We start from the raw sequence: 56119 nt of genomic DNA on the forward strand, positions 1-56119 counted from the left end.
GTCTCCGACGGCACCTCCCGGGCCCGGTGACACCACCCCCCAGGTCATCCGTTCGACAGGGGGCAACAGTCATGGCGGGCCCGGAGGCCAGCGGTCCCGTTGCGGAACCGCGGAAAACATAACGGGGGCTCCACCTGGACAGAAGCGCTGATGCGGCCAGGGCAACCACCGGGGTCGACGGCGACGATCCAGTGCCCGCTATTGGGGATGGTGACCTAGAGGGGAGAGCGAGAGCGAGTGACGCTGCCACCGAGGGCCCGGTACCTCTTTCCCGACTTGTAACTGCTGTACGCGCTGCGGGTCATCACGTGCACGTTGGCCTTGTTGCGCACGGCGACGATGACCCTGGAGCCCTTCTTGAGGTTGCCGAGTCTTTGTACAGGTGGTCCACGAGCTCTCCTAGGGGACGCGCGGTACAGCACGTACCAGCCTAAGGACGAGCGCTGACAGCCAGGGGTTCGCAGAACCAAGGCCAGCGCCGATTGCTTCACCGCCGTGGCGCTGGCTACCCGCTTGCGGAGACGGCTTCCTCGGTCCACCTCCTCCTGGGAGTCGGATGCCGAGCTTGGGCTCCCAGGATGGCCCCCTGAACCAGCCAGGGGCCCGACCCGCGATGCGGATCAGGCCCCTGACCTGGTACTTCACTGTCGGGGTGGCGGGATTTGAACCCACGACCTCTTCGTCCCGAAGCAACTCCGGTAGGCGTGGTGCCTTGGGAGGGCGTGCCGTTCACCTGTGCTGATGGTCCGCAGACGTCCGCGCTCGTCCGGCGTTGTTCGTCGGCGTTGTTCGTCGGCGTTGTTCGTCGGCGTTGTCACGCAGTTAGACACTCACCGGATGCGCGGATCAGCGCACGTCAGCTCAGTTCTCCGGGTGCAGGCATAACCCATCCAGTGTGGCAGATCAACTCCGGTTGCCCAGGCCAGAGTGGGGTGGGGGTGGTCACCTGCGGGTGCCGACTGTCAGCGTTGGTCGGCCTCGCACGGCCCAGGGACGGCCCAGGGGGCTCCGCGGTCGCATCGCTGCTTTGTAAGCCTGGTGGCGTAAGGCGGAATACGCGGTCCGCCCCTGCGACATCCGGGAGTCACGACTGCGGCTGTCGTCATAGACCGTGGTTGACCGCTCGATGTGGCACGAACGGTGCGACAGCGTACAGGCACTCAGTGTCATTCTTCGCAGACAGACCACAACGTCAGCAAGACGCCGATACGATCTCAGTCCGTTATCGGCGAGGGAGTGTCGCTTGATTCTGCGCGAATTTCTGTACGTAGACACCGATAAGGTCCGGGCCATGCTCGCCCAGCTCGATGGTGGAGTGGCGGAAGAGGAGCGAGAAACAAGCAGTCAGGAAAAGCGGTACACAGTAGGCCCGAGGAGCGTTGCCCAGCACCTGCAAGTCGCTGGAAGTGAGCGCTACACGCAAAAATCTCTCGGCGACGCCATCTTCCCCACACTGGAAGAAGCACTGGAGTCGGAAGGTCTACTCCGAGACATTTCGGAGGAAGCAGCAGACCATTCTCAATGGAATTCCGGCGGCCTGGAGCGAATCGCACCGCCAGGTTCACTCGTGCGTATCACGGCAATGGGGTCACTCTTTGACACTCGATACGCTGCTAGCGTTTTCTCAGCGTATGCTTCAGTAGCCCTCGGGCTGCAGGGAATCGGGGTCGACCTAACAGATGCGCCTAAGAAAACTCCGCCAGGCAAGGGGAAGTCGGGACACCAGGGGCCTCGGCCCAAGCCTGGCCAGGTGCAGCCTGAACGACAGCTAGAAGACGCCATCGTAGACTTCCAAGGCCCTGGCGGTGTAGACGGCAATTCCCTCCGCTCGATTATCCGCATGGCCAGAGGAATCTTTGCGCCTGGACTACATATCAACCTCTCCCCGGTTGATTCGGGAAACGTGTTGATCGGGTCTCGGTTGCAAGAAGGGCGACAGTATCTGGACACCGAGGCAGACATCCTCTTCGCGCGGTACGGAACGGAGCCACAAGAATGGACCCTTGTCGGCAGCGTGGGGAGCTACGGCCCCAAAGATACGACAGTTCCGGATTTCAATTTCTTCAACCCTGACGGGTCCGTAGATAGAGGGAAGTTCGCAAACAGCATCAATGGACTCATGAAGCATTTGGGGGGCATGGGATTTATCGATCTGCCCCAGCATCCCGGATTTTCGCTGATCCCTTTCGCTGCTTACCGTACGATTCCACGCAGTTCCAGCATCGTCGCTCTGCGCGAGTAACAGGTCGGCGGAGCGGCTTTGGGCTGGAGTTTCAATGACCGAGTCAAGCGCCACTACCAGGTCCTGGAGCACCTGTTTGGAAGACCGCGTAACCGGACCTGGGCTGAGCTGGCGAGACGCTGAGCTGGAGGTTCTTGTGCCGCTTGCCGTGGATCCCCGTTGTTCCCCGCTGGCTGCCGCACGGTCGGGCACGCAGGGGGCACGTGTGCCCCTCTGCCGCTCTGCCAGTCGCAGGGTGGCCCAGATCCGGCGCAGGGTCCAGGTGGGCGCTCACGGGAGCAGCGAGCGCCTCGCCTCACGGCCTGTCTGCAACTAGCGGCGGTGGGGATCGCGCACGGTTGGCATGTAGCCGTTCACTGCCCCAGTTCCGTAGGTCACTCGATCGTTCTGTGCCTGTAACCGCCGTGCTTGCTCGATGAGGAGCCCGTCGGCGTTCTCCGTCTTGCTGTTTTGTCGTCGCAGGAGTACGAAGATCAAAGCCAGCGCTGTCACCAGGAACAGGCCGAACAGGATGCCTAGCTCGATCATGAGAGAGAGTCCCCCTATGTGTGCGTTGCCGGTACGGAACCAGTCAGGTTAGTGATCGACCCGATGGCTGTGCAGGTGCATCCTTCCCTCCAGGCTCGGTCATCACGCAACGTGACCTGTTAGCCAGCCACGTGATCGGCGGAGCGACTTTGGCCGGGAGCTGCTTTGGGGCGAGTGATCATGGCCCCGTAAGCTTCCGGCGAGTCGGGCAGTCTGTGGACCTGCCCGTTAAAGCACGACGTTGGGGCCATGATCTTAGAGGCTCGCCCCAAAGTGGCTGGCTAAAGTCGCGGAGTCGATCACCCCAGCCACAGAGGGTTTCTCCCCCCTTCATGCCCGCAGCCGTCGAGCGCGCCGCCGGGCGCGGCCAGCCGGGGCGCAGACAGGAGGCAGGCCGCGCCGCAGAGGCGGCGCGCGCCCGCGCCGTGCGCGGGCACTTGAACCAGTAGAGAAGGTTGTAACTCAGTCGGTCGACTGAGGCTTGAAGGTATGTGCGCACGCTGGAAGTTCAGCGCTCTGCCGGTGTGCAAGCGGCAGGAAGAGCGCTGGCCGGATGGTCCAAGTGATGTGGGTGCCGGCGTGCGTGATGGTCACCGTGCAAGGCTCCGAGCGCAGCAGGGCCCTTCGGGTCTTGGCACGTTCTTCGTGCAGCCATGCCCATGCTTCGTCTGACGCGTCAGTGTCGAGTGCCGGTGAGATGGTGCGGAGAGCGATGGCCACCCATCGATCCGCCTGGGGTGCGGAGTACGCGTCGAACGAGGCCAGGAGCGCCGGCCGTTCGGTAGCGCTGACGTCCTGGGTCCAGCATTCGCACCAGTAGCCGCGGGCGGGCCTGTTCATGAGGTCGCTCCCACCGGGTAGGCCAGCAGCACGTAGCGGGTGCTGTCGTCGTGGAGGGTGAACTGGTAGCCCGTGCCGCTGGTCATGTAGGCGAGGGCTCGTTCGTGCTCGGCCTCGTCTGTCAGCCAGTGCAGGCCCGGTTGTGCGTATGCGGCGTCGAGCTGGTCAGTGATGTGCTGCGTGCGTTCTCGTAACCAGCGCAGGGCGAGACGCGGGCTTGTGGTGTCGTGTGATCCCAAGGCGATGGAACGGGCTTCGTTCACCGGGTAGGCGGCGGCTCGGCACTGGTAGGGGAGAGGTTGGCTCCCCGGCCTCGGCGTCACGGGAGGGGCGGACGTCAGCATGGACGCCCTCCCGCCTGTCCGGCCTCGGTGAACAGCTCCGCGGTGACCGTGTAGCCGCCGCAGCTGTCGTAGACGACGACCCGGTGTGCGATCGCGCTGACCATGTCCAGGCCCCGGCCGTGTTCGGCCTGGGCGTCCTGGTGCTCGACCTTCGGGGCTGTTCCGGTGCCGCCCTCGTCCGTGACCGACAGAGCGACCACCTGCGGGGAAACCGCGAGTGCCAGATGGAAGCTGCCCGACTGAGTGCCGCTGGCGGTGTGGAGGATCGCGTTCGCGCTCAGCTCGCTCACGATCAGCTCGGCGTCATCGGCCAGGGGAGATCCGCGCAGGATGTCCCGCGTCCAGCGGCGGGCCCGGCTGACCTCTTCCGGGAAACCTGGGCAAGACAGTCCCCAGACCCGGGCTGTACTCGTATACTCGTGCATACAAGTTCCTTCGTGCTGGTAGGCCGCCATGTGCAGCGGGTTCGGGCTAGACGAGTTTCACGCCGTCGTGGGCGCGGATGGCCGGCGGGGACGCCGCGTCGAGTGCGTCAAGGATGCGGATCGCGTAGGCCTCGTCGGCGAGTTCGATGACTTCTTCGCGGGTGGCCCAGCGCAGTGCGCGGGTCTCGTCCCCAGTGGTGGGTGTGCCGTCGGCTGCCTGGCAGCGGAAGACCATGGAGACGATCAGGCCCGTCATGTTCTTGTAGACGCCGGTCAGGGTCGCAGGAAGCTCGATCTTGATGCCGGTCTCTTCGAGAACTTCACGCTGGAGGGCCTCAGGGATGGTTTCCTCACGTTCGAGGACGCCGCCCGGGGGCTCCCAGTGACCGTTGTCGCGGCGCTTGATCAGCAGGGCCCGGCCTTGGTCATCGACGATGACCCCGGCGACGCTCACGGAGTGCGGGCGTTCTGTGCTCACGTTCCTCGGCCCTCTCGGCTGACTAGGCTCTCCACCGTAGCAACAACACTCGCCCACTCGTCTAGATACCTAAAGGAGTACGCGTGACGTCTCTACCGAGCATTCTCGGCGGCCTCGACCCGACCAGTGATCGTGCGGTCTTCCGGCAGATCGCCGACCAGCTGCGCGAGGCCATCGACCGTGGGCGATTCAAGGAGGGGGAGAAGCTGCCCTCCGAGGCTGAGCTGGTCGAGCACTACGGCGTTTCCCGGATGACGGTCCGCAACTCCTTCTCAGTCCTCCAGGGCGAGGGCCTGGTGCACGCCGAGCACGGCAAGGGCGTCTTCGTCCGGCCCCGGCCCCCTGTCCGGCGTCTCGCCTCGGACCGGTTCGCTCGACGCCACCGCGAGCAGGGAAAGTCCGCGTTCATCGTGGAGGCCGACGCCGCCGGCAGTCACCCGAAGGTGGACAGTCTGGAGGTCAAGGAGGAGAAGGCCAGTCAGGACATCTCCACTCGCCTCGGCTCCGTGCGGCGCGTGCTCGCCCGGCGTCGCCGGTACCTCCTCGACGGACGGCCGGTCGAGTTCGCCACCTCCTACCTGCCGCTCGACATCGCCCGCGGTACGCAGATCGCCGAGCCGAATCCCGGCCCCGGCGGTATCTACGCCCGACTCGAGGAACTGGGCCACCAGCTCGACCACTTCGAGGAGGAGATCCGGGCCCGGATGCCCTCGCCGTCCGAGGTGAAGACGCTGCAACTGGCTTCCGGCGTGCCGGTGATCCACCTGATCCGCACCGCCTTCGACACGGCTGGGCGGGCTGTGGAGGTCTGCGACACGGTCATGGCTGCGGACGCCTACGTCCTCTCTTACCAGCTCCCGGCGAACTGATCGGCGGTGCGCGAGGCCACCTTCCCGGACTCGTACACCCCGACACGCATACTCGTATAGACGAGTGGGCAAGTGGTGTGGCAGAGTGGTCGACGTTCCCGGCGTCGCCGGGTTCGAAGACTGCATCTTGTCTAGACGAGTAGATAGGAAGAAGCCTTGCGCACCATCCGTGTGGAGACCTCGGCCGCGACGATCCTGCTGACTGAGGCGCCCGAGCCCAAGGTCCGCGACCGGCAGACGGGCGAGATTGCCAAGGACGCCGTCAGTGGTGAGGCACTGATGACGGTCGGCGTCGTCTACATCGAGGAGGGGGAGTCGTCCCTGATCAAGGTGACCGTTCCGGAGAGCGGGGTGTCGGAGGGGCTCGTCCTCGGTGCCCCGGTCTCTCTGCCGGGCCTGGTCGCCCGGCCCTGGGAGAGCGTCTTCAACGGGCAGCAGCGCCACGGCATCGCATTCCGGGCCGCCGCCGTCACTCCGGCCTCCTTCCCGGCCGCTGTGGGAGCCACGGCCTGATGACCGACCTGACGACGCTTCTGGAGGTGGGTGGTCCCGTCGCCGCGCTCGGCGGTGGGGCCGCCTACGCCCGGGCCAAGCACCCTCGGGTCTACTGGTCCACAGTCGGCTTACCGATATCCACGGTCCGGCTGCTCAGCTCCTACGGCTCGGTCATGGAAGCCTGCGGCCTGACCGTGGCGCCCTCCAGGCTGCGGGTCCTGGCGGTCAAGGCCACCACCCGCCGTGAGGTCCGGCCCGTGCCGCCGCGTCGGGGGATCATCCGGCCGACCTCGACCGGGCTGCGGGTCCGCCTGCGGCTTGCCCCGGGCCAGGAGCCCGCCGACGTGGCTGCCTCCGCCGAACGGCTGCGGCACGCCTGGGGAGTCCACGCTGTCTACGTGACCACCGTCAAGCCGGGGGTGGTCGAACTGCGGCTGGTCGGCTTCGACGTACTGCGGAAGGTTCGTATGCCCAGCAAGCTCCACCCGGACCTGCTGCGGGTGCCGGTCGCGCTGCGGGAGGACGCCACTCCGTTCGTACGCGACTACCGCACCGTGCCGCACCAACTCACCCTCGGCGCCACGCTGTCCGGCAAGTCCATGTACCTGCGGCACCTCGTCGCCGGCCTCGCCCGTCAGCCCGTCGCCCTGGTCGGCATCGACTGCAAACGGGGCGTGGAACTGGCGCCCTTCGCTCTGCGCCTGTCGGCGCTCGCCACCGACCCGGAGCAGGCCGCCGAGCTGCTGCCCGTGCTCATCAAGGAAATGGAGGACCGATATGACCTGATCAAGGCCCGGCAGGGCATCGCGTCGAGCACTCCGGACGAGAAGATCACCTCCGACATCTGGGGCCTGCCCGAGCATGAACGCCCGGTGCCTGTCGTGCTGTTCGTCGACGAGGTGGCAGAACTGTTCCTGGTTGCCACGAAGAAGGACGAGGAACGCCGGGACGAGATGGTCACGCAGCTTATCCGCCTCGCCCAGCTCGGCCGGGCCGCCGGCATCTACCTGGAGGTCTGCGGGCAGCGCTTCGGCGCCGAACTCGGCAAGGGCGCGACCATGCTGCGGGCCCAGTTGACCGGCCGCGTCTGCCACCGCGTCAACGACGAAGCCTCCGCGAAGATGGCGCTCGGCGACATCGCCCCCGAGGCGGTCTCCGCCGCCTGCGCCATCGCTCCCGAACGGCCGGGCCTCGCCGTTGCCGGTGACACCTCCGGCGGTTGGTCCCGCATCCGCACGCCGTACCTCTCCCTCGGCGCCACCGCCGACGCCTGCCGTGAGTGGGCCCACCTGGTCCCCGACCTGCCCGCACTCAAGCCCTTCCGGCCCGACGTGCCCGTATCGCCCGCAGAGGCACTGGGCCCGGTCGTGCGGCCCCAACCGGTGACCGACTGACCCGGGCCTGCATTTAGCTCCGGTCGGCGTGACCGTCTCACGCCAAGCCCCTACCCCTCCCATGCCTGAATCCGGAAGGAGCCGCAGCATGCGTGCCCACCTGGCCCGCGTCGACGCGGTGCTCGTCCAAGCGGTCATCGCCGCCGCGCTGTCCTTCGCCCACCTGCACGACGTCGCCTCGGCGGCCGGACAGGACGGGTGGAAGGCGTGGGCCTACCCGATCAGCGTTGACCTGCTGCTCGTCGCTGCCTGGCGCCGACTGCGCTCCGGGGAGGCGAAAGCGGCCGGGTGGTGCTGGTTCCTGATCGCCCTCGCCGCATCCTTGGGCGCGAACGTTGCTACCGCCGGACTGCTCGACCTCGACCACGTACCGGCCTGGCTCCGCATCCTTGTCGCGGGCTGGCCCGCGGTCGCCTTCCTCGGCGGCACTCTCCTCGTCCACTCCCCACCAGCCTCGCACGACGAGACCAGTGACGCCGTGGACGGAGAGACGTTCCAGCACATCGAGGACCAGGAGGACGAGCCCGACCCCGCACCGGAACCCCCGACGCCTCCGGCAGCCGAGCCGGCACCGGCTCAGCCTCCAGCCCCGTCGCCCGTCGCCGTCCCGGCCGCCCTGGTCGAGCACGCCCGGAAAGTCGCCGCCGAGCACCACGCCCGCACCGGAACGGCCATCGACACCCCGACCCTGCGCGCCCGCCTCGGCGTTCCGCCGCCCATGGCCGACGCCATCGCCGCCCAGCTCTGAGAGGAGACCTACGTGAGCACCAACCGCCGTTTCCGCTCCGTCACTCGCATCGGTCCCGTCCAAGTCGGCACGTACTACGACGGTCGCGGCCGGGAGAAGCACACCGCCGCCTGCACGGCTCCGCGCTGCGGTTTCTCCGCCGACTACGACAGCCGCGCCGCCGCAGAGCTGGCCGCCCGTACCCACCGCTGCCCCGTCCGCTGAAAGGACCTGGAAACCGTGACTGTCAGCCTGCCGCTCGTCGTCGTCCTCGGCTTCTTCGCCTGGGGAGCGGTCAAGTTTCTCGGCGTCCGCACGTGGATCATCGTCCTGATCGCCCTCTTCGGCTTCTGGCTCTCGCACACGTTCATGGCCCCGGCCATCGAGTCCGGCACGCGCTCCGGCGTGGACATCGTCAACGGCTCACATGACTAGACGAGTAGGTAAGGAGAGCTTCGCTGTGTTCCTGCCCAAGTACCCCGACAGCCCGACACCGCCGCCCGCGCACCCCCACACCGTGGCCGACCAGACACCCGCCCGGCGTCCCGCCCCTCAGATCTCCGTCAGCACGGGAGCGGTTGCGGCCGTCCTCGTCGGCGGCGTCGTGCTGACCGCGCTCCTGGCCGCCGTCGCCGTCACGGCCATCTCCGTGGCCGTCGCCGCCGTGGTCCTGCGCTCGATGCTCCGCGACCAGCACCGCCACTGACCCACCAGACCCCCGGGGCGGCCTCGATACCGCCAAGCATCCGCCGCCCCGGGGCCCTCTCCCTCCAGCCGAACCAGAAGGAGAAGCCATCATCACCCGCGCCACTCCGCCCCCGCTCCACGAACTCGGCGAACTGGCCGCCCTGGGCACCATGCCCGCACTCCTGCGCCAGCTCGCCGGCCTCGGCGGCTGCACCCACCCGATCCGCCTCGACGGCCACCGCACCGAGTACGACATGAACACCCGCACCGGCGAGATCGGCAACGTCCTCCACCACCTCGACTCCACCAGCCTCCCGGCCGGTCACCTCCTGGTCCGCTGCAACAACCGCCGCACAACCCGCTGCGCGGCCTGCGCCGAGGTCTACCGCCGCGACACCTTCCACCTGATCACCTCCGGACTGCGCGGCGGCAAGGGCGTCCCCGAACACGTCGCCGCCCACCCGCGCGTCTTCGCCACCTTCACCGCACCCAGCTTCGGCCCCGTCCACAACCGCCCCACCGGCCCGGCCCGTTCGGTCCGCCGCTGTCGCTGCGGCACGCTCCACGACCAGGACGACCCCGCACTCGGCACCCCGCTCGACCCGGACACCTACGACTACGAAGCAGCCGTGCTCTGGAACGCCCACGCCGGTCCGCTGTGGCGGCGCTTCTCGACCTACCTGCGCCGAGAGGTCGCCAAGCGCGCCGGACTGACTCAGCGGGCCTTCCGCGAGCACGCCCGGGTGTCCTTCGCCAAGGTCGCCGAGTACCAAAAGCGCGGAGCCGTCCACTTCCACGCCGTCCTCCGCATCGACGGCCCCGAGGGCGGCAACACCCCACCACCTGCCTGGGCCACCGCCGAGCTGCTGACCGACGCCATCCAGGCCGCCACCGCCGCCGCTCGCGTGGACGGCCCGGTCATCGACGGCCGCGCGCATACCTTCACCTTCGGCCGTCAGCTCGACGTGCGCACCATCCGCTCGGTCGACTTCGACGGCGGCCAGGAACTGACCGAACGAGCCGTCGCCGCGTACATCGCGAAGTACGCCACCAAGGGCGCCGAGACCGCCACGGGAGCCCTGGACCGGCCGCTGAAGTTCCTCGCCGAACTCGCCCAGCTCGACATCAGCGACCACGCCCGCCAGCTCATCCGTACCGCCTGGACCCTGGGTGCCCGTAAGGCTCTCGAGCACCTCCGCCTGCGTGCCTGGGCCCACATGCTCGGCTTCCGCGGCCACTTCTCCACCAAGTCCCGCCGCTACTCCACCACCCTCGGCGCCCTCCGCGACGCCCGCGCCGAATGGCGCCGCGCACAAGCCGCCTCAGCCGCCGAGACCGAGCCGGACACGACCCTCGTCCTCGCGCATTGGGTCTACGCCGGAACCGGCCTCACCGACGCCGAAGCCTGGCTCGCCGAAACTCTCGAACCCGCCCCCGGAACGGAAGGAGAACCCACCCGTGCGTGACGACGAACTGCTCACCGTTGCCGAGGTGATGGCCCGTCTCAGGCTCGGCCGGTCCACGGTGTACGACCTGATCCGTACGGGGCAGCTGACCTCGGTCACCATCGGCCGATGCCGGCGCATCCCTGCTATCGCTCTGCGTGACTTCATCGCGGGTCAGATGGAGCGTGCGGCCTGATGACCAAGCGTCGGAGCCGCGGGGATGGTGGCCTGCACTGGGATGAGAAGCGGCAACGCTGGATCGCCACGGCGAACCTCGGCTTCGATCCGAGCGGCAAGCGGATCGTCAAGCGGGGGAGTGGCAAGACCAAGACGGAGGCGAAGAACAAGCTCAAGGAGGTGTTGCGGGACCACGAGGACGGCCTCGCGATCGCGCCCACCAACTACACGGTCAAGGACGCGGTGACGGACTGGCTCACCTACGGCCTGGCCGGTCTCGACCCGCGCACCGTCGAGACCACGACGCTGCTGAGCCAGAAGCACGTCATCCCGTCACTCGGCGCGCGCAAGCTCCGCGACCTCAGCGCGGAGGACGTAGACCGCTGGCTGGCCGCCAAGGCGAGAACGCTCAGCACGCGCACTCTGCAGGCGATCCACTCCTGCCTCAACCGCGCGGTCAAGCGGGCCATGGCCCGGGACAAGGTGAAGCCGAACGTCGTCGAGCTGTGCTCGGTGCCTCAAGGGCAAGCCGGGCGCCCCTCCAAGGCGCTCACCTTCGCTCAGGCCGAGGCCGTCCTCAAGGGTGCCGAGGGGACCTCCATGTACGCGTACATCGTCGTTGCCCTGCTGACGGGTGCCCGTACCGAGGAGCTGCGGGCGCTCACCTGGGACCACGTCTTCCTCAAGGGCAAGCCGGACGCCGACCCGCCGCAGCCTCCGCATATCGCGGTGTGGCGGTCGGTCCGGCGGAGCGGGGACACCAAGACCCGCAAGTCCCGGCGCACGCTCGCCCTGCCGGCGCGCTGCGTCGAAGCCCTCTGGCAGCAATTCGAAGATCAGGGCTGGGATCGGCTCGCCGCCGACGACAAGTGGGAGGAACACGGGCTCGTCTTCTCCTCAGCAGTGGGCAAGCCGCTCGACGCGGCCAATGTTCGCCGCGCCTTCCGCCAGGCGCTCAAGGACGTCGACGGGGTCAACGCCGATGAGTGGACGCCTCGGGAGCTGCGGCACAGCTTCGTATCCCTGCTGTCCGACCGTGGCGTACCGCTGGAAGTGATCTCCCGGCTCGTCGGGCACTCCGGGACGGCCGTGACCGAGGAGGTCTACCGGAAGCAGATCCGGCCTGTCATCCAGACCGGCGCCGTCGTCATGGACGGCATCTTCGGTGCTGGTCCGAAGCAGTAGACACAAAGCGATCAGGGGCCACCCACCGACATCGGTGGGTGGCCCCTGCGCTACATCTCTCATCACGGCACGGTAAGAATCGCGGGATCGGTGCCTGTAACCCGTACACACGACCGAGTGAATTGAGGCTGCGGATCGCTCCGCAAGACCACTCGTAGGACGTCGTTGGAACCGCTAAACGGCCAGCTCAGAGCCTTGTGATCCCTTGTGCGACTCCTCCAAAGAAGCGCTTTTGGAGGCGGTGGCGCCGATGGGCGCACCAGGTCAAGCTCTACGGCAACGCGGCGCCGAAGTAGTGCCGCTTGAACGAAGGGCCGGTTCCCGGTGTCCATCGACATCAGCAGACTCGTTCCCCACGAACGCTCTGAGGTGACGCGTGCAGTTGCGGCGCAAAAGGGGCTTAGCTATGCGGCTCTCTGCGCGCGGCGGGCTCTGGCGCCGAGTCCTGGCGAATGGGGTTTGCTCCACTGCACTGCAGGTCCCGAACGGACGCGCGTGACGTTGGCGACGAGCGACATGAGCTATCACCGTCTCCTTGTGCGTGCTTTCGACGGTCCGCGAGATCCCGCCGATACCTGCCTCCCGTCGACTTGGTCCAGTCGCTATGCCTACGGCAGGTATGGATGGCCGGGCGACTGGGATCCCGACTCGCCTGGTGATCCGATTCCGTGGCTCCCGGTCGGCGTAGGCGACCTGCGGGAAGTGGGACGCGCGCATGGGTTCCTCTTCAGTCACACGGGCCCTCAGGTCATTGAGGTGTCCTTCCAGGCAACCCCTGAAGGGAATCGCTGGTCTCTTCTGGACATGGACAGGTTCTCTCTGCCTGCCGGATACGGCGATTTGTTGGTCATCGACCCCAACCAGACCAGGATCGATTGGATAGCCGCACGCGGCGTGGCTGTCTATCCGGGGTGGCCGACGCGCGAGGTTCCCCAGTTCGTCACCGCCGACGACGTTGGTGACCACGCCTCCCGTCTCTGGCGGGGTGGAGCACAACCATTCCGGTGGTACGGCGCTGCCGAAACTCTGCTCTCCAGTCGGGTCAATCACTCGGATCGAGAGGTGTGACCCCTTGTCGGAGAAGAAGATCAAGACGTTCCGCCTCCCCCGAAAGATCAGGAAGCTGCGTGATGTCTGCACCATAGCGGCGCGCACCATGCAAGCGGTCTACTACGCAGTTCGGCTCTGGGAGTAGGCGTGCGTCCGAGAGGCATGGCCGGCTCCGTGGCTACCTGAGGGTGCCGCAGCGGTGGCGGCATCTCATCGGTTCCTCGCCGTAGTCACGCAGTTAGACACGCAACAACGTCAGAGGGCTCCCACCGACTTGGTGAGAGCCCTCTGACCTGATACTTCACTGTCGGGGTGGCGGGATTTGAACCCACGACCTCTTCGTCCCGAACGAAGCGCGCTGCCAAGCTGCGCTACACCCCGATGTCGCTGCTGTCGCGGCGACGACGTTTACTTTAGCCCACCGGTGGCTAGAGACGAAATCCGGTTTTCCCCCGGTGGCGGATGGGGTTCGGGCGGGCGTGGTCGAGGGCCACGAGGAGCACGGCCAGGGCGTAGAAGGAGAGGCCCAGGAGGAGGGCGTTGCCCAGAACGCGCTTGAAGCCGTCCTGGCCGACGTCCAGGAAGGGGTAGAGGTAGCGGTCGGGCGTGCCCGGGAGGAGCAGCTCGCCTCGGGTGAGGCAGAAGGCCAGGTAGGCCATGGGGTAGAGGAGCCAGGTGCCGGCCTGGCGGAGGCGCAGGCGGCCCGGGGACGTGAGCAGGAGCCAGTCCAGTACCGCCGCGATCGGGGTCACCGTGTGCAGCACCCCGTGGGAGAGGGCCTGCCAGCCCGTCGGCGCGGCGGCCCCGCCCGTGAGGGAGAACGGGCTCGGCTCGTTCGCCAGGAGCAGGTGGTGCACCAGGGCCGCGATGACGACGTAGAGCAGCGTGGCGCCCAGTACGGCACCCGGCAGCGGGCGGCGGGCGGTCCATGCGCGGCGTGCCGAGAGGGCCATGACCAGCGCCAGCAGCACGTTGCTCTGGATCGCGAAGTAGCTCAGGACCCGGGACGGGTCGCCGAGGAGTACCTCCAGCGTCACACCCGCGGCCGCCGCGAGGGCGACCAGCAGGCGGAAGGCCGCGGCCGCGGGGCGGCGGACCGGGGTGACGACGGCCGTGGCGGGCACGGGGGAGGGCTTCAGCGCCGGCGGGGACGGTATCGCTGGGAGGTCCGGGATGTCCCGGGGTATCGGGGCGGTCATGCCCCCACGCTGGCAGAAACGGACATAGGGGGCGATGCGGGCGGGGCTGTGCGGGTTACCTCTCCCGGTCCTCGCGCCCTACCAAGGTCAGCAACGTGGCCTCCGGCGGGCAGGCGAACCGGACCGGTGTGTAGCGGTTCGTGCCGCAGCCCGCCGACACGTGGAGGTACGACGTCCGGCCCTCCGCCCTGTGCGTGGACAGGCCCTTCACCCGGTCCGTGTCCAGGTCGCAGTTGGTGACCAGGGCGCCGTAGAAGGGGATGCACAGCTGGCCGCCGTGGGTGTGGCCGGCCAGGATCAGGGGGTAGGCGTCGGCCGTGAAGGCGTCCAGGGTGCGCAGGTACGGGGCGTGCACGACGCCCATCGAGAAGTCCGCCGCCTCGGACGGACCGCCCGCCACCTGCGCGTAGCGGTCCCGCTTGATGTGCGGGTCGTCCAGGCCCGTGAGCTCCACCGAGCCGCCCTCGAGCTTGAGCTCGCCGCGCGAGTTGGTCAGATTGAGCCAGCCCGCCGCGTCGAAACCGTCCCGCAGGTCCTCCCACGGGTTGTGCACCACGCCCTCGGCCGGCGCGTTGCCGTTGAGCCCGTGGCGGCCCTGGGCCTTCTCGAGCAGGTAGCGGGCGGGATTGCGCAGCTTGGGGCCGTAGTAGTCGTTGGACCCGAAGACGTACGCGCCCGGGAACTCCATCAGGGGGCCGAGCGCGTCGAGGACCTCCGGGACGCCCTCCGGGTCGGAGAGGTTGTCGCCCGTGTTGATCACGAAGTCGGGGCGCAGGCCCGCCAGGGAACGCAGCCAGCGCTGCTTCTTGCGCTGGCCGCCGACCATGTGGATGTCGGAGACCTGGAGGACACGCAGGGGGCGCATTCCCAGGGGCAGGACCGGGACGGTGACCCGGCGGAGGCGGAAGGAGCGGGCCTCGAAGCCCGCCGCGTACAACAGACCGGCGGCACCGGCCGCCGTGATTCCCAGGGGGACTCCGTATCGCGCGCGCATACGGCCATCGTGTCAGACCCCGGCCGTTGCCCGTGTCCGGGCGGTGCCCGAAACCCCCTGACGGCACCGGTCCTTCGGCCATGGCCCCCTAAATCGAGGGCGCCCTTCCCGCCGCACCTGCGACAATCAACCCCATGACCACGCTCAAGTCGAAGCTGCAGGATGACCTCAACGTTGCGATCAAGGAGCGCGACGAGCTGCGCTCCTCGACGCTCCGGCTGACGCTCGCCGCGATCACCAAGGAGGAGGTCGCGGGCAAGGAGAAGCGCGAGCTCTCCGACGACGAGGTGCAGAAGGTGATCACCCGGGAGGCGAAGAAGCGCCGTGAGGCGGCCGACGCCTTCGCGCAGGGTGGTCGTCCCGAGCAGGCCGAGCGGGAGAAGGCGGAGGGCGAGGTCCTCGCCACGTACCTGCCGCAGCAGCTGTCGGACGAGCAGCTCCAGCAGATCGTCGCCCAGGCCGTCGAGGAGGCGAAGGCGGCCGGTGCCGAGGGGCCGCGGGCCATGGGTGCGGTCATGAAGATCGTGAACCCGAAGGTGGCCGGGCAGGCCGAGGGCGGCCGTGTCGCCGCCGCGGTGAAGAAGCTGCTGGCGGGCTGACCCCTTCGTCTCCGGCCGGCTGACCCCTTCGTCTGCCGGCGGGCAGACCGTCACACCTGCCGAAAACGGCGACGGCCCCCTCCTCCCGTAAGGGAAGAGGGGGCCGCCCCCGTCGGGTCACACCGTCTGCTCAGCCGGACCGGCCGCCGTTGCCGTTCCCGCCGTTGCCCTGGCCCCGGAAGAAGCCCTCCGGGATGGAGAAGGAAGGCGTCGGGAAGGGCTCGCCGCCGCCTCCGCCGTTGTTGCCGCCGACCAGGCCGCCGATGAAGCCGTCGTTGTCGCCGTTGCCTCCGTCGTCACGATCGCCGCCGTCCCCGTCCCCGTCCCCGTCCCCGCGGTCCCGGGGCTTGCTGTCGGGGATGTGGACGGTGTTGAAGTCCTCGACGGGCTTGCCCTCCAGCGCGCCGGACATCATGTCGCCCCAGATCGGCCCGGGGACCTCGCCGCCGAACACCTTGTCGTGCGGGACGCCGCCGATGGTGATGCCGACCATCTTCCGCTTGTGCGCGGGGTCGCCGACCCACACGGCACCGGCCAGGTTCGGGGTGTAGCCCACGAACCAGGCCGCGTAGCGCTCGTCCGTCGTACCGGTCTTACCGGCGCTGGGGCGGCTGCCGAGGCCGGCCTTCTTGCCCGTACCGTCCTCGACGACGCCCCGCAGCAGCGTGTTGATGGTGTCGGCGGTCTTCTCCGACATCGCGCGCGAGCACGTCGACTTCGGCACCTCGAGCGACGTGGTCTTGTCACCGACCCGCCGGCTGACCGACTCGATGGCGACCGGCGTGCAGTACATGCCGCGCGAGGCGAAGGTCGCGTACGCGTTCGCCATGGTCAGCGGGGACATCTCCTGGGTGCCGAGGGCGATGGAGGGCACCTGGGGCATCTTGTCGCCGTCGGCCCGCACGACGCCCATCTTCTTCGCCATCGTCGTCACCGGGCAGATGCCGATGTCGCTGATCATCTGCACGTAGTAGGTGTTGACCGACTTGGCGGTCGCCTCCCGCATGTCGTACGGGCCGACCTCGGAGGAGTTCTCGTTCTCCAGCTTGGCCGGGTTGGCGGGGTCGTTCACCCACCGCTTGCCGTCACAGGCCGAGACCGGGCTCGGGTACGCCATCCGGTACGGCGACGAGTACACCTTGTTCGCCGGCATGCCGTCCTCAAGGGCAGCGGCGGCCACGATCGGCTTGAACGTCGAACCGGGCTGGTAGCCGATGCCGCCGCCCATCGGCTGGTCGACGGACAGGTTGATCTGCGTCTCGTTCTTCTTGAAGCCGTACGGACGCGACTGGCCCATGGCGAGGACCTTGCCGGTGCCCGGCTGGACGAGGGAGACGGCCGTGGCCACGTCGTCGCTCTTGTAGACGTGCTCCTTGATGGACCGCTGCGCCGCCTTCTGCGCCTTCGGGTCCATGGTCGTGCGGACGGTGAGGCCGCCCTGGTTCCAGATCTTCGCGCGCTGCTCCCTGCTCTTGCCGAAGACGGGGTCGGTCAGGAAGACCTCGCGCACGTAGTCACAGAAGAAGCCCGCGCCCTTGACCGCCGTGATGCAGCCGTTCTTGGGTTTGCTGACCTTCAGGCCGAGCGGTGCCTTCATCGCGTCGGCGGCCTGCGCCCTGGAGATGTCGCCGACGGCCGCCATGCGCTGCAGCACGGTGTTGCGGCGCTTGGTGGCCTCCGTCTCGTCGTTGACCGGGTCGTACCGGCTGGGCGACTGGACGATGCCGGCGAGCAGGGCCGACTGCTCGAGGCTGAGGTCCTTGGCGGACCGGGAGAAGTAGCGCTGGGCCGCGGCCTCGACGCCGTAGGCCTGCTGGCCGAAGAACGTGATGTTCAGGTAGTTCTCGAGGATCTTCTTCTTGCCCAGCTCCTCCTCGACCTGGATCGCGTACTTGAGCTCGCGGATCTTGCGGCCGATGGTCTGCTGGGTGGCCTGCGCGACCTTCGTCGGGTCGTCGCCGGCCTCCTCGACGAAGACGTTCTTGACGTACTGCTGGGTCAGCGTGGAGGCGCCCTGGGCGACCTCACCGCTGCGCGCGTTCTTGTTGAGGGCGCGCAGGACGCCCTTCAGGTCGACCGCGCCGTGCTGGTAGAAGCGCGAGTCCTCGATCGCGACGATCGCCTTCTGCATGTAGGGCGAGACGTCCTTGAGGGGGACCACCGTGCGGTCGCGCGAGTAGGCCGTGGCGATCCGGCCGCCGTCGGCGTCGAGGATGGAGGTGCGCTGACTCAGCGGCGGGGTCTTCATGTTGGCCGGGAGATCGTCGAAGCTCTCGACCGATCCCTTGGCCGCCAGGCCCAGCGCCCCCACCGCTGGGAGCGCGATGCCGGCCAGCACGGCTCCCGCGAGGACACTGACACCGAGGAACTTGGCGGCCTGCTGCGTGGGAGACAGACCACCGCCCGAGCGCTTCTTTGGCATGAGGGCAGCCTACGTTCTCATTCTCCGGACAGGCGTATAGGCCTTGGCCTAAGCTGCTCTCAACTGTCACAGCAGCGAGGCCACGTATCAATACGTCCGGCGACCCCGAATCGTTCCGGGTGTTCCCCAACTTTTTTGGTGGGGACGTGTCCGAATCCGCCTTGTGTGTCATACGGCGTCCGTTGTGACGCAACTGAACTGTCCCGGTTTGACGGGAAAGTTACGTATGTCGCCAGGTCACTCCCCCGGGTGATCTGCCGCTTACCCATAGTCCGTTCGGGCCATTCAAGATTGGGCCCGAAGGGGGTGTTGCGCTGTGCCCACCTTCCGTAACGTCCTCAACTGGCGGCGGTGAATATGCCGCTGCCGCCGTGGGGGAGCCTCGATTCGGGAGAGGACGGCGCCGGTATGGGCTGGGTAACCGACTGGAGTGCGCAGGCGGCCTGCCGCACTACCGATCCGGATGAACTGTTCGTTCAAGGAGCAGCGCAGAACAGGGCCAAGGCGGTGTGCACCGGATGCCCGGTGCGCACGGAGTGCCTGGCCGACGCGCTCGACAACCGCGTCGAGTTCGGCGTGTGGGGAGGCATGACGGAGCGGGAGCGCCGCGCACTGCTGCGCAGGCGTCCCACTGTGACCTCCTGGCGCCGGCTGCTGGAGACGGCGCGCACGGAGTACGAGCGGGGGTGCGGTGTCCTGCCCCTCGACGACGACGAGATCTACGAGAACTACGCGGCGGTGAGCTGAGGAGCCCCTCGGGAGCTCCCCAGGTCCAGGTCTGAGGGCCCTTCCCGGGCCCTTCGCCATCGCCTGCGAGTCCTTCGCCTGCGAGTCCTTCGTCCTCGCTCATGAGCCCCGCGCCCTCGCCGGGTTGCCCTCAGGCAGTCGCCTCGGGCGGCTCCGGCTGGTCGGCGGGGTCGGGAAGCTCGCGCTCGCCGGCCGCGAGCCGTTCGCCGATGTCGCGCAGTCCCGCGAGGTCGTGCACGTCGCCGGGCAGCGCGGCCACTTCCGTCACGGCCACCTCGGGGTGGAGCGCGGTGAAGCGGTCACGCGTGTGCTGCTCGCGGGAGAGCAGCTGCATGCGATCGGCGTGCAGCCTCAGCAGGCTTGCGGTGAGCTGGTCGACGGACCGCTCGGTGTTCTCGATGTCCTCGGCGTCTTCGGCGTCCTTGGCGGGGGAGCCACCTTCGGGAGCCGATGCCGGAGCCTGAGCTGGTGTTCCGGACCTGGGAGAGTCTGAACTGTCCTGTGTGTCGGGGGAGTTACGAAGTACTGCTTTCCCGCCCTCCTGATCCACAATGCGGGGCTCTTCAAGATTTTCCGCGGCGGCGAGCGCCCGCTCGGCCGACAGCCGGTCGGCGCCGCTGCCGTGCACCCGGTTGAGCACCAGCCCGGCGAGCGGCATGTCCTCCGCGGCCAGCCGCTCCACGAAGTACGCGGCCTCGCGCAGCGCGTCCCGCTCCGGGGCCGCGACCACGAGGAACGCCGTGCCGGGCGCCTGGAGCAGCTTGTACGTCGCGTCCGCGCGGGTGCGGAAGCCGCCGAAGGTGGTGTCCATCGCGGACACGAACGTCTGGACGTCCTTGAGGAGCTGACCGCCGAGCAGCTTGCCGAGGGTGCCGGTCATCATCGACATCCCGACGTTCAGGAACTTCATCCCGGCGCGGCCGCCCAGCTTCGCCGGTGCCGTCAGCAGCCGGATCAGCCGGCCGTCCAGGAACGAGCCGAGCCGCTTGGGCGCGTCCAGGAAGTCCAGCGCCGAGCGGGACGGCGGGGTGTCGACGACGATCAGATCCCACTCGTCCCGGGCGCGCAGCTGCCCGAGCTTCTCCATCGCCATGTACTCCTGCGTGCCCGCGAAGCCCGCCGAGAGCGACTGGTAGAAGGGGTTGGCCAGGATGGCGGCCGCCCGCTCGGGGTCCGCGTGCACCTCGACGATCTCGTCGAAGGTGCGCTTCATGTCGAGCATCATCGCGTGCAGCTCGCCGCCCGCGGAGTCGTCGATGCCCTTCACCCGGCGCGGGGTGTTGTCCAGCGAGTCGATGCCCATCGACTGGGCCAGCCGGCGGGCCGGGTCGATGGTCAGGACGACCACCTTGCGGCCCCGCTCGGCCGCGCGCAGGCCCAGGGCCGCCGCGGTCGTGGTCTTGCCCACCCCGCCCGAGCCGCAGCAGACCACGATCCGGGTCTTCGGGTTCTCCAGCAGCGGATCGATGTCGAGCAGGCGCGCGGGGGTGAGATGAGGGCGGGCCGGGTCGTGGGTGTGGGCCGGGTCCGGACGACTCATGACATCCCCTGCTTCCGACTCATGACGGGCCTTGCCTGTCTGTCCTGGCTCATGACACGCCCTGCTCGCGCAGCTCGCGGGCCAGCTCGTACAGCCCCGCCAGGTCCATGCCCTCGGCGAACAGCGGCAGTTCGTGCAGCGGCAGGCCCAGCTCGGCCAGGACCGCTCGCTGCTCGTGCTCCAGCGTGTAGCGCTCGGCGTACTCCTCGGCCTGCGTGAGCAGCGGGTCCACCAGCCGCTCGGCGCGCCCGCCGCGCCGCGCCCCGCCGAGCCCCGCGGACGACAGGGACCGCGCGACAGTGGAACGCGGGACCGTCCGTACGAGTTCCAGGTCTGTCTCGTCCAACACCTCCGGCCGGACCATGTTCACGATGATCCGCCCCACCGGCAGCCGGGCCGAACGCAGCTCGGCGATGCCGTCCACGGTCTCCTGGACGGGCATCTCCTCCAGCAGCGTCACCAGGTGCACGGCCGTCTCCGGCGACTTCAGCACCCGCATCACGGCCTGTGCCTGATTGTGTATCGGGCCGATCTTGGCGAGGCCCGCCACCTCGTCGTTCACGTTCAGGAAGCGTGTGATCCGCCCGGTCGGCGGGGCGTCCATGACGACGTAGTCGTAGACGAACCGCCCGCTGCGCTCCTTGCGGCGCACCGCCTCGCACGCCTTGCCGGTCAGGAGGACGTCCCTGAGGCCGGGCGCGATGGTGGTGGCGAAGTCGATCGCGCCGAGCTTCTTCAGGGCCCGTCCGGCGCTGCCCAGCTTGTAGAACATCTGGAGGTAGTCCAGAAGGGCCAGTTCGGGGTCGATGGCGAGTGCGTACACCTCCCCGCCCCCGGGTGCTACCGCGATTTTCCGTTCCTCATAAGGCAGCGCCTCCGTTTCGAAGAGCTGCGCGATGCCCTGACGGCCCTCGACCTCGACGAGAAGCGTCCGCTTCCCCTCCGTGGCCAGGGCCAGCGCTAGGGCCGCGGCCACCGTGGTCTTGCCGGTACCGCCCTTGCCGCTGACGACCTGGAGCCTGCTCACGTATTCGAGCCTAACCAGTCCGCGCCCGGGCTACGCGGGAGGCTGTGGATAACCGGTGCCGCAGTGGGCCGCGTGGCCCCTGTCCGCCAGGGGTTAGAGTCGGCCGCATGACCAAGTGGGAATACTCAACCGTGCCGCTGCTCGTCCACGCCACGAAGCAGATTCTGGACACCTGGGGCGAGGACGGCTGGGAGCTCGTCCAGGTCGTGCCCGGGCCGAACAACCCCGAGCAGCTCGTCGCCTACCTGAAGCGGGAGAAGCAGTAGTGGGCGCCGTCGAGGCGAAGCTGGCCGAGCTCGGCCTGAGCCTGCCCGACGTGGTCCCGCCGCTCGCCGCGTACCAGCCGGCCGTGCAGTCCGGTCCGTACGTCTACACCGCCGGGCAGCTCCCGATGGTGGAGGGCAAGCTTCCGGTCACCGGCAAGGTCGGCGCGGAGGTCACCCCGGAGGAGGCCAGGGAGCTGGCACGCACGTGTGCGCTGAACGCCCTGGCCGCCGTCAAGTCCGTCGCCGGTGACCTGGACCGGATCGCGCGCGTGGTGAAGGTCGTCGGCTTCGTGGCCTCGGCCTCGGACTTCACGGGCCAGCCCGCGGTGCTGAACGGCGCGAGCGAGCTGCTCGGCGAGGTCCTCGGCGACAAGGGCGTGCACGCGCGCAGCGCGGTGGGCGTCGCGGTGCTGCCGCTGGACGCGCCGGTCGAGGTCGAGATCCAGGTGGAGCTCGCGTAGCACCCGCCGGCACCCTCTTCGGTGGCCCCAGCTGCGGAATCCGTCCCCGGGGCCACTCGAACATCCGCCCGTCACGGGATAGCCTCGCGCCCATGGCGAACGGTCAGTGGTACCCCCCGGAGTGGCCGGACCGCATCCGCGCACTCGCGGCTGGCTCCCTCACCCCGGTGACCCCCAAGCGCGCGGCCACCGTCATGCTCCTGAAGGACACCGGCAGCGGCCCCGCCGTCCACATGCTGCGCAGACGCGCCTCCATGGCCTTCGCCGGAGGCGCGTACGCGTATCCGGGCGGCGGTGTCGACCCGCGCGACGACGACCACCACGTCCGCTGGGCGGGTCCCACGCGCGCGTGGTGGGCGGACCGGCTCGGCGTCGACGAGACGGCGGCCCAGGCGATCGTTTGCGCGGCCGTACGCGAGACGTACGAGGAGGCGGGCGTGCTGCTCGCCGGGCCGGCCGCCGACACGGTCGTCGGCGACACCACGGGAGCCGACTGGGAGGCGGACCGGGCCGCCCTGGTCGCCCGGGACCTGTCCTTCGCGGAGTTCCTGGACCGCCGCGGCCTGGTCCTGCGCTCCGACCTGCTCGGGGCCTGGACCCGCTGGATCACCCCGGAGTTCGAGGCCCGCCGCTACGACACGTGGTTCTTCGTGGCCGCGCTTCCCGAGGGGCAGCGCACCCGGAACGCCTCCACGGAGGCCGACCGCACGGTGTGGATCGCCCCGCGCGAGGCGGCGGCCGGGTACGACGAGGGCGAGCTGCTGATGATGCCGCCGACGATCGCGACCCTGCGCCAGCTGACGGCGTACGGGACGGCCGCCCAGGCGCTCGATGCCGCCCCGGGGCGTGACCTCACGCCCGTCCTGGCCACCGCCCGCCTGGTGGACGGGGAGATCGTGCTCTCCTGGCCGGGCCACGACGAGTTCACCAAGCACATCGCGACCGGGGGAGCCACCGCATGACGGACGCAAGCGCCCTTCCCGGTCGGCCCCGCGGCGGGGTCCTCTCGGGGCCCGCCACCGCGCGGGCCGTCAACGTGCTGGCCCCCAACGCGTCGGCGATGACCCTGGACGGCACGAACACCTGGATCGTCTCCGAGCCCGATTCGGACCTGGCCGTGGTGGTCGACCCGGGGCCGCTGGACGACGGGCACCTGCGCCGGGTCGTCGCCACGGCCGAGCAGGCCGGCAAGCGCGTCGCCCTCACCCTGCTGACCCACGGCCACCCCGACCACGCCGAGGGCGCCGCCCGGTTCGCCGAACTGACCGGCACGCGCGTGCGTGCCCTCGACCCGGCTCTGCGGCTGGGCGAGGAGGGCCTGGCAGCCGGAGACGTCGTCACCACCGGCGGCCTGGAACTGCGCGTCGTACCGACGCCCGGCCACACCGCGGACTCCCTCTGTTTCCACCTCCCGGCCGACCGGGCCGTCCTCACCGGCGACACGATCCTGGGCCGCGGCACGACGGTCGTGGCCCACCCCGACGGCCGCCTCGGCGACTACCTGGACTCCCTGCGCCGCCTGCGCTCCCTCACGGTCGACGACGGCGTCCACACGGTCCTGCCGGGCCACGGCCCGGTCCTGGACGACGCCCAGGGCGCCGTCGAGTACTACCTCGCCCACCGCGCCACCCGCCTGGCTCAGGTCGAGACGGCCGTCGAGGACGGCTGCCGCACCCCCACGCAGGTCGTCACCCGTGTCTACGCCGACGTGGACCGCTCCCTGTGGCCGGCGGCGGAACTGTCGGTACGGGCCCAGCTCGACTATCTGGAGGAGCACGGGCTCATCTGACCGCGCCGGACACGCCGTCGGGCCCCGTCTCGTGAGGAGACGGGGCCCGATGACGTACGGCCGGGTGGGCGCGTCAGCGTGAGCGCTTGGCGAGGCGTTCCACGTCCAGGAGGATCACCGCGCGGGCCTCCAGGCGCAGCCAGCCGCGCTGGGCGAAGTCCGCGAGGGCCTTGTTGACCGTCTCGCGGGACGCGCCGACCAGTTGGGCCAGCTCCTCCTGCGTGAGGTCGTGCACGACGTGGATGCCCTCCTCGGACTGCACGCCGAACCGGCGCGACAGGTCGAGCAGGGCGCGGGCGACACGGCCCGGGACGTCCGAGAAGACGAGGTCGGACATCGCGTCGTTGGTCTTGCGCAGCCGGCGCGCGACGGCGCGCAGCAGCGCCGTGGCCACCTCCGGGCGGGCGTTCAGCCAGGGCTGGAGGTCGCCGTGGCCGAGGCCGAGCAGCTTGACCTCGGTCAGTGCCGTGGCGGTCGCGGTGCGCGGGCCCGGGTCGAACAGCGACAGCTCACCGATGAGCTCGCCGGGGCCGACCACGGCCAGCATGTTCTCGCGGCCGTCGGGGGACGTGCGGTGGAGCTTCACCTTGCCCTCCGTGACCACGTACAGGCGGTCACCTGGGTCGCCCTCATGGAACAGCGAGTCACCGCGGGCGAGGGTCACCTCACTCATGGAGGCGCGGAGCTCCGCGGCCTGCTCGTCATCGAGCGCCGCGAAGAGCGGATTGCGCCGCAGAACGTCGTCCACGAGTTCTCTCCTTGTCGACCTGCTCAGGGGACCTTGATCCCCCTTGTATCAAGGCACTGTGGTGCCCATATTGCCGGACGGACCAAACAGTGTGATCTGTCACAAGGATGCCGCACACGTGTCCCGGGGTAAGCGGCAGGGGTCCAATTGGGCGCCGATCTTCAGGGGCCGGGGCGGATGTCGGTGCCGGGCCTTAGGCTGGCCGGGTGTCCAAATCGCCGGTGAGAGCACAGGCCGAGGGGGCTGCGCGGGTGGTTGTACGTCGCGATTCCGCTGTGGGCGAACAGAGCCCCGATGGCGGTAGGAAAACGGCGAAAGAGAACAAGACGGAACCGGTGAAGAAGGCCGCGTCCGCGAAGAAGACGGCTTCCGCGAAGAAGGCGGCGTCGGCGAAGAAGGTCGCGTCTGTGAAGAAGGCGGCCTCCAAGACGTCCCCGGCGTCCGCTGCCAAGAAGGCCTCGAAGGCCGCCGCCGTGAAGAAGGCCCCGGCCGCCAAGAAGGTCGTGGTCGCACCCAAGAAGGCCACCGCCCGGCTCAAGGGCACCGCCCCCGCGAAGACGGTCGTCCACCCGCCGAGCGACGAGTCGCGTACCGCCCTGGTCCGCCGGGCCCGCCGTATCAACCGCGAGCTCGCCGAGGTCTTTCCGTACGCGCACCCCGAGCTGGACTTCGACAACCCCTTCCAACTGGTCGTCGCCACGGTCCTGTCGGCCCAGACGACCGACCTGCGCGTCAACCAGACGACGCCCTCCCTCTTCGCCACGTACCCGACCCCGGAGGACCTGGCCGCCGCCAACCCCGAGGAGGTGGAGGAGATCCTCCGCCCGTGCGGCTTCTTCCGGGCCAAGACGAAGTCGGTCATAGGGCTGTCGAGGGCCCTCGTGGAGGACTTCGGCGGTGAGGTGCCCGGCCGGCTGGAGGACCTGGTCAAGCTGCCCGGCGTCGGCCGCAAGACCGCGTTCGTCGTGCTCGGCAACGCCTTCGGACGCCCCGGCATCACCGTGGACACGCACTTCCAGCGCCTGGTGCGCCGCTGGCAGTGGACCGGCGAGACCGACCCGGACAAGATCGAGGCCGCCATCGGTGCGCTCTTCCCGAAGAGCGACTGGACGGATCTCTCGCACCACGTGATCTGGCACGGCCGCCGCATCTGCCACGCCCGCAAGCCCGCGTGCGGCGCCTGCCCGATCGCCCCGCTCTGCCCGGCCTACGGCGAGGGCGAGACCGACCCGGAGAAGGCGAAGAAGCTCCTCAAGTACGAGAAGGGCGGCTTCCCCGGCCAGCGTCTGAAGCCCCCACAGGCCTACCTGGACGCGGGCGGCAAACCGGCGCCGCCGCTGGGGGCCGGATGAGCTGCCCGAGCCGCGCGAAGGGCTCGACGCGCTGCCCGTTCGGGGGATCCCGGGCGTTCGCGGAACGATCTCAGGGCCGCCGTGCGTTGGATGCGGCAGGACGACGGGGGTGGCGATGACGCGTGCGAGCGACACACAGGGTGGCCCGGTGGCGCTGAGCAAGGACGGGCTGCCCGGCTGGCTGGACCCGGTGGTGCGCGCCGTGGAGACGGTCCGGCCGAGGCAGCTGAGCCGCTTCCTGCCGCCGGAGGACGGGGCGGGGCGGCAGTCCGCCGTGCTGATCCTGTTCGGCGAGGGCGTGCACGGCCCGGAGCTGCTGCTCATGGAGCGTGCGAGTTCCCTGCGCTCGCACGCCGGCCAGCCCTCCTTCCCGGGCGGGGCCCTCGACCCGGAGGACGGCGACCCGGGCGGTGACGGCCCGTTGCGGGCCGCCCTGCGCGAGGCGGAGGAGGAGACCGGCCTCAACCCCTCCGGCGTCCAGCTCTTCGGCGTCCTGCCCCGGCTCTACATCCCGGTCAGCAGCTTCGTCGTCACACCCGTGCTGGGCTGGTGGCGCGAACCGACTCCGGTCGGAGTCGTCGACCCGAACGAAACCGCCAGGGTCTTCACCGTCCCCGTGGTGGATCTCACGGATCCGGCCAACCGAGCGACCACCGTCCACCCCAGTGGCCACCGAGGTCCGGCATTTCTGGTCGAATCAGCCCTTGTCTGGGGTTTCACGGCCGGAATCATCGACCGGCTGCTGCACTTCGCAGGCTGGGAGCGGCCCTGGGACCGGGAGAAGCAGGTCCCGCTCGACTGGCGCGCATGACAGGGTGGCCTCCGTGAACGTGCTGGACATCTTGTTGCTGGTCGCTGCCGTGTGGTTCGCGGTCGTGGGGTACCGCCAGGGGTTCGTCGTCGGCATCCTGTCGGTGATCGGCTTCCTGGGCGGCGGCCTCGTCGCCGTCTACGTGCTGCCCGTCATCTGGGACACGCTGACGGACAACGCGGAGGTGAACACGACCGCCGCGGTCGTCGCGGTCGTCGTCGTCATCGTCTGCGCGTCCGTCGGCCAGGCCCTCACCACCCACCTCGGCAACAAGCTGCGCCGGCACATCACCTGGTCCCCGGCCCGGGCCCTCGACGCCACCGGCGGCGCCCTGGTCAACGTCGTGGCGATGCTCCTGGTCGCCTGGCTGATCGGCTCCGCCCTCGCGGGCACGACGCTGCCGACGCTCGGCAAGGAGGTCCGCAGCTCCAAGGTGCTGCTGGGCGTCTCGCAGGCCCTGCCGGACCAGGCGGCCACCTGGTTCGCGGACTTCTCCTCCGTCCTCGCGCAGAACGGCTTCCCGCAGGTCTTCAGCCCGTTCTCGAACGAGCCGATCACCGACGTCCGGCCCCCGGACCCGGCGCTGGCCGACAGCCCGGTGGCCGCCCGCGCCCAGCGCTCCATCGTCAAGGTCATGGGCACCGCCCCGAGCTGCGGCAAGGTCCTGGAGGGCACCGGCTTCGTCTTCGCCGACCGCCGCGTGATGACCAACGCGCACGTGGTGGGCGGAGTCGACGAGCCGACCGTGCAGATAGGCGGCGAGGGCAAGAAGTACGACGCCAAGGTCGTGCTCTACGACTGGCGGCGCGACATCGCCGTCCTCGACGTGCCCGATCTCGGGGCGCCCGTGCTGCGGTTCACGTCGAAGGACGCGAGCAGCGGCGCCGACGCGATCGTCGCGGGCTTCCCGGAGAACGGCGCGTACGACGTGCGGGCCGCACGCGTGCGTGGCCGCATCACGGCCAACGGCCCGGACATCTACCACCGCGGCACCGTTCGCCGCGACGTCTACTCCCTCTACGCGACCGTCCGTCAGGGCAACTCCGGCGGCCCGCTGCTCACACCCGACGGCAAGGTCTACGGCGTCGTCTTCGCCAAGTCGCTCGACGACGCCGAGACGGGATACGCGCTGACCGCGGACGAGATCCAGGACGACATCACCAAGGGACGCACCGCCAACCAGCAGGTGGGCAGCGACAGCTGCGCCCTCTAGGCGCGGCCCTGGTACGGCAGGTGTCGGGGTGTCACTCGCGCGGGTGACGCCTCAGTCGCGTGTGTGGCGCAGACGTACGGAGACCCAGCGGGCACGGCGGCGGAGGATACGCGGAATCCCGACCCTGGGGTCCGCGGTCGCCATCTGCGGTGCGCCGCTTCGCCGGTGGGGGTTCGCACCGCCCGCCGAGCGGCGATTGCGGGTTGCGTCACTGTAGTCGTGCGTCCAGCCCATACCCCGACGTCTGCCCCCGCCCCATGGTCGATAACCGCGCTCGGGGCGTCCAATTGGCCTATGCGCCAGGCAATTGGCCGTTCGTAGGACAAGCGTTCACGTGCCGGTACCGGGCGGGGTTGATCGGTCACCGATCGGGTTCGGGATCCCGTAGCCAGTTGATGAGTTCCGAGGAGAACGCGACCGGGTCCTCCTCGTGCGGGAAGTGGCCGAGGCCGTCGAACAGGCGCCAGCGGTAGGGGGCTTCGACGTACTCGCCGGACCCGGCCGCGCTGCGCGTGCGCATCACGGGGTCGAGCGAGCCGTGCAGATGGAGGGTCGGCACACGCACCGGCCGCTTCATCCGCCGGTTGAACTGGATGCCGTCCGGGCGGGCCAGGGAGCGCACCATCCAGCGGTACGGCTCGACCGCGCAGTGCGCCGCGGAGGGGATGCACATGGCGCGGCGGTACGTCTCCAGCGCCTCGTCCTCGGGCGGGCGCGGCCCGGACCACTCCTGGATCAGCTCTGCCACGAGCGCCCCGTCGTCGGCGGTGAGCTGCCGCTCCGGGATCCAGGGCCGCTGGAACCCCCAGATGTGTGAACCGGCGCGGGTCTGCTTGACGTCTCGCAGCATGGCCGAGCGCCAGCGCCGCGGGTGCGGCATGGACGCGACCGCCAGCCGCCGCACCAGCTTGGGGCGCATCGCGGCCGCCGTCCACGCCAGGTATCCGCCCAGGTCGTGGCCGACCAGCGCGGCGTCCGGCTCGCCGAGGGAGCGGATGACGCCGGTGACGTCGAGCGCGAGGTTGGCGGGGTCGTAGCCGCGCGGCGTGCGGTCGCTGCCGCCGACGCCCCGCAGGTCCATGGCGACGGCCCGGAATCCCGCGTCGGCGAGTGCCACCAACTGGTGCCGCCAGGTCCACCAGAACTGCGGGAAGCCGTGCAGCAGCAGCACCAGCGGCCCGTCGCCCAGCTCGGCGATGTGGAAGCGGGCGCCGTTGGCGGCGACGTCGCGATGGCTCCAGGGGCCGTCGAGCAGGACGGCCGGAGCCGGTGGTGCCGGGGGTGTGTCGGGGTCCGTCATGATGACGAGCGTGCCACAGCCTCGATGGCCTCGGGGACCCGGTCCTGCGGGAGTTCCGGTCGCGGGTGCGGCTTGGCCTTCTGCAGCACGACCGCGCTCTCCTTCATCGAGGCGGCGACCTTCTGCGGGCCCTTGCTCTTCTTGGCCTTCTTCGCGAAGACCGTGCCGACCAGCGCGAGCACGCCCGCGACCAGCACGTTCGCCGCGAACGACAGCAGGAAGCAGACCGCGAGGTTCCAGTCGCTCCAGGTGCGGATGCCGTACGCCAGCGCGAAGTTCAGCATCGGCAGGGAGAAGATCAGCACCGCGCCGGCCGCCGAGAAGGCGCCGCCGCTGGTCGCGCCGCGCTTCACGTCCTGCTTGAGCTGCGCCTTCGCCAGCGCGATCTCGTCGTGCACCAGCGCCGACATTTCCGTCGTCGCCGAGGCGAACAGCTGGCCGATGCTGCGTTCGGCGCCGACCGGGCTGCCGTCGGGTGCGCTCATCGCGGTCTCCCTCTTCTGCGTACGGTCCGATAACCGCTTCTTCTGCCTGACTCGCCACAGTCGTCCGACTGCGTACGGCCTGACTGCGTACGGTCCCGTCTTTTGTACCGTCTCGTCAGATCATGCCGGACGGTGGTGGTCATCGCCTGCCCCGCCCGGTACTTCGGCAAGCCCGTGGCGCGCGGCTGCCTTCTCCTGGGCGATCCGGCGGTGTTCGACGGCCTTGCGCTCGTAGAGCGCGGCGAGCCGCAGGTGGTACGCCGGGTCGTCCTCCTCGTAGACGTCCGGGATGCCGTCGGCGTCCTCGTCGCGCTCCTCCTCCTCCCACAGACGGCGGTACTTGGCGTTCCGGATCTTCAGCAGGACGGTCGCGAGTGTCGCGGCGATGAGCGAGCCCAGCAGGACGGCGGCTTTGACCTCGTCCGTCATCGTCTGGTCGCCTTCGAAGGCGAGTTCACCGATGAGCAGAGACACGGTGAAGCCGATGCCCGCGAGGGCTGCCACCGCGAACACGTCCGCCCAGGCGAGGTTGTCGCTGAGCGACGCCCGGGTGAAGCGGGCCGTCAGCCAGGTCCCGCCGAAGATGCCGACCGCCTTGCCGACGACGAGCCCGAGGACGACACCGAGGGCCTCCGGCTTGGTGAACACGTCGGCGACCGCCCCGCCGGAGATGGCGACACCGGCGCTGAACAGCGCGAACAGCGGCACGGCGAGTCCCGCCGACAGGGGCCGTACGAGGTGCTCGATGTGCTCGCCGGGGGAGTGGTCCTCGCCCTCGTGGCGGTGGCAGCGCAGCATCAGGCCCATGGCGACACCGGCGATGGTGGCGTGGACGCCGCTGTTGTACATCAGGGCCCAGACGACGAGCGCGAGCGGCACGTACACGTACCAGCCGCGTACGCCCTTGCGCAGCAGCAGCCAGAAGAGCACCAGCCCGGCGACGGCGCCGCCCAGCGCGGCGAAGTTCATGTCGGCCGTGAAGAAGACGGCGATGATCAGGATCGCGAAGAGGTCGTCGACGACGGCGAGCGTGAGCAGGAACGCCCGCAGCGCGCTCGGCAGGGAGGTGCCGATGACGGCGAGCACGGCGAGCGCGAAGGCGATGTCGGTGGCGGTGGGTACGGCCCAGCCGGCGAGTGAGCCGCCGCCGGTGACGCTGGTGAGGACGTAGACGAGCGCCGGTACGGCCATGCCGCACAGCGCGGCGACGACCGGGAGCGCGGCGGCCTTCGGGTCGCGCAGGTCGCCCGCGACGAGTTCCCGTTTGAGCTCGATCCCGGCGACGAAGAAGAACACAGCCAGCAGTCCGTCGGCGGCCCAGTGCGCGATGGACAGGTCGAGGCCGAGGGCGGCGGGGCCCAGATGGAAATGGGAGACGCTCTCGTAGCTGTCCTGCAGCGCGGGGATGTTCGCCCAGAGCAGCGCGGTGACCGCGGCGACGAGCAGCAGCACACCGCCGACGGTCTCCATGCGCAGTGCGTCGGCCACATAGGTCCGCTCGGGCAGCGACAGCCGGTCGAGGACTTTGCGGGTGGTGGTGGAGCGGGGCTCGGTCACGGGGGAAGACCTCCGGTCGGTGGGCAGGACGAAACGCATGCCGACCAGACTTCCCGGCGCACCATGGATCACTTGTGTTGCTTAGTTTAGGTAAGCGTACGGCTGTGCGCATCCGCCGCCGCAGCAGCACCCTGACGGAGGGCACCCGATCATGCGGGTGCCCTCCGTCAGCTTCGCCATGCCGGTGCCGCGATCAGTCCTCGCTGGGTGCGGCGGGCAGCTTCGCCTGGATGAGGTCCATCACCGTGGAGTCGGTCAGCGTGGTGACGTCACCCAGCTGACGGTTCTCGGCGATGTCCCGCAGCAGACGGCGCATGATCTTGCCGGAGCGGGTCTTGGGCAGCTCGGCCACCGGCAGGATCCGCTTGGGCTTGGCGATCGGGCCGAGGGTGTTGCCGACGTGGGTACGCAGCTCGGCGACCAGCTCCTCGGTCTCCGAGGCCGTACCGCGCAGGATGACGAACGCGACGATCGCCTGCCCGGTCGTCTCGTCGGCCGCGCCGACCACGGCCGCCTCGGCGACCGAGGGGTGGGAGACGAGCGCGGACTCCACCTCGGTGGTGGAGATGTTGTGCCCGGAGACGAGCATGACGTCGTCGACCCGGCCCAGCAGCCAGATGTCGCCGTCGTCGTCCTTCTTGGCGCCGTCACCGGCGAAGTACTTGCCCTCGAAGCGCGACCAGTAGGTGTCGATGAAGCGCTGGTCGTCGCCCCAGATGGTGCGCAGCATCGACGGCCACGGCTCGGTCAGGACCAGGTAGCCGCCCCCGCCGTTCGGCACCTCGGCCGCCTCGTCGTCGACGACCGTCGCGGAGATGCCCGGCAGCGGCGTCTGCGCCGAGCCGGGCTTCGTCGCGGTCACGCCCGGCAGCGGGGTGATCATCATCGAGCCGGTCTCGGTCTGCCACCAGGTGTCGACGACCGGGGTGCGGTCACCGCCGATGTTCTTGCGGTACCAGATCCACGCCTCGGGGTTGATCGGCTCGCCCACCGAGCCCAGCACACGCAGGCTGGACAGGTCGAACTTGGCGGGGATGTCGTCGCCCCACTTCATGAACGTACGGATCGCGGTCGGCGCGGTGTAGAGGATCGTCACGCCGTACTTCTGCACGATCTCCCAGAAGCGGCCCTGGTGCGGGGTGTCGGGCGTGCCCTCGTACATGACCTGCGTCGCGCCGTTCGCCAGCGGGCCGTAGACGATGTACGAGTGGCCGGTGACCCAGCCGACGTCGGCGGTGCACCAGTAGACGTCGGTCTCCGGCTTGAGGTCGAAAACGGCGTGGTGGGTGTAGGCGGTCTGTGTGAGGTAGCCGCCGGAGGTGTGCAGGATGCCCTTCGGCTTACCCGTGGTGCCCGAGGTGTAGAGGATGAACAGCGGGTGCTCGGCGTTGAACGCCTGCGGGGTGTGCTCCGCGCTCTGACGACCCACCAGGTCGTGCCACCACACGTCGCGGCCCTCGGTGAAGGCGACCTCCTGGCCCGTGCGGCGCACGACCAGGACGTGCTCGACGATGCCCGCCTTCTCGACGGCCTCGTCCACGGCCGGCTTGAGCGCGGACGGCTTGCCGCGCCGGTAGCCGCCGTCGGAGGTGATGATCACGCGCGCGTCGGCGTCCTGGATGCGGGTGGCGAGCGCGTCCGAGGAGAAGCCGCCGAAGACGACCGAGTGGGCGGCGCCGATCCGGGCGCAGGCCAGCATCGCGATCGCCGTCTCGGGGATCATCGGCATGTAGACGGCGACCCGGTCGCCGGCCCGGACTCCCAGCTCCAGCAGGGCGTTGGCGGCCTTGGAGACCTCGTCCTTGAGCTCGGCGTAGGTGATTGCGCGGCTGTCGCCGGGCTCGCCCTCGAAGTGGATGGCGACCCGGTCGCCGTGCCCGGCCTCCACATGCCGGTCGACGCAGTTGTAGGCGACGTTGAGCTCGCCGTCCTTGAACCACTTGGCGAACGGCGGGTTCGACCAGTCGAGGGTCTCGGTGGGCTCCTTGGCCCAGGTCAGCCGACGGGCCTGCTCGGCCCAGAAGCCGAGCCTGTCAGCCTTGGCCTGTTCATACGCCTCCGCGGTGACGTTGGCGTTCGCGGCCAGGTCGGCGGGGGGTGCGAACCTGCGCTCTTCCTTCAGCAGGTTGGCCAGGCTCTCGTTGCTCACGGCATCTGCCTTTCCCAGGGTGTCCGTTGTGTCCCAGGCCACAGCTCATCAGACCCGGGGGTGCGATGACAAGGGCCGACCGCCGATTGGTTTAGACCTGTCGTGCGGTGCTGTCGGGGACCGGGGTCATCCGTACCCACGGACGCCGACCAGGGAAAGTTCAGTCCGTCTGCTGCCCTTCACTCGCATCGCTGCGGAGCCGAGGCGGAAGCGCGGCGGCGTTCAGGAGGGCGGAGCGGCCGGGCGGAGCGGCCGGGCCGGGACGGCGGACGGTCGGCAGCCGTCCGGGGAGCGGTCCGGTCCGGCGGGCCACAGGGTGTGCCCCGGGTTCGATCGGGGGCGGGCCACAGGGTTGTGCCCCCGAGGTCGATCGGGGGCACACCCTCATCCGGTGCCGGGCGGCACGCACCCTGCCCCGGTGCCAGGCTCACGCCGTCAGGTCCGACTCCCGTACGCGGTCGAAGACGCCGCCGGTGTCCGTCTCGGTGAGCAGGTACGCCTCGGCCTCGCCCACGTGGAAGTACATCCCGTGCAGCTCCAGGGCGCCCTTCTCGAGGGCCCGGGCCACCGAGTCGTGGGCGCGCAGGTGCTCCAGCTGCTGGACGACGTTCGTCAAGCAGAGCTGCTCGACCGCGTCCTCGGGGGAGCGCCCGGCCAGCGTGCCCCAGCCCAGCCTGTCCTCGGCCATGCGCTCCAGGCTCGGCAGCCCGTGCCGCAGCCACCGCTTGAGCGGGGTCCGGGCGCCGCCGGGCTCGGCGTTGAGCAGCGCCTGCATGGCGCCGCAACCCGAGTGCCCGCACACCGTGATGGACCGCACCTGGAGCACGTCCACCGCGTACTCGATCGCGGCCGAAACCGAGTCGTCGCCGCGCTCCTCGCCCGGGCGCGGCACGAGGTTGCCCACGTTGCGCACGACGAACAGGTCGCCCGGACCACTGGAGGTGATCATCGATGTGACCAGTCGGGAGTCGGCGCAGGTCAGGAAGAGCTGCGAGGGCCGCTGCCCCTCACGCGCCAGCCGGGCCAGCTCGCTGCGCACCAGGGGCGCGGTGTTGCGCTGGAACGCGCTGATACCACGCGCCAGTTCGTGCCCGCTGGCTCCGCCGGGCCCCGTCGGGTCCGGCTCGGAGCGGTCCGTCCCGTCCGGGTTCTTGCCGGAGGGGGATGCGGACGGGGGGCGGTCGCACTGGTGGTTGAGCCAGGGTGTCCAGGGCCGGCAGCGGCAGCTGGTGAAGGTCTGCGGCTCGGAGATGCGGGTGCCGGAATGGCGGCCGGTGATCTCCACGGTGCCCCCCTGCGCGGTGTGCGTCTTCTGCCAGTCCTGCAACGTCTCGAACGCCGCATGGTCCATGAACGAGCCGTCCAGCTCGACGACGGCGTCGGCACCGTGGGGCACGCGATGCAGGACCCGGCTCAGCCGGGGTACCGCGAGGAAGGTCAACTGTCCTCTGACGTGTACGTGATGGACTCCTTCCCTCTCTTCGTGGGTGATGCGGGTGCGGGTGAGGCGGTGCAGGGCGACGCCGACGGCCATGGCGATGCCGAGCGCCACGCCCTCCAGGACGCCGAGGGAGACCACGCCGAGGGTGGTGACGGCGTAGACCCAGACTTCCCGGTGGCGGGTCACCGTGCGGATGTGGTTCAGGGACACCATCTGGATGCCGACGGCCATCACCAGGGCGGCGAGCGAGGCGAGCGGGATCAGCTCCAGGGCCGGGACCATCAGCAGCGCGGCGATCACTACGAGAACGCCGTGCAGCATCGTGGAGTTCCGGCTGACCGCTCCCGCGTGCACATTCGCCGAACTCCGCACGGCCACACCGGCGATGGGCAGTCCGCCGAGCGAGCCGGAGACGATGTTGGCGGCGCCCTGCCCGAGCAGTTCGCGGTCGAGGCGGGAACGCCCGACACGGGCGGACAGGCCCGGCCGGCCGGCCACCAGCTTGTCCACGGCGACCGCGCCGAGCAGCGACTGCACGCTGCACACCAGGGTGGTGGTGAGCACGGCGGCGACCAGACCGAGCACGGGGCCCTCGGGCAGTCCGGCCAGGGCGTGGTTGCTCCAGGACGGCAGGTCGACCTTGGGCAGGCGGAGCCCGGCGAGGGTGGCGGCTGCGGTCGCCCCGGCGACGGCGACGAGCGCGGCCGGGACCTTGCGCAGCACGCGTCCGGCCCGGCCGGGCAGTCTCGGCCAGAGCAGCAGCAGCGCCAGGGTCAGCACACTCACCGACACGGCCGCGGGGTGCATCTGCGCCAACTGGGCGGGCAGCGCACGGAGGTTGTCGGGGACGGAACTCTGCGGGGTGCCGCCGAGCACGATGTGCAGCTGGGCGACGGCGATGGTGACGCCGATCCCGGCGAGCATGCCGTGCACGATGGCGGGGCTGACGGCGAGGGCGCCACGGGCCACGCGCAGGCAGCCCAGGCCGAGTTGGGCGAGGCCGGCGAGTACGGTGATGGCGCAGGTCGTCCGCCAGCCGTAGCGCTGGATGAGGTCGGCGGTGACGACGGTGAGTCCGGCGGCCGGTCCGCTCACCTGGAGCGGGGAGCCGCCGAGCCGCCCGGCGACCAGTCCGCCCACGGCGGCGGCGACGAGGCCGGCCTGGAGGGGGGCGCCGGTGGCGAGGGCGATACCCAGGGACAGGGGCAGGGCGATCAGGAAGACCGCGATCGAGGCCGACACATCGGCACCCGCGATCCGGAATCGGCGGGGCCCGGTCGGCGGCGGACTGTGGGGCGGATGGGTGCGTTCGGTTCGGTTCGGGTCGGCGGCGCGTGTGGGGACGCAGGCTGACATGGCTTCCCGTCTCCTCCGGGGCTGCGCGGTCGCGTAACTGAGGGTCCCGCTCGGGGCGGGGTCGGTCGCGGCGGTCACGGCGTGAATCGGCGGGATGAATCAACGCTCGGTAAACGGATCGTAATGCAGAGTAAAGGGCGAGCATAGACTTTACGGGCAAATGGGTGAATAGATCACTTAGAAGAGTGAAGTGGCTATTTGATCGGCTTGTCGTACTAATTCCTTCTCGGTCTCGTGCGAATTTGGCGGCGCTGTCCGCACCCGAGAGAAGGAAGAAGGTGGGCGGAACATGGCCGCCACCCACAGGATCGCCGCGGGTTCCGTGATCGCCGCGGTCTGCGCCGCATCGCTCGCCGGTTGCGCGACCGGCACCCCCGGGCAGGAGAACGCCCGACCGAAGAAGGCGACGCCGGCCCAGGCGCCGAAGAGCGCGGTCCGGCTGATCGGAGACGGCTCCACCGCCTACACCGGAGCCCAGCCGCACCTGCCCAGACCGGAACGCCTGCGGCCCGGCCAGAAGCCCCCGCAGTTCGTCGTCTTCTCCTGGGACGGTGCGGGCGAGGACAGCCAGAAGCTGTTCTCCCACTTCCGCAAGGTCGCCAGGGAGAACAACGCGACCATGACGTACTTCCTGAGCGGCGTGTACATGCTGCCGGACGACGAGCGCGACCAGTACCGGCCGCCGCAGCACTCCCCGGGCCGTTCCGACATCGGCTTCAACGACCGCCGCGGCATCGCCGCCACCGCGAAACAGCTGCGTCTGGCGTGGCTGGAGGGCAACGAGATCGGCACCCATTTCAACGGCCACTTCTGCGGCAGCGGCGGCGGCGTCGGCGAGTGGTCGGTCGAGGACTGGAAGGACGAGATCTCCCAGGCCAAGCAGTTCGTGAAGACCTGGAAGACCAACACCGGCCTGAAGGGCGCGCCCCCGCTGCCCTTCGACTACGACAAGGAGCTCATCGGCGCCCGCACGCCCTGCCTGGAGGGTCAGCGCAACTTCATGACGGCGGCCCGCGATCTGGGCTTCCGCTATGACACCAGCGGCGTCAACGACCAGGTCTGGCCGAAGCAGAAGCAGGGCCTGTGGGACGTGTCCATGCAGCTCGTGCCGTTCCCCGGCCACTCCTTCGAGCAGCTCACCATGGACTACAACTTCATGGTCAACCAGTCGGGCACCACCACCCAGGGCAACCCCGCCAAGTTCGACTTCTGGGGCGACCAGATGCGCGACGGCCTGCTCAAGGGCTTCTCACGGGCCTACAACGGCAACCGCGCGCCCCTGATCATCGGCAACCACTTCGAGTCCTGGAACGGCGGCACCTATATGCGGGCCATCGAGGAGGTCATCGAGACGGTGTGCACCAAGGAGGAGGTGCGCTGCGTCTCGTTCCGGCAGCTCGTGGACTGGCTGGACGCCCAGGACCCGAAGACGCTGGAGAAGCTGCGCACCCTGCAGGTCGGACAGGCGCCCAAGGAGGGCTGGGCGTCCTTCCTGTCGGACCGGCCCGCCCCGGCGCCCAAGGGCGTGCCCGGGGCTCCGGCGGCCAGGAGGTAGCCCTCCGGGCGGACATCGCCCGGCGCACGCGCGCGTGAAGAAGGCCACTCCGCCGTGGGGCGGGGCCCCGGGGTGCGTAGGGTCGTACTCATGAGTACAGCAGGCGCGACCGCCGATCCCCTCGCGGCCCTGGGGGCGCTGCCCGGAGTGGCCGATTCCGTGGAGTCCGTACGCAAGGCCGTGGACCGGGTCTACGGGCACCGGGTCATGCGGCGGCGCAGCAACGCGATCACCTCGGAGGCCGCTCTGCGCGGAGCCCGCGGCTCGGCCGCACTGTCCGGAGCTGACTGGGCCCTGGAGGAGGTGCGCCGGCGTACGGACTTCAGCGGTGACGACGAGGCCCGCACCGTGGGTGCCGCCCTACGGCTCACCGCGGAGGCGGGCCAGCTGCTGTCGATCTGGCGGCAGTCGCCCCTGCGGGTGCTGGCCCGGCTGCACCTGGTGGCGGCCGCGGACAAGGCCGACCAGGTGGGGCGGCCCCGTAAGGAGGGCGAGCCGGTCGACGAGCCGCTCGTCGGACTGCCGCTGCCGAGCGCCACCGAGACGCACGGCAGGCTGGACGGACTGGCCGGACTGATCATCGCGGGCGGCTCCGCACCGGCGCTGGTGACGGCCGCCGTCGTGCACGGCGAACTGCTCGCCCTGCGCCCCTTCACGTCCCACAACGGCCTGGTCGCCCGCACGGCCGAGCGCATCGTCCTGGTCGGCAGCGGCCTGGACCCGAAGTCGGTCTGCGCGGCCGAGGTCGGCCATGCCGAGCTGGGACGCGACGCGTACCTGGAAGCCCTCGACGGGTACGTCTCCGGTACCCCGGAGGGCGTCGCCGCCTGGATCGCCCACTGCGGCAGGGCGGTCGAACTGGGGGCCCGCGAGTCGATGGCGGTGTGCGAGGCGCTGCAGCGCGGAGCGGCGTGACATCGACCGGCCGGAAAAATGATGCGGCGGTACGAGTTCTCGTACCGCCGCTGGCATGAGCATCGGGTTACCAAGCGTCCTCGATATATGCCCATCAGGTCGGGAGCTTTGCCCGTCACCTGGTGCGGCTGGCCCGTATTCGACGGGTCGACGTCGCGTGGGTGCCCGGTGTTCATGCTCGGTCCGTGGGGCCAAATGCGTAAAAAAGGTGATCCTCTCGGATGTCCTTGGTCTCGCGGGCCGTTGAGTCCTTTGTACTCCTGCCCCGGAGCAAGCGGAAGCCCAGACTGCACTTCTTTACTTTCGGGTTCACACAGTGCTTGGCGTCGCCGCAGGTCAAGCGACCGTCGCCCGGCGCCTGTTCGCGTACCAGACGAGTCCCGCGGTGGCCGCAGCGGCGCCTATCGCGGCGACCGCGACGAGCGCCGGACGCGGTGGTACGGAGAACGCGGGAAGGCGCTGCTTGAGCCGGACCGGGCGGTGGAAGTCCAGGATCGGCCAGCCGCGCGCGAGGGCCTCGCGGCGCAGCGCCCTGTCCGGATTCACGGCATGCGGATGGCCCACGGACTCCAGCATCGGCACATCGGTCGCCGAGTCGCTGTAGGCGTAGCAGCGGCTGAGGTCGTACCCCTCGGACTCGGCCAGCTCCCTGACGGCCTCGGCCTTGGTCGGACCGTAGGCGTAGTACTCCACCTCGCCGGTGAAACAGCCGTCGTCGCCCACGACCATGCGGGTGGCGACCACGCGGTCCGCGCCCAGCAGCTCGCCGATCGGCTCGACCACCTCCGCGCCCGACGTGGACACGATCACGACGTCGCGGCCGGCGGTGTGGTGCTCCTCGATGAGGGAGGCGGCCTCGTCGTAGATGATCGGGTCGATCAGGTCGTGCAGCGTCTCGGCGACGATCTCCTTGACCTGTTGCACGTTCCAACCGCGGCACAGGGCGGACAGATAGGCGCGCATGCGCTCCATCTGGTCGTGGTCGGCGCCGCCGGCCAGGAAGACGAACTGGGCATATGCGGTGCGCAAGACGGCCCTGCGGTTGATCAGACCGCCTTGGTAGAACGACTTGCTGAACGTGAGCGTGCTCGACTTCGCAATGACCGTCTTGTCCAGGTCAAAGAAGGCGGCTGTGCGGGGCATCGAGTGGTTTTCCACGCCCCAGAGCATAGGGGCAGCCCATTCGGCGTAAGGTGGGGCGCGTGGGTTTGCCTGAGAAGGCTCTCGGGTACACCATGGAAGTCACGGATCGTTCGCGACCGTGCTAACCCGGCCCGACTCCTCCCCCCCCCCGAGTCGGCCGTGGGGACGACCCCCGCTCTCCCCCCCGGCGGGGGTCGTCGCATGTCCGGGTGGGTTTTCTCCCTCTTCGCGCGGCCTGAAAGCCGCTCTGATGCGGCTCTGGCGCAGGAATTGACATGCCTATGCTCTGTCACGCTGGGTAGTTGACGGACTGCTCTGTGGAGGTCGTACAGAGGGCCTGAGCGGCTCACCGGGATGGGTGACGGCGATATTCACAACCCCCGGGACGTCCACAGTTATCCACCAAGATCCACACGATTTCCGGGATCGCTGCACCGTGATTCCAGCGCGTCCCGCTCACGGCGAGTTCATGGCCGGTTCCGAGTACCCGGGAGCGTTTGGCCGGTTTCTGCCGGCCGTTCACAGGGAGGCCGCTTGTCGGTTCTTCCCACGTTTGGGAATCGCGGGGCCGCAGGGGGCCGCGCGAGTCATGCAGCGAAGGGGGATGGAAATCGTGGCCGGAACCGTCACACACGATCCGCCGCCGGCCGCCGGAGGGCGGCAGGGCGGACCGCTGATCGTCACCGAGGACACCGAACTCCTCGACGACCTGCTGCGCCTGTGCGCGGCGGCGGGTGCCACACCCGAGGTGCACCACGGGGTGCCGGAGCGCCGAGGCAGCTGGGAGTCCGCGCCCCTCGTCCTGGTCGGCGACGACGCCGCGCGGCGGGTACGCGGGGCCGTGCGCAGAAGGGGTGTCGTCCTCGTCGGCCGGGACCAGGACGACTCCGGGGTGTGGCGGCGAGCCGTCGAGATCGGCGCCGAGCACGTCCTGATGCTGCCCGACGGCGAGCAGTGGCTGGTCGACCGGATCGCCGACGTGGCCGAGGGCGTCGGCCGGCCCGCCCTCACCGTGGGCGTCATCGGTGGCCGGGGCGGGGCCGGAGCGTCCACGCTCGCGTGCGCCCTCGCCGTCACCTCTGCGCGGGAGGGACTGCGCACCCTCCTCGTGGACGCCGATCCGCTGGGTGGCGGACTCGACGTACTCCTCGGCGGAGAGGCGGCCGAAGGGCTGCGCTGGCCCGCGTTCGCCTCCTCCCGCGGACGGGTCGGCGGGGGAGCCCTGGAGGAGTCGCTGCCCGAGCTGCATTCACTGCGGGTGCTCAGCTGGGACCGCGGCGACCGGATCGCCGTCCCGCCGCAGGCGGTGCGCGCGGTGCTCGCTGCCGCCCGGCGCCGGGGCGGCACGGTCGTGGTCGACCTGCCGCGCCGGATCGACGACGGCGTCGCCGAGGTGCTCACCCAGCTGGACGTCGGCGTGCTGGTGGTGCCCGCCGAGCTGCGGGCCGTCGCGGCCGCGGGGCGGGTGGCCTCCGCGGTCGGTATGGTCCTGCGGGATCTGCGGGTGGCGGTCCGCGGGCCCTACCCGCCGGGGCTCGACGACCGTGAGGTGGCCCGGCTGCTAGGACTGCCCCTGGTCGGCGAGGTACCGCCCGAGCCGGGGCTGTCGCGCCCGGACGAGGCCACGGCCCCACCGGGTGCCGCGCCGCGCGGGCCTCTCGCCCGGTTCTGCAAGGAGTTCTGGGAGCGGGCGCTCGTCGAGGCGGGTGCGGCATGAGCACCCTGGCCGGACTCGAGGGCGCGGCGCTGCTCGACGGGGTGCGGCGGTGGCTGGCCGAGAGTGGGGCCGAGCCGACCCCCGCGCGCGTGGCGCAGGCCCTGCGGGAGCAGGGGCGGGTCCTCGGGGACGCCGAAGTCCTGGGGGCCGCCGCACAGTTGCGGTCCGAGCTGGTCGGCAGCGGGCCGCTGGAGCCGCTGCTCGCCGATCCGTCGGTGACGGACGTGCTGGTGTCGGCCCCGGACCGGGTCTGGGTGGACCGGGGCGGCGGACTGGAGCTGACGTCCGTGCGGTTCGCGGACGCGGCGGCCGTACGACGGCTCGCCCAGCGCCTCGCCGCCGTGGCCGGGCGCCGCCTGGACGACGCCCGGCCCTGGGCCGATGCCCGGCTGCCCGACGGGACCCGGCTGCACGCGGTGCTGCCGCCGGTCGCCGTGGGCTGCGCCTGTCTGTCACTGCGGGTCGTACGGCCGCGTGCCTTCACGCTCGGCGAGCTGGTCGCGGCGGGCACGGTGCCGCCGGGCGGGGACCGCATGTTGCGTGCTCTGCTCGACGCCCGGCTGTCCTTCCTCGTCAGCGGCGGCACCGGCACCGGCAAGACCACGCTGCTGAGTGCCCTGCTGGGGCTGGTGGGACCGGACGAGCGGATCGTCCTCGCCGAGGACTCGGCGGAACTGCGGCCCGACCATCCGCACGTCGTGCGGCTGGAGACCAGACCCGCCAACCAGGAGGGCGCGGGCCTCGTCACCCTCGAGCACCTGGTGCGCCAGGCACTGCGGATGCGGCCCGACCGGCTGGTCGTGGGTGAGGTGCGCGGACCCGAAGTGGTGCATCTGCTGGCCGCGTTGAACACGGGCCATGAGGGCGGGTGCGGGACCGTGCACGCCAACGCCGCCGCCGATGTACCCGCCCGGCTGGAGGCGCTCGGCACGGCCGCAGGGCTCGACCGGGCCGCGCTGCACAGCCAGTTGGCGGCCGCCCTCTCCGTGGTGCTGCACCTGGTGCGCGACCGGGCCGGGCGGCGGCGGATCGCCGAGGTGCACGTGCTGGAGCGGGACCCGTCGGGGCTGGTGCGGACGGTGCCCGCGCTGCGGTGGGGAGCGGAGGCGTTCGTGCGCGAGCGGGGGTGGGAGCGGCTGCGGGGGCTGCTTCGAGGCAGGGCGAGCGGAAGCGGGCCGGGTGAGGCCGTGGTGGAGGAGGCGAGTCATGAGGGGGGTGCCTGAGATGTCGACGGGTGCGGCGGTGGCGTGCATGGGTGCGGCTGTCTGGCTGCTGGGTGAGCGTGAGGAGGCGGCGCGGCGGGCGCGGTTGCTGCTCGCGGGTGGCGGAGCCGTCGGGAGCGGGCCGCCCGGGTGGCGGTGGATGACCGGTGGGCTGCGGCGCGTCCGAGGGCGGCTGCGGGCCGAGTGGTGGTCGCCGGTGGCCGGGCTGGTCCTGGCGGTGCTCGGGGCGTCGGTGCTGCCGGCCGTCCTGGGGGTGGCCGGGGTGCCGCTGCTGCGGCGGGCCCGGCTGGCCGGCCGGGCGCGGCGGGACCGGGAGCGCCGGGCCGACGCGGTGATCGCGTTGTGCGGGGCGCTCGCCGGCGAGGTGCGGGCCGGACGCCAGCCGGGCGAGGCGCTGCTGCGGGCCGCGCGGGACTGCGGCGGACTCGCGGACGCCCAGGCGACGGTGCTGGCGGCGGCGCGGTTCGGCGGTGACGTGCCGGACGCGCTCGCGACGGCGGCACGGCAACCGGGTGCCGAGGGACTGCGGGGACTCGCGGCGTGCTGGCGAGTGGCCGTGGACCAGGGTGCGGGGCTCGCGGCCGGACTCGACCGGCTCGCCGCCGCCCTGCGGGCCGAGCGGGACCAACGGTCCGACCTTCGAGCCCAGTTGGCGGGCGCCCGGGCCACGGCGGTGATGCTCGCCGGGCTGCCGGCTCTGGGGCTTCTCATCGGCACCGCCCTCGGTGCTGATCCCCTCCGAGTCCTGTTGCACACCGGGGCGGGGCTGGGATGTCTGGCCGCCGGCGGGGTGCTGGAGGGCCTGGGGCTGTGGTGGGTGCAGCGGATCGTGCGGGGCGCGGAGGCGGCGGCATGAGCGGGGAAGTTGTCCACAGGCTGGGGGTGGCCGTGGGGGTCGTGCTGGCCTGTGGATGGCTGGGGCGGTGGCTGGTGGAGGCGCGGCGCCGCCGGAGGATGCGCCGGCGACTGGCCGAGCTGTCGGGGGCCCGTGAAGCGGCTGTTCCTGTCCCGCGGCCGGCATTGGTCGGGGTCGCGCGGACGTGGCTGGTCCCGGTGGGCGTGGTGTGTGCCGGATGGGTGCTGGTCGGAGGCCTCGCCGGGGCCGCCGTGGGAGTGGCCGGGGCGGTGGGGCTGTGGCGGTGGCGGTTGAGGCAGGAGGCGGCCGGCGCTGACCCGGGGGCACCCGACCTCGCCGAGGCGGCGCGGCAACTGCCCCTTGCCGCCGACCTGCTGGCGGCCTGCATCGCGGCGGGCGCCGGCCCGGTGATCGCGGCCCAGGCGGTGGGGGAGGCCCTGGGCGGCCCTGCCGGCGATGCCCTCGCCCGGGGCGCGGCGGAGGTGAGGTTGGGCGGCGAACCGGGCGCGGCCTGGCGGAGGTTGGGTGCCGTCCCGGGTGCCGGAGGGCTGGCCCGGCTGCTCGAACGGGCCGATGTGTCCGGGCTGCCCGCGGCCGTACCGGTCGCGCGGCTCGCCGCGGAGGCCCGGGCCGACTGGGGCCGCGCCGCCACGGCCAGGGGCCGCCGAGCGGGCGTGATGGTCAGCGCGCCGGTCGGGCTGTGCTTCCTGCCCGCGTTCATCGCGGTCGGCGTGCTGCCCGTGGTGATCGGGCTCGCGGGCGGGGCGCTCGGAGGGGGTGGTGGATGACGCGGCGACCGACCGGAAGCAAGTGAGAGACAGCCAACAGAAGTTCGGACTCTTCTTTCCTACGGGGGTTGAGATGTATCAGGCGGTACGGGCACGGCTGCGTGCTCTGGTGTGCGGGATGCGCGCGGCGCGGAGGGACGCGGGGATGGTCACCTCCGAGTACGCGATGGGAATCGTCGCGGCGGTGGCGTTCGCGGTGGTGCTCTACAAGGTCGTCACGAGCGGCCCGGTCAGCGCGGAACTCCAGAACATCGTGAAGGAAGCCCTCAATGCGCGGATGTGAGCGGGGCGCTGACCGGGGGTTCGTCACGGCGGAGTCGGCCGTGGTGCTGCCCGTGCTGGTGATGTTCGCGATGGCGCTGGTGTGGGGGCTGCTGGTCGTGGCCGCGCAGATCCAGTGCGTGGACGCGGCGCGGACGGGCGCGCGTGCGGCGGCCCGCCAGGACCCGCCCGGCGCGGTCGTGAAACTGACCCGCGAGGCGGCGCCGCCCGGCGCGAAGGTGACCGTCAGCCGGGACGCGGAGCACGTCCGGGTGGTCGTCGTGGCCAAGCCGCCGGTGCTGCGCGGTCTGTCCTTCGCCGTGCGCGAGGAGGCCGTGGCGTCGGTGGAGGAGGCGGTGGGCACATGAGACGGGGCCGAGCGAGGGTTGGCCCGGGCCGTGAGCCCGCCGCGGTGGGGCGCGCCGGTTCGGGCCGGGGGCCGGGAACGGCGGGGTGCGTCGGTTCGGAACGGGGTTCGGCCACGGTGGGGTGCTCGGGTTCGGGCCGGAGGGTGGGCACCGTCGGGTGTGCCGGTTCCGGCCGGGAGCCGGCCACTGTCCGGGGCACCGGTTCCGGCGGAGGGCTCGCCACAGGCCAGAGCGCCTGCTCGGACAGAGGGTCCGCCAGCGTCTGGAGCGTTGGGGCGATCGCCGTGCTGTGCGTGGTGTTCGGTGTCGTTCTCGCGCTCGGGCAGGCCGTTGTGATCCGGCATCGTGCGGCGGGCGGTGCGGATCTCGCCGCGCTCGCCGCGGCGGACCACTGGGCCGATGGCGGTACGGCGGCCTGCGCCCGGGCCGGCCGGGTCGCCCGGGCCCAGGGCGTGCGGCTCGTGCGGTGCGAGGTCGCCGGGGAGATCTCGGACGTGACGGCGGCGTCGGGACGGGGGCCGCTCACGGCGGAGGTCAGGGCACGGGCGGGGCCTCCGACGGCTCCACTGGATCTGCCGACGGCTGCTCAGGTGCCTCGTCCGCCGCCGTCTCCTTCTCCTCCGGAGCCCCCTCCAGCAGCACCGTGAGGAGCCGCACCGCCCCCCTCTTGTGCAGCGGGTCGTTGCCGTTGCCGCACTTGGGGGACTGGATGCAGGACGGGCAGCCGGCGTCGCACTCGCAGGAGGCGATGGCCTGGCGGGTGGCGGTCAGCCAGGTGCGGGCGGTGTGGAAGGCGCGCTCCGCGAAGCCCGCACCGCCCGGATGGCCGTCGTAGACGAAGACCGTGGGCAGGAGCGTGTCGGGGTGGAGCGGGATCGACACGCCGCCGATGTCCCAGCGGTCGCAGGTGGCGAAAAGGGGCAGCAGGCCGATCGACGCGTGTTCGGCGGCGTGCAGGGAGCCGCCGAGGATCTCCGGGTTGATCCGGGCCCGGTCCAGCTGGTCCTCGGTGACGGTCCACCACACGGCGCGGGTGCGCAGCGTACGAGGAGGGAGGTCGAGTTTCGTCTCGCCCAGGACTTCACCCGTGATGAGCCGACGACGCAGGAAGGAGACGACCTGGTTGGTGACCTCGACCGAGCCGTAGCAGAGGCGGCCGTCGCCCCAGGGGATCTCGACGTCCGTCTCCAGGACGGAGATCGACGTCGTGTCCCGGGCGACCGTGGAGTACGGCGGGGCGGCCTCCTCGACGAGCGCGACGGAGTCCTCCAGGTCCAGCGACCGCACCAGGTACGTGCGGCCCTGGTGGAGGTGGACCGCCCCCTCGTGCACCGTCGAGTGCGCGGCGCCCGCGTCGACCGTGCCGAGCAGCCGGCCCGTGCCGGTCTCGACGACCTGGACGGGGCGGCCGCCCTCGCCGCGGATGTCGGTCAGGTCGGCGGCGCGCTCGCGGCGGGTCCAGTGCCAGGCCTTGGTGCGGCGGCGCAGCAGCTTCGCGGCCTCCAGCTGGGGCAGGAGGCCCTCGCTGGCCGGGCCGAACAGGTCGAGGTCCTCGTCCGTCAGGGGCAGTTCCGCGGCGGCCGCGCACAGGTGCGGGGCCAGCACGTAGGGGTTGTCCGGGTCGAGGACGGTTGACTCGACGGGCTGGTCGAACAGGGCCTCGGGGTGGTGGACCAGGAAGGTGTCCAGCGGGTCGTCGCGGGCGACCAGGACGGCCAGCGCCCCCTGCCCGGACCGTCCGGCCCGGCCCGCCTGCTGCCACAGGGAGGCGCGCGTGCCCGGGTAACCGGCGATGACGACCGCGTCGAGACCGGAGATGTCGATGCCGAGTTCGAGGGCGTTCGTCGCGGCGAGGCCCAGCAGTTCACCCGAATGGAGGGCTTGTTCGAGAGCGCGGCGCTCCTCGGGGAGATAGCCGCCCCGGTACGCCGCGACACGCCGGGCCAACGACCGGTCGACCTCGGCCAGCCGCTCCTGGGAAATGACCGAGATCAGCTCGGCGCCGCGCCGGGAGCGGACGAAGGCGACCGAGCGCACGCCCTGCACGGTGAGGTCGGTCAGCAGGTCGGCGGCCTCGGCGGTGGCCGTACGGCGGACGGGGGCGCCCTTCTCGCCGTGCAGCTCGGTCAGCGGCGGTTCCCAGAGGGCGAACACCAGTTCACCGCGTGGGGAGGCGTCGTCGGCCACCTCCACCACCGGCACGCCGGTGAGGCGGCGGGCGGCCACCGCGGGCTCGGCGGCGGTCGCGGAGGCCAGCAGGAACACGGGCGACGCGCCGTAGCGGGCACACAGACGGCGCAGCCGGCGCAGCACCTGGGCGACATTCGAGCCGAAGACGCCGCGGTAGGTGTGGCACTCGTCGATGACGACGTACTTCAGCGATTTCAGGAAGGAGGACCAGCGGGGGTGGGACGGCAGGATGCCGCGGTGCAGCATGTCCGGGTTGGTCAGGACGTAGTTGGCGTACTGGCGGATCCACTCGCGCTCCTCGAACGGAGTATCGCCGTCGTACACGGCTGGGCGTACGGAATTGCCCAGGGAATGTGAAAGTTCCTTCACGGAACGGCACTGGTCCGCCGCGAGCGCCTTGGTGGGAGCGAGGTAGAGGGTGGTCGCGCCGCGGCCGTTCGGGGCCTCCGCGCCCTCCAGAAGGGTGGACAGGACCGGCACGAGGTAGGCCAGGGATTTGCCGGAGGCGGTGCCGGTGGCGACGACGACCGAGTCGCCGTCCAGGGCGTGCTCGGCCGCGCGTGCCTGGTGGGCCCAGGGATGCTCGATGCCCGCGGCTCGCACGGCCGCGACGACCTCCGCGCGGATCCGGTCCGGCCAGACGGCATGCCGACCCTCACGTGGGGGCAAGTGCTCCGTATGAGTAATGCGCGAAGCCCTGCCCGGACCGGACGCGAGCCGGTCCAGGACCGTGCCCGGCGCGGGTCGGGAGGCGGGGTCCGTCGGGGTTCGATCAGATCGGTGATTCTTGGCCATCGGCACCGAGTGTGTCACTGGCGTGACGGACAATGGAGCCAAGGCGTCGTGCACGCCTGCCGGTAAGTGATTGAATGCCATCGCGGCTGGCGAAGCGTCCAGGGGCTGAAGCCGAATGCCCCTAGGGCGACCGCTCGATAGCAAGGTGCTGGAGGATCCGTGGACCTGTCCCTGTCGACCGAAACCATGGGCGATCGCACGATCGTCAGGGTCGGTGGCGAAATCGACGTATATACCGCGCCCAAGCTGCGCGAGCAGTTGGTCGAGCTGGTGAACGACGGCAGTTTCCACCTTGTCGTCGACATGGAGGGCGTGGACTTCCTCGACTCCACCGGGCTCGGCGTACTGGTCGGCGGCCTGAAGCGCGTGCGTGCCCATGAGGGCTCCCTGCGCCTGGTCTGCAACCAGGAGCGCATTCTGAAGATCTTCCGTATCACCGGCCTCACCAAGGTGTTCCCGATTCACACCTCGGTCGAGGAAGCGGTTGCGGCCACCGACTGACACCGGTCCCGGGCCCCGTGCCCGGGCCGGCCGTCGTTCGGCAGAAGTGAAGACCGAGGGGGCCCGGGATTTCGGCGGCCCGGAGCCTCTCGACAGCACGCCCGTAGTTGCGAGGGGGATGCATGGCCACCGTTGAGCTCCGCTTCAGCGCGCTGCCCGAGCATGTCAGGACCGCCCGGCTGGTGGCGGCGGCGGTGGCGCGCAGGGCCGGAGTGGACGAGGCCGTCCTCGACGAAGTCAGGCTCGCCGTCGGCGAGGCGTGCACCCGGGCCGTCGGGCTGCACCAGACCGGCGGGATCTCGGCACCGGTGAAGGTGCTGCTGATCGAGGAGGAGAAGCAGTTCTCCATCGAGGTCGGCGACGAGGCCCCGCACGCGGTCTCCGGCGAGCGCGCCCCCGGTGCCGGACCCGGCGACCCCGACGGGGAAGCCGACGAGGACGAGATGGGCCTCGCGGTCATCAGCGGACTCGTCGACGACGTCGAGGTCAGCGCGGGAGAGCACGGCGGGCTGATCAAGATGACCTGGCCGACCACGCCGCCGCCGACGATTCTGGTCTGACCCCGCCACCGCACACTCCGTTCGTCCGAAGGGCCCCACCCGTGGGGCCCTTCGTCATGTGCGGGTGTCAGTGCTCGCCTTTACAGTAGTCCTGTGCCGCTCATCGCGTGAATTCGTTCACGATCATTCGCGCGCTCTCCGGCAGCCTCAGAATGCTTTCAGGGCATTACCCCGGAAGGCCAATTCCGTTTATCTCGCTCTGTTTTGATCAGGTTCCGGTACCTACAATCCCGTCCACATCTTGAGCTCAGCCCAAGCGTCAAGGAGGACGAATGGCGGGGCTTTCCCTCTCACAACAGTCGGGCCATCCCACAGACCTCGCAGCCGCCGTACTGACCGATGGCAACCGCGTCCTCATCGTGGTCATCGCGGTCGTAGCACTGGCGGCGCTGGCGGTCGCGGGCGTCCTGGTACGCCAGGTACTCGCGGCCGGCGAGGGCACCGACAGCATGAAGAAGATCGCGGCGGCGGTCCAGGAAGGCGCGAACGCCTATCTGGCACGCCAGCTGCGCACGCTCGGCGTATTCGCCGTGGTCGTGTTCTTCCTGCTCATGCTGCTGCCCGCGGACGACTGGAATCAGCGTGCCGGACGCTCGGTGTTCTTCCTGATCGGAGCGGCGTTCTCGGCGGCCACCGGCTATATCGGCATGTGGCTCGCCGTACGAAGCAATGTGCGTGTCGCCGCGGCGGCGCGTGAAGCCACCCCGGCGGAAGGCGAGCCGGAAAAGGATCTGACCACCGTCTCGCACAAGGCGATGAAGATCGCTTTCCGTACGGGCGGCGTGGTCGGTATGTTCACGGTGGGCCTCGGCCTGCTCGGCGCCTCCTGCGTGGTGCTGGTCTACGCGGCCGACGCGCCGAAGGTGCTCGAGGGCTTCGGCCTCGGAGCCGCGCTGATCGCGATGTTCATGCGTGTCGGCGGCGGCATCTTCACCAAGGCCGCCGACGTCGGCGCCGACCTGGTCGGCAAGGTCGAACAGGGCATTCCGGAGGACGATCCGCGCAATGCCGCGACCATCGCCGACAACGTGGGCGACAACGTCGGCGACTGCGCGGGCATGGCGGCCGACCTCTTCGAGTCGTACGCCGTGACCCTGGTCGCCGCGCTGATCCTCGGTTCGGCAGCCTTCGGCGACGCCGGGCTCGGCTTCCCGCTGCTCGTGCCGGCGATCGGTGTGATCACCGCCATGATCGGCATCTTCGCGGTGGCGCCCAGGCGGGCCGACCGCAGCGGCATGAGCGCCATCAACCGCGGGTTCTTCATCTCCGCGGTGATCTCGGTCGTGCTGGTGGCGGTGGCCGTCTTCGTCTACCTGCCCGGGAAGTACTCCGAGCTGGACGGTGTCACCGACGCCACGATCCAGGCCAAGGACGGCGACCCGCGGGTCCTCGCCCTCGTCGCGGTGGCCATCGGCATCGTGCTCGCCGCTCTCATCCAGCAACTGACCGGCTACTTCACCGAGACCACCCGGCGACCCGTCAGAGACATCGGCAAGACCTCGCTCACCGGCCCGGCCACCGTCGTCCTCGCCGGTATCTCCGTCGGTCTCGAATCAGCCGTCTACACCGCACTGTTGATCGGTCTCGGTGTGTACGGGGCGTTCCTGCTCGGCGGGACGTCGATCATGCTGGCGCTGTTCGCTGTGGCGCTGGCCGGCACCGGCCTGCTCACCACGGTCGGTGTGATCGTCGCGATGGACACCTTCGGGCCGGTCTCCGACAACGCGCAGGGCATCGCGGAGATGTCCGGCGACGTCGAGGGCGCGGGCGCGCAGGTGCTCACCAACCTGGACGCGGTCGGCAACACCACCAAGGCGATCACCAAGGGCATCGCGATCGCCACGGCCGTGCTCGCGGCGGCGGCACTGTTCGGGTCGTACCGCGACGCGATCTTCACCGGCGCGCGGGACGTGGGCGAGAAACTCAGCGGGGAAGGCGCCCCGATGAGTCTGATGATGGACATCTCGCAGCCCAACAACCTCGTGGGTCTCATCGCCGGCGCGGCGGTCGTCTTCCTCTTCTCGGGGCTGGCGATCAACGCCGTGTCGCGGTCGGCGGGTTCCGTGGTCTACGAGGTGCGGCGGCAGTTCCGTGAGAAGCCCGGGATCATGGACTACAGCGAGACTCCGGAGTACGGCAAGGTCGTCGACATCTGTACCAAGGACGCCCTGCGCGAGCTCGCCACGCCCGGTCTGCTGGCCGTGCTGGCGCCCATCTTCATCGGGTTCACGCTCGGCGTCGGTCCGCTCGGCGCGTTCCTGGCGGGCGCGATCGGCGCGGGCACCCTGATGGCGGTGTTCCTCGCCAACTCCGGTGGCGCCTGGGACAACGCCAAGAAGCTCGTCGAGGACGGCCACCACGGAGGCAAGGGAAGCGAGGCCCACGCCGCGACCGTGATCGGAGACACGGTCGGCGACCCCTTCAAGGACACCGCGGGTCCCGCGATCAACCCGCTGCTGAAGGTCATGAACCTGGTGGCGCTGCTCATCGCGCCCGCGGTGATCAAGTTCTCCTACGGCCCGGACAAGAGCATCGTTGTGCGGATTCTGGTCGCCGTGCTCGCGTTCCTGGTGATCGCCGGGGCGGTGTACGTGTCAAAGCGGCGAGGAATCGCCATGGGTGACGAAGACAACGCCGGGTCGGAGCCCAAGTCGGCCGATCCGGCGGTCGTTTCGTAGGGAGGTCCTCCGAGCCCCAGCTCAAGGTGCGGGCGGGCGGCGCGCGTTGACGCGTCGCCCGCCCGCGCTGTGCGGGTACACGATCACGCGTGAGCCTTATCTCGCTTGATGCAAAAGGTTACAAAGCGGTCTTAATAGGTGTTCGGCGTGCGGGTGCCGTGCATCTGGCGTGTATGTTCCGGGGCCGAGAGCCATGGAAGGGACCAAACCGGTGAACAAGAAGCTCGCGGCCGCACTGTCCGGCGGTGCGGTACTGGTACTGGCGCTGTCGGGTTGCGGCGGCGACGACAACGACAAGCTGGACTCCTGGGCCAAGCAGGTCTGTGACGCCGTACAGCCGCAGGCCAAGAAGATCGAGTCGGCCAATGCCGCGATCCAGAAGGAGACCTCGGACAACAGCACGCCGGAGGACGTCCAGAAGACCGACGCACAGGCCTTCCAGGACATGTCCGACGCCTACAAGGCGATCGGCACCGCCGTGAACAAGGCCGGGGCGCCGGACGTCGAGAACGGCGAGAAGAAGCAGCAGGACGCGGTCAAGGAGCTCAACGCGATCTCCACCTCGTACGCTTCCCTGAAGAAGCAGGTCGACGGGCTCGACACCAAGGACCAGGGCAAGTTCGCCGACGGTCTGAAGGACATCGCCACCGAGCTGGACAAGCTGAGCCAGAGCGGGAACGACGCCCTCAGGAACCTGGAGGAGGGCGAGGTCGGCCAGGCGATGGCCAAGCAGCCCAGCTGCAAGGCGGCCACGGCGTCGGCAGGGGCCACGCAGAGCTGAGGGCCACGCAGAGCTGAGGGGCGGAGCAGCAGGCAGCGCGGCACAGGCAGCGCGGCGCCGGGAGCCCGACGGCTGGCAAGGGCGCGACGGCTGAGCCGTAGGTGACTGCTGTGGCGGGCATGCCGACTGAGCTAAAGGGTGACTGCTGTGGCGCGAGGATGCCGGCTGAGCCGAAGGTGCCCAGAGTGTCTGCCGTGCCGAGCGGCAGAAGCACACGCGATCCCGCCACAGGCACGTGCGGCACCGGCGCCGCCACCCGCACCGGCGGCCACAATGGGGGGCGTGAGTAACGCCAGCCAGTCACCCCTGCCCCCGCTGCCCGCCTCCGACCGTCCCGATGTCGCCGCCCGGCTCCGGGACGCCCTGCTCGCGGTCTCCTTCACCGCCGACGGACTGCTCGAACTGCTCGGTGCCCCCGCGTACGCGGCGCTGGCCCGGAGCGAGACCGTGCCCGCGCTCCGGGCGACCCGCGGGGACACGCCACTGGAAATGCTCGTCCGGCTGTTCCTGCTCCAGCAGCCCGTGCCCCGCGCGCGCGTGGCGGAGGTCCTGCCCGTGGACGCCTGCCTCGAGAGCGGCTGGCTCGCCCGCGCGGGCGGAGACGAACTCGCCGCCACGGTGGACGTCCGGCCCTACGGCGGGCCCGGCGGCGAGGACTGGTTCATCGTGTCGGACCTCGGCTGCGCGGTCGGGGGCGCCGGCGGCATCGGCCGGCATGACGAGGGAGTCGTCCTCGGGGTCGGCGGCGCCTCCACGACCCTCGCCGGCATCACGGTCCGTACGCCCGTCGCCGCCGCGCTCGACCTCGGCACCGGCTCCGGCATCCAGGCCCTGCACGCCACGCAGCACGCCACGCGCGTGGCGGCCACCGACCTCAACCCGCGCGCCCTGCACATCACCGCCCTCACACTGGCGCTGTCCGGCACGTCGGCCGTCGAGCTGCGCGAGGGCTCCCTCTTCGAACCGGTCCGCGGCGACGAGAGGTACGACCTGATCGTCTCCAACCCGCCGTTCGTCATCTCACCCGGCGCCCGGCTCACCTACCGCGACGGCGGGATGGGCGGGGACGATCTGTGCCGCACGCTCGTTCAGCAAGCGGGCGACCGCCTGAACGAGGGCGGGTTCGCGCAGTTCCTCGCCAACTGGCAGCACGTGGAAGGGGAGGACTGGCAGGACCGGCTCAGGTCATGGGTGCCCGGGGGCTGCGACGCGTGGATCGTGCAGCGGGAGGTGCAGGACGTCAATCAGTACGCCGAGCTGTGGCTGCGTGACGCGGGCGACCACCAGGGCGACACGGCGGAGTACCAGGCGCGGTACGACGCATGGCTCGACGAGTTCGAGGCGCGCAAGGTCAGGGCCGTCGGCTTCGGCTGGATCACGCTGCGCAGGACGAGTGCCGCCGTGCGCTCGCTCACGGTGGAGGAGTGGCCGCACCCGGTCGAGCAGCCCCTCGGCGACACGATCCGGGCCCACTTCGACCGGCTCGACTACCTGCGGGGCCACGACGACGCCGCCCTGCTCGAAGGGCACTTCCGGCTCGCCGCCGAGATCGTGCAGGAGCAGGTCGGGCTGCCCGGCGCGGAGGACCCCGAGCATGTCGTGCTGCGCCAGAACCGCGGCATGCGCCGGGCGACCCGGGTGGACACGGTCGGCGCGGGCTTCGCGGGCGTCTGCGACGGCTCGATGAGCGCGGGCCGCATCCTCGACGCCATCGCCCAGCTGATCGGAGAGGACCCGGTCCTGCTGCGCGACCGCACACCGGCCCAGATCCGGCTGCTGGTCGAGCAGGGATTCCTGGAGCCGGTCCGCTGAGAGGGCGGGCCGGAGGGGGACCGTCCGCCGAGAGACCGCTTCAGGGGAGCCCGTCGAGGAGGCTCGCCAACAAATTCGAGTCGATTTGAACACCTCGTCCGAAACGAGTCGTGAGGAACCGGACGCCCTTGATCCACCGCCGTGTCGCCCCGGCGTTCACCCGGGGTTCGCCTGCCCGCCGCCCGCGCGTGTCAGCCTCCCGGGGCTGGGGATGCACGGACGAGGGAAGCGGGGCGCGGCGGGCCATGGAGAGCGGACCGGCGATCTTCACGGGAGCGGTGTTCTCCCTGTTCGGAGGCGGACTGCTGGCGTGGACCGTGGCACGCGTGCGCCGGCAGCGGCCCGTCGCCCAGGGTGTGAGGCCCATCGCATCGGCGAGTCTCGCGAGCGCCGTCGGGGTGCTCGCCCTGGCGGTCGGGACATGGTGCTTCACCCGCCTCTGAGGCCCGCGCCGGCGACACACCTGCCGGTAACCGGGGGGTCGCACTCCGCACAGAGCCCGTCCTGCTCCCGGCACTCCGGGCGGCAGGATTGGTGGTAGTCGGGTTACCGTTCGAGTGGCCGTTGCGGGCTTTTCCCGTTTGACACGGGGGCGGGATGTACCGTCACACTCCGCAGCGTCAGCACGTACCCAGCCCCGGTAGCGACTCCGGGGAGGCCCCAGCGTCGACCGGAGAGAAGAGCGAAGTTGTCCCCGACCAGCGAGACCGCGAACGGCGGCCGCCGACTCGTCATCGTCGAGTCGCCTGCCAAGGCGAAGACGATCAAGGGCTATCTCGGCCCCGGATACACCGTCGAGGCGAGCGTCGGGCACATCCGCGACCTTCCCAACGGCGCCGCCGAGGTGCCCGACAAGTACACCGGCGAGGTCCGCCGCCTCGGTGTGGACGTCGAACACGACTTCCAGCCGATCTACGTGGTCAACGCCGACAAGAAGGCACAGGTCAAGAAGCTCAAGGACCTGTTGAAGGAGTCCGACGAACTCTTCCTCGCCACCGATGAGGACCGCGAGGGCGAGGCCATCGCCTGGCACCTCCAGGAGGTGCTCAAGCCCAAGGTCCCGGTCAAGCGGATGGTCTTCCACGAGATCACCAAGGCCGCGATCCAGGCCGCCGTGGCCAACCCGCGCGAGCTGAACCAGAAGCTCGTCGACGCCCAGGAGACCCGCCGCATCCTCGACCGCCTCTACGGCTACGAGGTCTCGCCGGTCCTGTGGAAGAAGGTCATGCCGCGCCTGTCGGCCGGCCGTGTCCAGTCGGTCGCCACACGTCTCGTGGTGGAGCGGGAACGCGAGCGCATCGCCTTTCGTTCGGCTGAGTACTGGGACCTGACGGGCACCTTCGCGACCGGCCGCGCAGGAGACTCGTCGGACCCGTCGTCGCTGGTCGCGCGCCTGCAGACCGTCGACGGCAGGCGGGTCGCGCAGGGCCGCGACTTCGACTCCCTGGGCCAACTGAAGAGCGCGAACACCCTCCACCTCGACGAGGCGAACGCCCGCGCCCTGGCCGCCGCCCTCGAGGACACGCGGTTCGCGGTGCGCTCCGTCGAGTCCAAGCCGTACCGCCGCTCGCCGTACGCCCCGTTCCGTACGACGACGCTGCAGCAGGAGGCCAGCCGCAAGCTCGGCTTCGGCG

At 70.3% G+C, this 56119-nt stretch carries 56 protein-coding genes and 1 tRNA gene (1 of these 57 cut by a window edge); 36 read left to right on the top strand and 21 right to left on the bottom strand.

Annotation, left to right across the window (positions count from 1 at the left end):
• Positions 1-215: 215 nt before the first annotated feature.
• A complete protein-coding gene (locus G3I77_RS41325) occupies positions 216-539 on the bottom strand; it encodes a DUF1883 domain-containing protein (protein ID WP_374387844.1) in 324 nt (107 codons plus the stop codon).
• 704 nt (positions 540-1243) lie between these two features.
• Between G3I77_RS41325 and G3I77_RS33830 the strand changes: the two genes are divergently transcribed.
• Positions 1244-2242 carry a hypothetical protein gene (locus tag G3I77_RS33830; protein ID WP_248509955.1) on the top strand — a complete coding sequence of 333 codons (999 nt, stop codon included), beginning with the start codon at positions 1244-1246 and terminating at the stop codon, positions 2240-2242.
• Between the two features lie 312 nt (positions 2243-2554).
• Here the strand turns inward: G3I77_RS33830 and G3I77_RS33835 are convergent, their stop codons facing one another.
• From G3I77_RS33835 to G3I77_RS33855, 5 genes are all read right to left on the bottom strand, one after another.
• Complete coding sequence (locus tag G3I77_RS33835) at positions 2555-2770, bottom strand: cytochrome c-type biogenesis protein CcmH (protein WP_248509956.1); 216 nt, start codon at positions 2768-2770, stop codon at positions 2555-2557.
• A 462-nt stretch (positions 2771-3232) separates the two neighbouring features.
• Positions 3233-3610 carry a hypothetical protein gene (locus tag G3I77_RS33840; protein ID WP_248509963.1) on the bottom strand — a complete coding sequence of 126 codons (378 nt, stop codon included), beginning with the start codon at positions 3608-3610 and terminating at the stop codon, positions 3233-3235.
• On the bottom strand, positions 3607-3849 hold the full coding sequence (locus G3I77_RS33845; RefSeq protein WP_308311435.1) for a hypothetical protein: 243 nt from the start codon (positions 3847-3849) through the stop codon (positions 3607-3609). Before G3I77_RS33845 ends, G3I77_RS33840 begins: the two co-directional genes overlap by 4 nt.
• 98 nt (positions 3850-3947) lie before the next feature.
• Positions 3948-4379: an ATP-binding protein gene (locus G3I77_RS33850; RefSeq protein ID WP_248509967.1), complete on the bottom strand. Its 432-nt coding sequence runs from the start codon at positions 4377-4379 to the stop codon at positions 3948-3950.
• 46 nt (positions 4380-4425) lie between these two features.
• Positions 4426-4833 (bottom strand): NUDIX hydrolase, encoded by a 408-nt coding sequence (locus G3I77_RS33855; protein WP_248510252.1) that lies wholly within the window; start codon positions 4831-4833, stop codon positions 4426-4428.
• 107 nt (positions 4834-4940) lie between these two features.
• Between G3I77_RS33855 and G3I77_RS33860 the strand changes: the two genes are divergently transcribed.
• The 10 genes from G3I77_RS33860 (at position 4941) to xerC (ending at position 11836) form a co-directional block, all read left to right on the top strand.
• Positions 4941-5726: a GntR family transcriptional regulator gene (locus G3I77_RS33860; RefSeq protein WP_101279784.1), complete on the top strand. Its 786-nt coding sequence runs from the start codon at positions 4941-4943 to the stop codon at positions 5724-5726.
• A gap of 156 nt (positions 5727-5882) precedes the next feature.
• The gene (locus G3I77_RS33865; protein ID WP_248509969.1) at positions 5883-6239 is read left to right on the top strand and encodes a hypothetical protein; all 357 of its coding nucleotides are present in this window, start codon (positions 5883-5885) and stop codon (positions 6237-6239) included.
• On the top strand, positions 6239-7615 hold the full coding sequence (locus tag G3I77_RS33870; RefSeq protein WP_248509976.1) for an FtsK/SpoIIIE domain-containing protein: 1377 nt from the start codon (positions 6239-6241) through the stop codon (positions 7613-7615). The genes G3I77_RS33865 and G3I77_RS33870 overlap by 1 nt, the downstream gene beginning before the upstream one ends.
• 88 nt (positions 7616-7703) lie before the next feature.
• The gene (locus G3I77_RS33875; protein ID WP_248509978.1) at positions 7704-8363 is read left to right on the top strand and encodes a DUF2637 domain-containing protein; all 660 of its coding nucleotides are present in this window, start codon (positions 7704-7706) and stop codon (positions 8361-8363) included.
• Between the two features lie 12 nt (positions 8364-8375).
• Positions 8376-8567 (top strand): mobile element transfer protein, encoded by a 192-nt coding sequence (locus G3I77_RS33880; RefSeq protein WP_248509980.1) that lies wholly within the window; start codon positions 8376-8378, stop codon positions 8565-8567.
• Between the two features lie 15 nt (positions 8568-8582).
• Positions 8583-8777 carry a hypothetical protein gene (locus tag G3I77_RS33885; RefSeq protein ID WP_248509981.1) on the top strand — a complete coding sequence of 65 codons (195 nt, stop codon included), beginning with the start codon at positions 8583-8585 and terminating at the stop codon, positions 8775-8777.
• A gap of 25 nt (positions 8778-8802) precedes the next feature.
• Positions 8803-9048 carry a SpdD protein gene (locus G3I77_RS33890; protein WP_248509983.1) on the top strand — a complete coding sequence of 82 codons (246 nt, stop codon included), beginning with the start codon at positions 8803-8805 and terminating at the stop codon, positions 9046-9048.
• A gap of 151 nt (positions 9049-9199) precedes the next feature.
• The gene (locus tag G3I77_RS33895) at positions 9200-10495 is read left to right on the top strand and encodes a replication initiator (RefSeq protein WP_248509985.1); all 1296 of its coding nucleotides are present in this window, start codon (positions 9200-9202) and stop codon (positions 10493-10495) included.
• Positions 10488-10670 carry a helix-turn-helix domain-containing protein gene (locus G3I77_RS33900; protein ID WP_248509987.1) on the top strand — a complete coding sequence of 61 codons (183 nt, stop codon included), beginning with the start codon at positions 10488-10490 and terminating at the stop codon, positions 10668-10670. Before G3I77_RS33895 ends, G3I77_RS33900 begins: the two co-directional genes overlap by 8 nt.
• Complete coding sequence (gene xerC, locus G3I77_RS33905; protein ID WP_248509990.1) at positions 10670-11836, top strand: tyrosine recombinase XerC; 1167 nt, start codon at positions 10670-10672, stop codon at positions 11834-11836. Before G3I77_RS33900 ends, xerC begins: the two co-directional genes overlap by 1 nt.
• Before the next feature lie 1357 nt (positions 11837-13193).
• Here xerC and G3I77_RS33910 read toward each other — a convergent pair.
• The 3 genes from G3I77_RS33910 to G3I77_RS33920 form a co-directional block, all read right to left on the bottom strand.
• Positions 13194-13267, bottom strand: a tRNA-Pro gene (locus G3I77_RS33910).
• Positions 13268-13314: 47 nt separating this feature from the next.
• Complete coding sequence (locus tag G3I77_RS33915; RefSeq protein ID WP_248509992.1) at positions 13315-14085, bottom strand: Pr6Pr family membrane protein; 771 nt, start codon at positions 14083-14085, stop codon at positions 13315-13317.
• A gap of 55 nt (positions 14086-14140) precedes the next feature.
• Positions 14141-15079: a metallophosphoesterase gene (locus G3I77_RS33920; RefSeq protein WP_248509993.1), complete on the bottom strand. Its 939-nt coding sequence runs from the start codon at positions 15077-15079 to the stop codon at positions 14141-14143.
• Positions 15080-15213: 134 nt separating this feature from the next.
• Between G3I77_RS33920 and G3I77_RS33925 the strand changes: the two genes are divergently transcribed.
• Positions 15214-15678, top strand: a complete 465-nt coding sequence (locus G3I77_RS33925; protein WP_248509994.1) for a GatB/YqeY domain-containing protein — start codon at positions 15214-15216, stop codon at positions 15676-15678.
• A 130-nt stretch (positions 15679-15808) separates the two neighbouring features.
• Here G3I77_RS33925 and G3I77_RS33930 read toward each other — a convergent pair whose 3' ends face one another.
• On the bottom strand, positions 15809-18100 hold the full coding sequence (locus tag G3I77_RS33930; protein ID WP_248509995.1) for a transglycosylase domain-containing protein: 2292 nt from the start codon (positions 18098-18100) through the stop codon (positions 15809-15811).
• Positions 18101-18508: 408 nt separating this feature from the next.
• On the opposite strand from G3I77_RS33930, the gene wblA reads away from it, so the two are divergent.
• The gene (gene wblA, locus G3I77_RS33935) at positions 18509-18847 is read left to right on the top strand and encodes a WhiB family transcriptional regulator (protein ID WP_248509996.1); all 339 of its coding nucleotides are present in this window, start codon (positions 18509-18511) and stop codon (positions 18845-18847) included.
• Between the two features lie 130 nt (positions 18848-18977).
• Here the strand turns inward: wblA and G3I77_RS33940 are convergent, their stop codons facing one another.
• Both G3I77_RS33940 and G3I77_RS33945 read right to left on the bottom strand, forming a co-directional pair.
• On the bottom strand, positions 18978-20387 hold the full coding sequence (locus tag G3I77_RS33940) for an ArsA family ATPase (RefSeq protein ID WP_248509997.1): 1410 nt from the start codon (positions 20385-20387) through the stop codon (positions 18978-18980).
• A gap of 49 nt (positions 20388-20436) precedes the next feature.
• Positions 20437-21414 (bottom strand): ArsA-related P-loop ATPase, encoded by a 978-nt coding sequence (locus G3I77_RS33945; RefSeq protein WP_248509998.1) that lies wholly within the window; start codon positions 21412-21414, stop codon positions 20437-20439.
• 107 nt (positions 21415-21521) lie between these two features.
• Between G3I77_RS33945 and G3I77_RS33950 the strand changes: the two genes are divergently transcribed.
• From G3I77_RS33950 to G3I77_RS33965, 4 genes are all read left to right on the top strand, one after another.
• Positions 21522-21680 carry a DUF4177 domain-containing protein gene (locus tag G3I77_RS33950; RefSeq protein WP_097218487.1) on the top strand — a complete coding sequence of 53 codons (159 nt, stop codon included), beginning with the start codon at positions 21522-21524 and terminating at the stop codon, positions 21678-21680.
• A complete protein-coding gene (locus tag G3I77_RS33955; protein WP_248510000.1) occupies positions 21680-22141 on the top strand; it encodes a RidA family protein in 462 nt (153 codons plus the stop codon). The genes G3I77_RS33950 and G3I77_RS33955 overlap by 1 nt, the downstream gene beginning before the upstream one ends.
• A 92-nt stretch (positions 22142-22233) precedes the next feature.
• Positions 22234-23103, top strand: coding sequence for an NUDIX hydrolase (locus tag G3I77_RS33960; RefSeq protein WP_248510002.1), 870 nt, complete (start codon positions 22234-22236; stop codon positions 23101-23103).
• Complete coding sequence (locus G3I77_RS33965) at positions 23100-23930, top strand: MBL fold metallo-hydrolase (RefSeq protein ID WP_248510004.1); 831 nt, start codon at positions 23100-23102, stop codon at positions 23928-23930. The genes G3I77_RS33960 and G3I77_RS33965 overlap by 4 nt, the downstream gene beginning before the upstream one ends.
• Before the next feature lie 73 nt (positions 23931-24003).
• On the opposite strand, the gene G3I77_RS33970 is transcribed toward G3I77_RS33965, so the two are convergent.
• Positions 24004-24678, bottom strand: a complete 675-nt coding sequence (locus tag G3I77_RS33970) for a Crp/Fnr family transcriptional regulator (RefSeq protein ID WP_010031945.1) — start codon at positions 24676-24678, stop codon at positions 24004-24006.
• 275 nt (positions 24679-24953) lie between these two features.
• Here G3I77_RS33970 and nth point away from each other — a divergent pair, with 275 nt between their 5' ends.
• From nth to G3I77_RS33985, 3 genes are all read left to right on the top strand, one after another.
• Positions 24954-26030, top strand: coding sequence for an endonuclease III (gene nth / locus G3I77_RS33975; protein WP_374387865.1), 1077 nt, complete (start codon positions 24954-24956; stop codon positions 26028-26030).
• A 115-nt stretch (positions 26031-26145) separates the two neighbouring features.
• A complete protein-coding gene (locus G3I77_RS33980) occupies positions 26146-26841 on the top strand; it encodes a CoA pyrophosphatase (RefSeq protein WP_248510008.1) in 696 nt (231 codons plus the stop codon).
• Positions 26842-26854: 13 nt separating this feature from the next.
• Positions 26855-28054: a MarP family serine protease gene (locus tag G3I77_RS33985; protein ID WP_248510009.1), complete on the top strand. Its 1200-nt coding sequence runs from the start codon at positions 26855-26857 to the stop codon at positions 28052-28054.
• A gap of 51 nt (positions 28055-28105) precedes the next feature.
• On the opposite strand, the gene G3I77_RS33990 is transcribed toward G3I77_RS33985, so the two are convergent.
• The 6 genes from G3I77_RS33990 to G3I77_RS34015 all read right to left on the bottom strand — a co-directional run bounded on the left by G3I77_RS33990 (position 28106) and on the right by G3I77_RS34015 (position 36342).
• Entirely contained in the window at positions 28106-28288 is a 183-nt protein-coding gene (locus G3I77_RS33990) for a hypothetical protein (protein WP_078885154.1), read from the bottom strand.
• Between the two features lie 127 nt (positions 28289-28415).
• Complete coding sequence (locus G3I77_RS33995) at positions 28416-29354, bottom strand: alpha/beta fold hydrolase (RefSeq protein ID WP_248510011.1); 939 nt, start codon at positions 29352-29354, stop codon at positions 28416-28418.
• Positions 29351-29839 (bottom strand): phage holin family protein, encoded by a 489-nt coding sequence (locus tag G3I77_RS34000; protein ID WP_248510013.1) that lies wholly within the window; start codon positions 29837-29839, stop codon positions 29351-29353. The genes G3I77_RS33995 and G3I77_RS34000 overlap by 4 nt, the downstream gene beginning before the upstream one ends.
• Positions 29840-29959: 120 nt before the next feature.
• Positions 29960-31396 (bottom strand): Na+/H+ antiporter NhaA, encoded by a 1437-nt coding sequence (nhaA, locus tag G3I77_RS34005; RefSeq protein ID WP_248510015.1) that lies wholly within the window; start codon positions 31394-31396, stop codon positions 29960-29962.
• A gap of 193 nt (positions 31397-31589) precedes the next feature.
• On the bottom strand, positions 31590-33545 hold the full coding sequence (acs, locus tag G3I77_RS34010) for an acetate--CoA ligase (RefSeq protein WP_248510022.1): 1956 nt from the start codon (positions 33543-33545) through the stop codon (positions 31590-31592).
• Between the two features lie 427 nt (positions 33546-33972).
• Positions 33973-36342: a bifunctional SulP family inorganic anion transporter/carbonic anhydrase gene (locus G3I77_RS34015; protein WP_248510023.1), complete on the bottom strand. Its 2370-nt coding sequence runs from the start codon at positions 36340-36342 to the stop codon at positions 33973-33975.
• A 289-nt stretch (positions 36343-36631) separates the two neighbouring features.
• Between G3I77_RS34015 and G3I77_RS34020 the strand changes: the two genes are divergently transcribed.
• Both G3I77_RS34020 and G3I77_RS34025 read left to right on the top strand, forming a co-directional pair.
• The gene (locus G3I77_RS34020; protein WP_248510025.1) at positions 36632-37897 is read left to right on the top strand and encodes a hypothetical protein; all 1266 of its coding nucleotides are present in this window, start codon (positions 36632-36634) and stop codon (positions 37895-37897) included.
• 90 nt (positions 37898-37987) lie between these two features.
• Positions 37988-38812 carry an oxidoreductase gene (locus G3I77_RS34025; RefSeq protein WP_248510027.1) on the top strand — a complete coding sequence of 275 codons (825 nt, stop codon included), beginning with the start codon at positions 37988-37990 and terminating at the stop codon, positions 38810-38812.
• A 336-nt stretch (positions 38813-39148) separates the two neighbouring features.
• Here G3I77_RS34025 and G3I77_RS34030 read toward each other — a convergent pair whose 3' ends face one another.
• Positions 39149-39982: an HAD family phosphatase gene (locus G3I77_RS34030; RefSeq protein WP_248510029.1), complete on the bottom strand. Its 834-nt coding sequence runs from the start codon at positions 39980-39982 to the stop codon at positions 39149-39151.
• A 577-nt stretch (positions 39983-40559) separates the two neighbouring features.
• Between G3I77_RS34030 and ssd the strand changes: the two genes are divergently transcribed.
• The 7 genes from ssd to G3I77_RS34065 all read left to right on the top strand — a co-directional run bounded on the left by ssd (position 40560) and on the right by G3I77_RS34065 (position 45815).
• On the top strand, positions 40560-41672 hold the full coding sequence (gene ssd / locus G3I77_RS34035) for a septum site-determining protein Ssd (protein WP_248510031.1): 1113 nt from the start codon (positions 40560-40562) through the stop codon (positions 41670-41672).
• Positions 41669-42895 carry a TadA family conjugal transfer-associated ATPase gene (locus G3I77_RS34040; RefSeq protein WP_248510033.1) on the top strand — a complete coding sequence of 409 codons (1227 nt, stop codon included), beginning with the start codon at positions 41669-41671 and terminating at the stop codon, positions 42893-42895. The genes ssd and G3I77_RS34040 overlap by 4 nt, the downstream gene beginning before the upstream one ends.
• Positions 42879-43751: a type II secretion system F family protein gene (locus G3I77_RS34045; protein WP_248510035.1), complete on the top strand. Its 873-nt coding sequence runs from the start codon at positions 42879-42881 to the stop codon at positions 43749-43751. Before G3I77_RS34040 ends, G3I77_RS34045 begins: the two co-directional genes overlap by 17 nt.
• Positions 43748-44539: a type II secretion system F family protein gene (locus tag G3I77_RS34050; RefSeq protein ID WP_248510037.1), complete on the top strand. Its 792-nt coding sequence runs from the start codon at positions 43748-43750 to the stop codon at positions 44537-44539. The genes G3I77_RS34045 and G3I77_RS34050 overlap by 4 nt, the downstream gene beginning before the upstream one ends.
• A gap of 73 nt (positions 44540-44612) precedes the next feature.
• Entirely contained in the window at positions 44613-44822 is a 210-nt protein-coding gene (locus G3I77_RS34055) for a DUF4244 domain-containing protein (protein ID WP_078899406.1), read from the top strand.
• Entirely contained in the window at positions 44809-45168 is a 360-nt protein-coding gene (locus tag G3I77_RS34060; protein WP_248510043.1) for a TadE family type IV pilus minor pilin, read from the top strand. The genes G3I77_RS34055 and G3I77_RS34060 overlap by 14 nt, the downstream gene beginning before the upstream one ends.
• A gap of 116 nt (positions 45169-45284) precedes the next feature.
• Positions 45285-45815, top strand: coding sequence for an Rv3654c family TadE-like protein (locus tag G3I77_RS34065; protein WP_374387879.1), 531 nt, complete (start codon positions 45285-45287; stop codon positions 45813-45815).
• Here G3I77_RS34065 and G3I77_RS34070 read toward each other — a convergent pair.
• Entirely contained in the window at positions 45703-48234 is a 2532-nt protein-coding gene (locus G3I77_RS34070) for a DEAD/DEAH box helicase (RefSeq protein ID WP_248510045.1), read from the bottom strand. The two genes, G3I77_RS34065 and G3I77_RS34070, sit on opposite strands and share 113 nt — an antisense overlap.
• A gap of 78 nt (positions 48235-48312) precedes the next feature.
• Here G3I77_RS34070 and bldG point away from each other — a divergent pair, with 78 nt between their 5' ends.
• From bldG to topA, 7 genes are all read left to right on the top strand, one after another.
• On the top strand, positions 48313-48654 hold the full coding sequence (gene bldG / locus G3I77_RS34075; RefSeq protein ID WP_003991900.1) for an anti-sigma factor antagonist BldG: 342 nt from the start codon (positions 48313-48315) through the stop codon (positions 48652-48654).
• A 122-nt stretch (positions 48655-48776) separates the two neighbouring features.
• Complete coding sequence (locus G3I77_RS34080) at positions 48777-49214, top strand: ATP-binding protein (protein ID WP_248510047.1); 438 nt, start codon at positions 48777-48779, stop codon at positions 49212-49214.
• Positions 49215-49486: 272 nt separating this feature from the next.
• Complete coding sequence (locus tag G3I77_RS34085; protein WP_248510049.1) at positions 49487-51892, top strand: sodium-translocating pyrophosphatase; 2406 nt, start codon at positions 49487-49489, stop codon at positions 51890-51892.
• 193 nt (positions 51893-52085) lie between these two features.
• A complete protein-coding gene (locus G3I77_RS34090; RefSeq protein ID WP_248510050.1) occupies positions 52086-52673 on the top strand; it encodes a small secreted protein in 588 nt (195 codons plus the stop codon).
• Between the two features lie 273 nt (positions 52674-52946).
• Positions 52947-54485, top strand: coding sequence for a class I SAM-dependent methyltransferase (locus tag G3I77_RS34095; protein WP_248510051.1), 1539 nt, complete (start codon positions 52947-52949; stop codon positions 54483-54485).
• A gap of 245 nt (positions 54486-54730) precedes the next feature.
• On the top strand, positions 54731-54928 hold the full coding sequence (locus tag G3I77_RS34100; RefSeq protein ID WP_248510052.1) for a hypothetical protein: 198 nt from the start codon (positions 54731-54733) through the stop codon (positions 54926-54928).
• A gap of 245 nt (positions 54929-55173) precedes the next feature.
• Positions 55174-56119, top strand: partial view of a type I DNA topoisomerase gene (gene topA, locus G3I77_RS34105; RefSeq protein WP_248510053.1) — the 5' portion only. Its footprint extends 1886 nt past the window's final position; only the first 946 of its 2832 coding nucleotides appear in the window; the start codon lies at positions 55174-55176; the stop codon falls past the right edge of the window.

Source organism: Streptomyces sp. D2-8 (assembly GCF_023184515.1).
Taxonomy (GTDB): domain Bacteria; phylum Actinomycetota; class Actinomycetes; order Streptomycetales; family Streptomycetaceae; genus Streptomyces.

Coding starts and splice junctions, on each gene's coding strand:
- G3I77_RS33835 (WP_248509956.1), bottom strand. CDS start 2,770: ATGATCGAGCTAGGCATCCTGTTCGGCCTGTTCCTGGTGACAGCGCTG.
- G3I77_RS33840 (WP_248509963.1), bottom strand. CDS start 3,610: ATGAACAGGCCCGCCCGCGGCTACTGGTGCGAATGCTGGACCCAGGAC.
- G3I77_RS33850 (WP_248509967.1), bottom strand. CDS start 4,379: ATGCACGAGTATACGAGTACAGCCCGGGTCTGGGGACTGTCTTGCCCA.
- G3I77_RS33870 (WP_248509976.1), top strand. CDS start 6,239: ATGACCGACCTGACGACGCTTCTGGAGGTGGGTGGTCCCGTCGCCGCG.
- G3I77_RS33875 (WP_248509978.1), top strand. CDS start 7,704: ATGCGTGCCCACCTGGCCCGCGTCGACGCGGTGCTCGTCCAAGCGGTC.
- G3I77_RS33895 (WP_248509985.1), top strand. CDS start 9,200: ATGCCCGCACTCCTGCGCCAGCTCGCCGGCCTCGGCGGCTGCACCCAC.
- xerC (WP_248509990.1), top strand. CDS start 10,670: ATGACCAAGCGTCGGAGCCGCGGGGATGGTGGCCTGCACTGGGATGAG.
- G3I77_RS33915 (WP_248509992.1), bottom strand. CDS start 14,085: ATGACCGCCCCGATACCCCGGGACATCCCGGACCTCCCAGCGATACCG.
- G3I77_RS33920 (WP_248509993.1), bottom strand. CDS start 15,079: ATGCGCGCGCGATACGGAGTCCCCCTGGGAATCACGGCGGCCGGTGCC.
- G3I77_RS33925 (WP_248509994.1), top strand. CDS start 15,214: ATGACCACGCTCAAGTCGAAGCTGCAGGATGACCTCAACGTTGCGATC.
- G3I77_RS33930 (WP_248509995.1), bottom strand. CDS start 18,100: ATGCCAAAGAAGCGCTCGGGCGGTGGTCTGTCTCCCACGCAGCAGGCC.
- wblA (WP_248509996.1), top strand. CDS start 18,509: ATGGGCTGGGTAACCGACTGGAGTGCGCAGGCGGCCTGCCGCACTACC.
- G3I77_RS33940 (WP_248509997.1), bottom strand. CDS start 20,387: ATGAGTCGTCCGGACCCGGCCCACACCCACGACCCGGCCCGCCCTCAT.
- G3I77_RS33950 (WP_097218487.1), top strand. CDS start 21,522: ATGACCAAGTGGGAATACTCAACCGTGCCGCTGCTCGTCCACGCCACG.
- G3I77_RS33960 (WP_248510002.1), top strand. CDS start 22,234: ATGGCGAACGGTCAGTGGTACCCCCCGGAGTGGCCGGACCGCATCCGC.
- G3I77_RS33965 (WP_248510004.1), top strand. CDS start 23,100: ATGACGGACGCAAGCGCCCTTCCCGGTCGGCCCCGCGGCGGGGTCCTC.
- G3I77_RS33980 (WP_248510008.1), top strand. CDS start 26,146: ATGACGCGTGCGAGCGACACACAGGGTGGCCCGGTGGCGCTGAGCAAG.
- G3I77_RS33990 (WP_078885154.1), bottom strand. CDS start 28,288: ATGGGCTGGACGCACGACTACAGTGACGCAACCCGCAATCGCCGCTCG.
- G3I77_RS33995 (WP_248510011.1), bottom strand. CDS start 29,354: ATGACGGACCCCGACACACCCCCGGCACCACCGGCTCCGGCCGTCCTG.
- G3I77_RS34000 (WP_248510013.1), bottom strand. CDS start 29,839: ATGAGCGCACCCGACGGCAGCCCGGTCGGCGCCGAACGCAGCATCGGC.
- G3I77_RS34015 (WP_248510023.1), bottom strand. CDS start 36,342: ATGTCAGCCTGCGTCCCCACACGCGCCGCCGACCCGAACCGAACCGAA.
- G3I77_RS34020 (WP_248510025.1), top strand. CDS start 36,632: ATGGCCGCCACCCACAGGATCGCCGCGGGTTCCGTGATCGCCGCGGTC.
- G3I77_RS34025 (WP_248510027.1), top strand. CDS start 37,988: ATGAGTACAGCAGGCGCGACCGCCGATCCCCTCGCGGCCCTGGGGGCG.
- G3I77_RS34030 (WP_248510029.1), bottom strand. CDS start 39,982: ATGCTCTGGGGCGTGGAAAACCACTCGATGCCCCGCACAGCCGCCTTC.
- ssd (WP_248510031.1), top strand. CDS start 40,560: ATGGAAATCGTGGCCGGAACCGTCACACACGATCCGCCGCCGGCCGCC.
- G3I77_RS34040 (WP_248510033.1), top strand. CDS start 41,669: ATGAGCACCCTGGCCGGACTCGAGGGCGCGGCGCTGCTCGACGGGGTG.
- G3I77_RS34045 (WP_248510035.1), top strand. CDS start 42,879: ATGAGGGGGGTGCCTGAGATGTCGACGGGTGCGGCGGTGGCGTGCATG.
- G3I77_RS34050 (WP_248510037.1), top strand. CDS start 43,748: ATGAGCGGGGAAGTTGTCCACAGGCTGGGGGTGGCCGTGGGGGTCGTG.
- G3I77_RS34055 (WP_078899406.1), top strand. CDS start 44,613: ATGTATCAGGCGGTACGGGCACGGCTGCGTGCTCTGGTGTGCGGGATG.
- G3I77_RS34060 (WP_248510043.1), top strand. CDS start 44,809: ATGCGCGGATGTGAGCGGGGCGCTGACCGGGGGTTCGTCACGGCGGAG.
- G3I77_RS34070 (WP_248510045.1), bottom strand. CDS start 48,234: ATGGCATTCAATCACTTACCGGCAGGCGTGCACGACGCCTTGGCTCCA.
- G3I77_RS34080 (WP_248510047.1), top strand. CDS start 48,777: ATGGCCACCGTTGAGCTCCGCTTCAGCGCGCTGCCCGAGCATGTCAGG.
- G3I77_RS34085 (WP_248510049.1), top strand. CDS start 49,487: ATGGCGGGGCTTTCCCTCTCACAACAGTCGGGCCATCCCACAGACCTC.
- G3I77_RS34090 (WP_248510050.1), top strand. CDS start 52,086: ATGGAAGGGACCAAACCGGTGAACAAGAAGCTCGCGGCCGCACTGTCC.
- G3I77_RS34095 (WP_248510051.1), top strand. CDS start 52,947: ATGGGGGGCGTGAGTAACGCCAGCCAGTCACCCCTGCCCCCGCTGCCC.
- G3I77_RS34100 (WP_248510052.1), top strand. CDS start 54,731: ATGGAGAGCGGACCGGCGATCTTCACGGGAGCGGTGTTCTCCCTGTTC.